This is a genomic window from Cognatazoarcus halotolerans (assembly GCF_009800965.1).
In the GTDB taxonomy this organism is placed as follows: domain Bacteria; phylum Pseudomonadota; class Gammaproteobacteria; order Burkholderiales; family Rhodocyclaceae; genus Cognatazoarcus; species Cognatazoarcus halotolerans.
The window spans coordinates 1-57,671 of the sequence record NZ_WUAF01000020.1 but is presented as its reverse complement, the minus strand read 5'-3'; the positions used below and the strand labels follow the sequence as shown (position 1 = coordinate 57,671).

The window sequence follows — 57,671 nt, the reverse complement described above, 5'->3', positions numbered from 1 at the left end:
TGCTCCAACTGATGGAATGGGTGCTGCAAAACGCGGCAGTTTAACGCGCCCGCGTTTCGAAGTCAAAGCCCTTTTCCGTCCGGGTTGTCAAGTGCCGGCAGCAGTGCTTCGAGCGCCTGGTGTTCGTTACGGTAAGTGGCATGGCCTTGTATCGCGGGCCACATCCCGGTGGCCTGGAGGCGATCGATCACCTGCTTCTTGAGTCCGCAAAAGCTCAGTGTCTGGCCGTCTGCCTTCGTGCGAGTGAGCAATCTGCCAAGCACCTCCAGGCCGGTGGCGTCGATGCTGTTGATGCCTGCGCACGAGATCAGCACGACCTTCACCCCGGGGCGAGTCCGTCCGGCCTTGAGCACTGCGTCCTCGAAGCTTGCCGCATTGATGAAATGCAGGGCGCCATCGAAGCGAAGAATGACCAGGTCGGGGTGCGGGTGCGGCAGATCGAAGCGTTCTGCATCGCGATAGGTGCCATCTTCGTGTAGCCCCAGCAGAGCAATCCTCGGTCGCATGTCGCGGTACAGGTAGATTGCGAGCGACAACAGCAGACCGGTGAGGATGCCATTCTGGATGTTCGGTGCGAAAAGCAGGGTGGCCGCGAAGGTCGAGGCTGCGGCGATGCCGTCGTCCCGGCTGGCTCGCCATGCTCTTCCAAGCGCCTTGAAGTCGAGAAGGCCGCCGACCGCCTGCATGATGACCGCGGCGAGCGCCGCGACGGGCAAGTGCCACAGTGCAGGGGTGAAGAAAAGCAGTGTCAGGAGCACGAAGACAGCGGTGAAGAAGGACGAAAGGCCGGTCCGCGCGCCAGCCGCGAAATTTACGGCCGAGCGCGAGAACGATGCGCTGACTGGGTGAGTGCCGCTGATCGAGGCCGCAACCTTGGCGAGCCCCTGGCCGATCAGCTCCTGGTTCTCGTTCCAGGGCTTGTGTGTTTTCGCCGAAATGAGCTTGGCGTTGGAGGCGACCTCCATGAATCCGACGAGCGCGATGACGAAGGCCGTGGGCAGCAACTCGACGAGTAAGGGCCAGCGAATGTCAGGGATCGCAAATTCAGGCAGGCCGGCCGGGATGGCGCCGACAACGCGAACGCCCAGATCGGCGGCGCCTGACCACGCTGACAGGCCGATGCTGCCAGCGATGACCAGCAATACGCCTGGTAGCCGAGGCGCCAGCCGGCGCAGAAGCATCAGGGCAATGAGGGCGCCGATGCCGAACGCAGCCGGAGCGACGCGAATCTGGTCGAGGCGCCCCAGAAAGCCGACTACATCAAGCAGGAAGTGGGGACCATGCGGCATCGAAAGGCCGAGCAGGGATGGCAGCTGCGAGAGGCAGATCAGCAGCGCTGCGGCGTTGATGAAACCCATTAGTACCGGGTGCGAGAGCAGATTCAGGATCCAGCCCAGGCGCAGAGCGCCAAGGGTCAGTTGAACGAGCCCCGAGAGCAAGGCAAGGGCCACGACGACGGCGATGAAGTGCGGGCTCCCCGGTGCCGCGAGGGTCATCACGCTGGCCGCGGTCAGCAGGCCGGTCAGAGGGGTGGGGCCGGTGGAGATCTGGGCGAGCGATCCGAAGAGGGCCCCGACCATGGTCGGCAATAGCGAAGCGTACAGCCCATAGTAGGCGGGAAGGCCGGCAAGCTGTGCGTAGGCCAGCGACTGGGGAATCATCAGCAGTGCAACCGTGAGCCCTGCGGTAAGGTCCGCGCGCAGACTCGCGGCCGAGAGTTCGTGTCGCCAGCGAAGGAAAGGTAGCAGTCGATCGATGGCGCTGTGTGCGGTGCTCATCGCGGGTGATGTGGATGGAACGGAATGCCCGACACTTCAGGAATTAATGCAGGCGTTCGGGCGCGCCGCAGCATTTCTTGAACTTGAGGCCGCTGCCACAGGGGCACGGGTCGTTTCTGCCAGGCAGCGGAGGCGCACGATAGGGCGCGTGGCTGCGGCCCGAATGGCTGGTTTCGTCCCGGAAGAGGCGATAGAGGTGTTGCAGGCCAACAACGACGTGGGCCAGCAGCTGTTTGCGGCTGGCGTGGTCGAAAACCTCCCCGGTGTCATTGCGTCCGTGGTCCAGTGCGGCGATGAGACTGGCGGTGGCGAGCGCTTCCTCGTCGCCGTCGATGATTTCCCAGGCCTGGTCACCGAAGACCGCGAGGCCCTTGCCGAATCCCTTGGCCCAGCGGCTGGCAAGCGGATGCTCGGGATCCTCATGGGTGGGGTCGACACTGGGCAAGTACATGCGGTCGCGCATTTCCGGTTCGGGTACGTCACGCCAGTCGACCTGGAATCCGCCGGCGATGCTGTTCCACTCGCGCAGCAGCAACTCTAGGATGCGCCGCATCTGCGCTTCGTCATCCCAGACCAGCTCCGACTCACCCAGGGCGAGGGGTATCCAGTCGCCAGGGGCGACTGTCTCCGGACCGACGATCAAGGCGCAGAACAGCCCGTCGAGCGCCTCCGGGTCGAGCGCACCCGGCCGGCTGGCGAGAAAGGCGTGCAGCTCGTCGCGGTCCGTGTCGGAGAGCGGTCTGGTGAGGGTGGATGTTGACATGCGCTGGAGCCCGGCAGGGGAATTCAGGCAGTTTACACCGGCCGTTGGGTCGGTTGCTCGTGGCGGTGGGGCGGCATCGGTCGACTGGAGGGTTTGGACGCACCGTGCCGTGCTTCTGGAAAGGCGGTTCCATCGACCGGTTTGCGCGGGCCCTGTCGGCGCATAGGGAAAACCCTCCTTTCACTCTACGAGGATGCGAACTATAGTTTTCGAACAATTTGTCAGACAACCTGATTACCCGATGTTATCCAGTGCCATCGTTCGTCCCCCGCGCCTTGCGGAACTGCTTTCGCACAACCTCATAGGTTGGTTGCGTGACGGCCGTCTTGCGCCGGGGGACCAGTTGCCAACCGAGAAGCAGCTTGCCGACCAGTTTGCGGTAAGCCGTACGGTCGTCAGGGAGGCGATTGCGCGGCTCAAGGCCGATGGTTACGTCGAGACGCGGCAGGGGGCCGGGGCGTTCGTTGCGCCCGAAGCCGGCCGTGGGAGCTTTCGCTTGCAGGAGACGTCGACCTCGGCTCTGAACCACGCCCGCAATGTTTTCGAATTGCGTTACCTCGTCGAGCTGGGTTGTGCCGAGTTGGCAGCCCAGCGCCGCACGCCGGCCGACCTTGATGCCTTGCAGGCGCCGCTGGCGTGCATGGCCGATGCGCTTCGCAGTGACCTGGAAGCAGCCTCCGACGACGATGCCTTTCATCGCGCGATTGCCGCTGCCACGCACAATCCACTGGTGGAGCGCTTCGTAGAATTTCTGGGTGCCCAGTTCTCCGAGTCACGCCTGCCGACCTGGAGCGAAGAGGGACGTCTCACCGGGCGGGCCCGCGACGCTCAGGCGGAGCACGAGGCGCTTTATCGCGCAATCGAGATGGGCGACGCGGCGGCCGCACGAAAGGCCGCGGCGCGCCATCTGCGTGAGGCAGCCAAGCGCCTGGGAATTGCGTTCGAGGAATCCGCGACGGCGTCAACCGACCGCGCGGGAGCGGACCAGAATCGAGAGGAGCCAAAATGAGTGAAGTGGTGGAGACAATGGAGCCCGGTGCGAACGAGATCGATTTCTCGAGGGTCGATCGTGCCAGGCTGATCGAAGCGTTGGCGCGGGTTCTGCCGCCCGGCTGCCTTCTTTACGATCAGGAAGATCTGAGACCCTACGAATGCGACGGCCTGTCCGCCTATCGTCAGATGCCGATGGTGGTCGCCCTGCCCGAAACCGAGGCGCAGGCCGCTGCCGTGCTCGGAGTCTGCAGCGAACAGGGCGTACCGGTGGTGGCTCGAGGCGCGGGTACCGGGTTGTCGGGCGGTGCGCTGCCGCATGCCCATGGCGTGCTGCTCTCGCTGGCGCGCTTCAAGAAAATTGTCCGCATGGATCCGGTCGCGCGTCTCGCGATCGTGCAACCAGGTGTGCGCAACCTCGCAATCTCCGAAGCTGCGGCCAGGCACGGGCTTTACTATGCGCCGGATCCCTCGTCGCAGATCGCCTGCACCATCGGTGGCAACGTGGCCGAGAATTCGGGCGGGGTGCATTGCCTCAAATACGGTCTTACCGTACATAACGTCTTGAGGGTAAGAGGCCTCACGATCGATGGCGAGGTCGTCGAGTTTGGCAGCCACGCCCTGGATGCCCCGGGATATGACCTGTTGGCGCTGATGCATGGCTCCGAGGGCATGCTCGCGGTGATCACCGAGGTGACGGTCAAGCTCACGCCAAAGCCGCAACTGGCGCAATGCGTGATGGCCTCGTTCGACGATGTCGTGACCGCGGGCAATGCGGTGGCCGCGGTGATCGCGGCGGGGATCATTCCCGCCGGTCTCGAGATGATGGATCAGCCGGCCACGGCCGCAGTGGAGCAGTTCGTGCATGCCGGCTACAACCTCGAGGCCGCGGCGATCCTGCTGTGCGAGTCGGACGGTACGCCCGAGGAAGTCAGCGAAGAGGTCGGGCGGATCCGCGCGGTACTCGAAGAGAGCGGCGCGAGCGAGATCCGCGTGTCGCGCGACGAGGCAGAGCGGCTCAAGTTCTGGGCCGGCCGCAAGGCCGCCTTTCCTGCCGCGGGGCGCCTGTCGGCCGACTATTACTGCATGGACGGCACCATCCCGCGAAAGCGGTTGGGCGAGATGCTCGAGGCGATCCAGGGCATGGAAAAGAAATACGGCCTGCGATGCATCAACGTGTTCCACGCTGGCGACGGCAACATGCATCCCTTGATCCTGTTCGATGCAAACGTCCCGGGCGAGCTTGATCGCGCCGAAGCGTTCGGTGCGGACATCCTTGAGCTGTCGGTGTCGCTGGGCGGCACCATCACCGGCGAACACGGCGTCGGGGTGGAAAAAATCAACCAGATGTGCAGCCAGTTCTCGGCGGCCGAGCGCACCGCCTTCTTCCGCATCAAGGCAGCGTTCGATCCAGACGGCCTGCTCAATCCGGGCAAGGCCATCCCCACCCTGAACCGCTGTGCCGAATACGGCAAGCTGCATGTCCATGACGGGCAGTTGCCACATGCCGATCTCGAGCGCTTCTGAGCGCCCGTTGATGAGCCATACCGAACAAGAGGATTTCGACAAATGGACGCAGTGATATCCGGGTGGGTCGAGCGGATCCGCCAGGCTGCCGCGGAGGGTTCGGCGCTGGAGATCCGCGGGGGTGGCAGCAAGCGCTTCTACGGTCAGGCGCCGCAAGGCGAGGTGCTCGACACTCGCGAACATGCCGGGATCGTCGCCTATGAGCCTACCGAGCTGGTAGTGACGGTGCGAAGCGGCACGCCGCTCGATGAGCTCGAGGCGGTGCTCCACGAAAAGGGGCAGTTCCTCGCCTTCGAGCCACCGCGCTTCGGAGCCGCGACGGCGGGCGGCTGTGTCGCTGCCGGGCTCGCTGGACCTCGCCGGCAGGCGGTCGGTGGCGTACGGGATTTCCTGCTTGGCGTTCAGTTGATCGACGGGCGTGGGGACCTCCTCAACTTCGGCGGCCGGGTCATGAAGAATGTGGCCGGTTACGACGTATCGCGCCTCGTTGCAGGCAGCCTCGGAACACTGGCGTTGCTCACCGAAGTTTCCCTCAAGGTGTTGCCGAGGCCGGTGGCCGAGACGACGCTTCGCTTCGAGATGGATCAGCGGGCGGCGTTGCTGCGACTCAACGAGTGGGGCGGCCAGCCGCTGCCGGTGTCGGCATCGTTCTGGCACGACGGTTTGCTGACACTGCGGCTGTCCGGTGCCGGGGCTGCGGTCGATGCGGCCGTTGTCCGTCTGGGCGGCGAGCGCCTCGAAGAAGACGAGGCCACTGCGCTATGGCTGGCAGTGCGTGAGCAGCGGCATTCGTTCTTCAGCGGTGATGGGCCGCTTTGGCGCCTGGCGCTGCCCAGCGACGCGGCGCCGGTGGATCTGCCCGGGGTCACCGCGATCGAGTGGGGCGGCGCCCAGCGCTGGCTACGCTCCGAGTTTGAGGCCAAGCAGATTCGCGAGGTTGCCGCTGCTGCCGGCGGTCATGCCGTGCTGTTCCGCGGCGGCGACAAGGCGATCGGTGTTTTCCAACCGTTGGCCGGCCCGCTGGCAGCCATCCACCGGCGCCTCAAGAATGCCTTTGATCCGGCTGCGGTATTCGGCCGCGGTCGTCTTTATCCCGATCTCTGATTGACGGCGAATCCCGACCATGCAGACAAATCTCGCTGATTTCATCAAGGACACACCCGAGGGCAGGGAAGCCGAGTCCATCCTGCGCGCCTGTGTCCATTGCGGCTTCTGTACCGCCACCTGCCCGACATACCAGTTGCTCGGTGACGAACTCGACGGCCCGCGCGGCCGGATCTACCTCATCAAGCAAGTGCTCGAAGGACGGCCGGCAACCGAGAAAACCCGTCAACACCTCGACCGCTGTCTCACTTGCCGCTCGTGTGAATCCACCTGCCCGTCAGGTGTTCGTTACGGCAGGCTGGTCGACATCGGGCGGCACGTGGTCGAGCGGCAGGTTCCGCGACGCGGGGCGGACCGACTGAGTCGCTGGCTGCTCAAGGAGTTCGTGCCGCGTGCCGGGATCTTCGGTGCGGCGATGTCGCTCGGTCGCATGGCAAAGCCCGCGCTGCCGGCGATGCTCAAGGACAAGGTGCCGGACGCGCGTCCGGCGGGCGCCTGGCCGACGCCGCGGCATGGCCGCAAGATGATCGCGCTGGCAGGCTGCGCCCAGCCGTCGATGGCACCGTCGATCAACGCCGCATCGGCCCGGGTGCTCGATGCGCTGGGAATCTCGCTGGTGGAAATGCCGGGCGCCGGATGCTGCGGTGCGGTGCGCTATCACCTCAACGATCAGGATGGCGGTCTGGCGGATGCGCGGCGCAACATCGATGCCTGGTGGCCGGCGGTCGAGCGCGGCGAGGTCGAAGCGATCGTGATGACGGCATCCGGTTGCGGTGTTCAGGTAAAGGATTACGGTTACCTGTTGCGTGACGATCCGGTCTATGCCGAAAGAGCCGCCAGAATCAGTGAACTGACGCTCGACATATCGGAGATCGTGGCGCGAGAGGCAGATGCCCTCGAGGCGGTGCTGAGCAAGCAGCGGATGCCGTCAGCGGAGAAGCTGGCTTTCCACGCGCCCTGCACCTTGCAGCACGGACTCAGAATCCGCGGCGTAGTCGAGCGCTTGCTGGAGGCCGCCGGTTACGAACTCACGCCGGTCGCCGATAGCCATCTGTGCTGCGGGTCGGCGGGAACCTACTCGCTGCTTCAGCCGACGCTCTCCAAGCAGTTGCGCAGCAACAAGCTTGCGGCCCTGGAGGCAGGCGGAGCCAAATGCATTGCATCGGCCAACATCGGCTGCATCACGCATCTCGAGGCCGGGACGGCTACACCCGTACGGCACTGGATCGAAATGCTCGCAGCGCGAATGGAATCACTGCCTGGTTGATCGGGTTGCCATTTGCATGCGCCAGACCGCTCCGGCGAGAGCGGCCGGCCGCCGTATGATGTGATCGAATCGCGGGCGGAAGCGGCCGCCCGTTGATATGATGCGCGATCTGCAAATTTGCGTTTCCCCGAACACCCTCATGGCCTTGTCAGTAGAAACATGCGTTGCGCGGCATACCGGAGATCGAACCGAGCAACAGGACCGCGTCGGCATTTTCGGTCATGCGTCCTTGCCCGGCATGCTCATGGCTGTGGTGGCGGATGGGATGGGCGGTCACACGGGGGGGGCGATGGCCGCCGAGCAGGTATTGCTCAAGGCGAAGCAGAACTTCGAGATGTTTGCTCCACGGGAAGAGTCGGCGGAGAAACTGCTCCGTGGGATCCTCACCGAATCCCATCTGGTCATCAAGCTGACGCGTTTCACCAGTGAACAGGATCCGCACAGCACCGCGGTGGTGCTGCTGCTGCAACCGGGGCGAGTGGATTGGGTGCATTGCGGTGATTCGCGCCTGTATCACTTTCGCGAGGGGCGTTTGATCAAGCGTACGGTCGATCATTCCTTGGTCGAAGAACTCAGCCGCAAGGGGATGATCAGTGCAGCCGCCGCGCTTTCGCATCCGCAGCGCAATGTATTGGTGTCCTGCCTTGGCGCCGAACGCGAGCCGCGGATCGAGTATGCAACCCAGGCGGGCCTGGTAGCCGGGGACACTTTCCTGTTGTGTTCGGATGGCCTGTGGGGGGACCTCGGTGAGGATGAGATCGCCGAACATCTGGCGAATCGTACCGCGCGAGAGGCGGCCCAGGCATTGATATCCCTAGCCCGTTCACGCTCCGATGGCTATGGCGACAATATTTCGGTGGCCATCGTCAGGCTGGTTGAAGCACCGCCCCGCTGACCGCGCTCCCCGCGTTTCGTGCTGTCAGACGTTCTGTCGGAGCCACTGGCGACGCCAGAACAGCCCGCCCATGAATAGTGCGCAGGCGCCCATCATGAACATGGATACCCAGAATCCGTCGTGCTCGGCAAGCAGCGGCATGTCGTGGAAGTTCATGCCGAATATTCCGGCGATGAGGGTTGCCGGCATGAACAGCATGGATAGCACGGTGAGTGTGCGTACTTCTACGTTGAGCCTGTTGCTGACGCTTGAGAGATAGATATCCAGCAGGTCGCCAAGCAGTTCGCGCCCGCCGTCGAGCGATTCGATGACGTGCAGGGTATGGTCGTGGATATCGCGCAGGTAGAGACGGGTGTCGGGTGTGAAGAAATCGTTGTCGGCACGTTGCATCGACGAAATGACATCGCGTAGCGGCCATACTGCACGACGCATCTGCAGGGTCTCGCGCTTGGCTTGGTTGATCCGGGTCAGGAGCGCCGGTGTCGGACGGTTGAGTGCGTCGTCTTCGAGTGTCTCCGCATCCTCACCAAGGCGGTCCGCCGTCACGAAATAGCGGTCGATCACGGTATCGAGCAGTGCGTAGGCAAGATAATCGATACCGTGCTGACGCATCGGCGAGCGGGATGCCCGAAGACGTTCCCGAACGGGCTGGAAAATACCCTGCGCGCGTTCCTGAAAGGTCAGCACGAAGCGTTTGCCGATGACGATGCTGAGCTGGTCGGAGACTAGGCAATGGGACGATTCGTCGAAGTCGAAGATGCGCAGCACGACAAAGAGGTAATCACCGTAATCGTCGATCTTCGGCCGCTGATGCGTGTTGAGGATGTCTTCCATCGCGAGCGGATGAAGGTGAAACCGTCGGCCGATCTCGGCCATCATGTCCGCGTCGTTGAGCCCATGGACATTGAGCCATAGCCGCTCACGGGCAGGCTTGTAATCATAGGCATCCTCGACACACCCGAACCGTTGTTCGTCGAGCCCGAGATCATCGTATTCGATCAATGAAATGACCGGTCGGTCTATCTTTACTTCACCGACGTGCACCAGACTCCCTGGCGGCAAACCAACCTTCCGGCTCGGGTGTGTTTTTTGTTTTCTGTTTTTTTTCAATGGCTTGCTCCGATGGTAGGTCGGGGTTATCCCGTGCTGTTCGGTGCCCGCATATTTCAGTATGATGCACCACAGCGTAGCCGCGCACCGAACAGGTGCGGGGATAGGGAGAAAACACAACAATATTCGCGGTCACGCCAAACAATATCCATCCCATCCAACTTTTTTCAGGGAGGTTACATGCCTCTGGTCATCGGAGTAACAGCCGAGACCGTAGTCGGAGAGCGCCGATTGTCGGTGGTGCCCGACGTGGTCAAGAAGTATCAGGGACTCGGAGCGGAAGTGCTGATGCAGGCCGGTGCAGGCCGGCCCGCACATTTTCGTGACGAGGATTTTGCCGGGGCGTCACAGCTCGCCACGGCCGACGAAGTGATCGCACGCGCCGACGTGCTGTTCTGCGTTCAGCCGCCGAGCCGTGAGCAGATCGACCTGCTCAAGCCGGGCACCGTTCTCGTGGGGCTGCTGCAGCCCTGGTCCGACGCTGCGCGGGCGAAGCAACTGGCTGAGAAGAACATTACCGCTTTTGCACTCGAACTCCTGCCCCGCATCTCGCGGGCGCAGAGCATGGACGTGCTTTCGTCGCAAGGTGCGGTGTCAGGCTATGAGTGCGCGCTCATCGCGGCCGACCATTCGCCCAAATTTTTCCCGATGCTGACCTATGCCGCGGGGACGATCCGTCCAGCCAAGGTGCTGGTGATCGGTGCCGGCGTGGCGGGCCTGCAGGCAATCGCGACATCGCGCCGGATCGGCGCCATGGTCGAAGCCTATGACGTACGTCCCGAGACGCGCGAACAGATCGAATCGCTTGGTGCCAAGTTTGTCGACACCGGCGTTTCGGCTGCGGGCAGCGGCGGTTATGCACGCGAGCTGACCGACGAGGAAAAGGCCAAGCAGGCTGAACGCCTGGCAAAGGCAGTGGCTCAGTGCGACGCGCTGATCACTACCGCGGCGATTCCGGGCAAGAAGGCGCCGGTGATCATTACTGCCGACATGGTTGCGCGCATGAAGGCGGGGGCCGTGGTGGTCGACATGGCAGCCGAAACCGGCGGCAACGTCGAAGGTACCGTCGCTGGCGAGAAGGTCTGGATCAACGACGTGCTGGTCATCGGCCCGGTCAACATCCCGAGCCGGATGCCGGTGCACGCCTCCGAAATGTACGCCAAGAACCTCTTCAACTTCATCAGCCCGTTCATCAAGGACGGGGCGCTCACGCTCGACTGGGAAGATGAAGTGGTGGCGGGGGCCTGCCTGACCCATGGTGGGGAAGTGCGCCACGCTGGCGTCAAACAAGCCCTCGGGCTTTGATCGGAGGACACGACCATGGAAGGTATCGTCTATCTGTACGTCTTCGTGCTGGCCGCGTTCGTTGGTTACGAAGTGATTTCGCGTGTGCCGGTGATTCTGCACACGCCGTTGATGTCCGGCTCCAACTTCATCCACGGTGTGGTGCTCATCGGTGCCATGGTGGTGATGGGACATGCCGATCCCGACAGCCCGCTTGAACTGGTGATCGGCTTCATCGCAGTGCTGCTTGGCGCGGCCAATGCCGCCGGCGGCTACGTGGTGACCGAGCGCATGCTGGCGATGTTCAAGTCCGGCAAGAAGGGGGGTGAGTGATGTCCATGAAATGGATCATTGATCTCGCCTACGTCGGCGTTGCGGTCGTCTTCATCTTTGGCCTCAAGGCCATGAGTTCGCCGGTGACGGCCCGCAAGGGCATCGTCTGGGCGGGTTGGGCGATGATCGTGGCGACCCTGGTGACGCTGTTCTGGCCGGGGATGCAGAACTTTGCCTGGATGATTCTCGCCATCGTCATCGGTGGCTCGCTGGCCTGGGTTTCGGGCAAGCGCGTGGCGATGACCGACATGCCGCAGATGGTGGCCATCTACAACGGCATGGGCGGCGGCGCGGCGGCGGCCATCGCGGCGCTCGAGTTCGCCCGTGGTGAAGTGCACGGCACCATGGTGACCATCCTCGCTGTGCTGGGCGCATTGATCGGCTCGGTCGCGTTTTCGGGCTCGTGCATTGCCTTCGCCAAGCTGCAGGGCATCATGAAAAAGGCCTTCCGGCTGCCGGCACAGAACCAGGTGAATATGGCGCTGGCTGCGGTCACCGCGATCCTGGGGCTGGCGATCATCACTGCTGACCATCCGGGGATGCTCTCGATCGGACTGTTCTTCATCCTCGCGCTTGCACTCGGGGCGATCATCACCAGCCCGATCGGCGGGGCCGACATGCCGGTGGTGATCTCGCTGCTGAACGCATTCACGGGCCTGGCTGTCGGTTTCGAAGGTTATGTGCTCGGCAATCCGGCGCTGGTTGTGGCCGGTATCGTGGTTGGCGCCTCGGGTACGCTGCTCACCCAGCTCATGGCCAAGGCCATGAACCGGCCGATCAAGAACGTGATCTTCGCGCCGATCTCCGGTGAGGCCGTCGAGGGTGAGGCGATCGAAGGTACGATGCGCGAAATCGGTGCGCTCGATGCGGCAGCCACCATGCGCTACGCCAGCAAGGTCATCATCGTGCCAGGTTATGGCATGGCGGTGGCCGGCGCACAGCACAAGGTCTGGGAGATGACCCAGTTGCTCGAAGAAGCGGGGGTCGAGGTGGTGTTCGCGATCCACCCGGTGGCGGGGCGCATGCCGGGTCACATGAACGTGTTGCTGGCCGAAGCCGGCGTGCCGTACGACAAGATCTTCGATCTCGAGGAGATCAATGCGGATTTTGCTCAAGCCGACGTGGCCCTGATCATCGGCGCCAACGACGTGGTGAACCCGGTGGCGCGTACCGACAAGTCCAGTCCGATCTACGGTATGCCGATCCTCAATGCGGACATGGCGCAGAACGTCATCGTGGTCAAGCGCGGAAAGGGATCTGGCTACTCGGGTATCGAGAATGCGCTGTTCTACAAGGACAATTGCCGCATGTTCTATGGCTCGGCCCAGCAGGCTATCGGCGAAGTCATCCAGCACGTGAAATCGATGGAAGGCTGAGTGCAGCCTTCATGTTCCGTGGAACGGCCACCTTTTGGTGGCCGTTTTTTTTGCCCTGCCGGTTTAGCTACAGGTCGAGCTCTCGAGAAGGGCGGCAAAATCCGCGGCCGGCATCGGACGGGCGAGCAGAAATCCCTGGACTGCATTGCAGCCCGCATTCCGCAGATAACTACGCTGCAGTTCGGTTTCGACACCTTCAGCGACGACGTTCAGACGCAGGCTGCCCGCCAGACTCAGGATTGCACTGACGATTGCTTCCCCGTCATCGCTGCGGCCGATCTCGGCAACGAAGGAACGGTCTATCTTCAGCGTGTGGATCGGAAAGCGGCGCAGATAGGCGAGCGACGAGTAGCCGGTGCCGAAATCATCGATCGCAAGGTGGACGCCCAGCTCCTGCAGGGCGAACAAGGTGCCGGTCGACGCCCGGTCGTCGTGCATCACCACGGTTTCCGTCATCTCGAGTTCGAGCAACTCCGCTGGAAGTCCGGTCCGCTCGAGTACTTCGTTGACTTGTGAAAGGAAATCGCTTTGGCGGAACTGAAGAGATGAGATGTTGACCGCCGCATGAATCCTGCGGTCGAAGCGCTGCTGCCATTCCTTCATCTGCCGGCAGGCTTCTTCCAGCACCCAGTTGCCCAGCGGAACGATGAGGCCGCTTTCTTCTGCGATTGGAATGAACCTCCCGGGCGGAACCAGGCCGAGATCGGGATGTTGCCAGCGCAACAATGCTTCGGCGCCGATCAGGCGACCGGTCGAAAGATCGAACTGCGGTTGCCAGTGAAGCAGCATCTCGTTGTTGGCAAGACTGCGGCGGAGGCTGCTCTCGTAGGCCAGGCGCTCGAACGCACTGGTGTTCAGATCGTCCGTATAGAACTGATAGCTGTTCCGGCCGTTGCGCTTTGCCTGGTACATGGCAGCCTCGGCGTTGCGGATGAGGATGTCGAGATCGACGCCGTCGTCGGGAAAGAGTGCGATGCCCATGCTGGGGCTGATGGTGAGTTCGCGTCCGCCAAGTCCGAACGGGCGAGCAAAGGTGTCTCGCACGAGTTCGGCGAGGCCGGCGGGATCGGAGCTGCCGCCCACGTGAGGGGCGAGGACAAGGAATTCGTCGCCGCCATGGCGTGCCACGACGACGTCTTCTGGCAGCGCATCGCAGATTCGCTTTGCTACATCGCGCAGAAGCTCGTCGCCCATCGATCGACCGAGTGCGTCATTGACCTTCTTGAAATGGTCAAGATCGACCAGCATCAGTATCAACTGCTGCCGCATCCTGCGCGCATGGGCAATGAATTCGGCGTAGAAACTGTCCAGCAGTTGGCGGTTGGGCAGGCCGGTGAGCTTGTCGTAGTTCGCAAGATATTCGAGGCGTGCATCGGTACGTTTTTTCTCGGTCATGTCGCTGAACATCGCGACATAGTGCAGCGTCTCCCCGCGCAGGTTTGCAATTCGGCTGATACTCAGCCATTCGGGGTAGATATCGCCGTTCTTGCGTCGATTCCAGATTTCCCCTTGCCAGGCATCCTCCTTGATGAGAGTCGCCCACATCTGCCTGTAGAACTCTGCGTCCTGGCGTCCCGAACTCAGTATCGATGGGCTCTTGCCCAAGACTTCGTGCTTCTGATAGCCGGTAATCCTCGAGAAGGCCGTGTTCGCGGCGACGATCAGATTGTTCGCGTCGGTGATCAGGATAGCCTGGTTGCTGGCGTCGAAAATCTCGCTCGAGAGCTTGAGGCGCAGACCGTCGTTCGGTGTGGGCGGAAGTTCATGGGCGATCAGCAGGTGAGTCACGCCGCCGCCTGCGTCGACCGCACTCGAGAATACCTCCGCCTGGAACAGTGTTCCGTCCTTGCGGCGATGTCGCCATACGCCTTCCACGGCATGGCTGCGTGCCGTATCTGCCCCGGGTCCCGAGTTCGGACGGAGATCATTGAGTGACAGTTGCCGGAACTCCTCGAGGCTGTAGCCGTAGGCGGCTTCGGCCGCGAGATTCGCCTCGACGATGCGCCAGTCGTCACGGGAGCAAAGCAGTGTCGGTAGCGGGCTGTGTTCGAAAATGATGCGGTAGTGTCCGTCGTCTGACCTGGATTGGGTGCGTGCCGCATCGTTATGCCCGCCGAAGATCAGGATTTCCCAGCCGTCCTGCGGCCCGGGAAGGCGCCGAAGGGTGCGCTCCTCGAGCCTGAGGCTTGCTGCGGAATAGCCGACCAGTGACCCCTTGCCGCGGCTTAGTGCTGCTTGCGCTGCTGCATTTGCCGCGCTGATCCGGCCGAGTTGGTCGACGACAAGTACCGGTTGTTGAACCGCTGCCGCCAAACGCGGCCATATGTTGTCACGCGGTGGCGCTTCGACCAACGGGTCGGGTAGCGCGGCAAGGTCGGGGCTCAGGACCAGCGCATGGACGCCGGGGCGAACCCGCGCGGCGGCCAGGCATCTCAGCCGACGACGCTCGCCGCCCGGCATGCCCAGAAGCAGGGACCCCCGGGAGGCACCCTCGACGAAAAGTGCGGCGCGCGCCGAGATGAAGGCTGCCTCGCTCGGAAACAGGTCGGCCAGCGGTTTTCCGACAAGCTGAGGATAACTGCGTTGCAACAGATCACAGGCTGCGCTGTTTACCTCCAGGATCGTCTCGTCGCTGGTGATGATCAGACCTTCCTCGACAAGCTCGAAGAGGGCAAGGTAAAGCCCTGCCTCAGCCCCGTCCGAGAGATCGGGGACAAGGGGCTCGGACGGCTCGGCGGGCGGTCGGCGGAAGGGCGAGAAATCCATTCGGCAGGGTCTGTGCCTAGTTCGCGATAATGCGAATCTACGCCTGCCAGTCAATCCCCTTCGGCCGATAAAGAGGGTTAAACAAGGTCTATTCCGTTCTGCCTACTTGCGCCCCAGGCCTCCGAGCAGAAAGGCGATCGGGCGTTTGTGGCGATGAGCGCGAGCCGGTTCGTTCGGTTCTGGCGGCACGTTCGGCGTGCCCGCGTTTTCGCCTGCCCTGCCGGCTGGTTCGTAAGGTTTGCTGAAATCGAATCCGTCTGCCGCAATCATGGTGGATTTCGGCGAGCCGCCGCGACGCGCCTCCTGGCGCGCAGGGCGGCGGGATTCGTCGCTTTTCGACGGGCGCGGTGTGTCGGTGGGTGCATCACTGTGGCGGCCGCCACGTTTGCGCTTGTGGCCGGCGTCGAAGAAGTCGGGCTCGGGGTCGTAGCCCGGCACCACCTCCTGCGGAATCTGCAGCTTGACCAGTTTTTCGATCTCGGCAAGACGCCCTTTTTCCTCCGCGCAGACGAACGAGACTGCGTTGCCCTGGCGTCCGGCACGACCGGTACGGCCGATGCGGTGGACGTAGTCCTCTGCCGTGTGGGGAAGTTCGAAATTGATCACATAGGGTAGATCGTCGATGTCGAGGCCGCGGGCCGCAACGTCGGTCGCCACCAGCACCCGTACCTTGCCCGACTTGAAAGCATCCAGTGTGTCGGTGCGCTGTTGCTGGCTCTTGTCGCCATGGATTGAATCGGCTGCGATGCCGTGGCGTTCCAGAAAGTTGGCCAGTCGGCTGCAGGCGAACTTGGTGTCGACGAACACCAGCACTTGGTCCTCGGGTTGGTGACGCAGCAGGTGGGCAAGCAGATTGCGTTTCAATCCACTGGCGACCGGGTGGACCCGATGGGTGATGGCTTCCGAGACCATGTTGCGGCGCGCGACCTCGATCAGTTGCGGATTCTTGAGCATCTGATCGGCGAGTTTCTTGATCTCGTCCGAGAAGGTGGCCGAAAAAAGGAGGCTCTGCCGTTTTGCGGGAAGCAGCGAGAGAATGCGCCGGATGTCCGGAATGAAACCCATGTCGAGCATACGGTCGGCTTCATCGAGCACCAGCATATCCACCTGACCGAGATTGATGGTCTTCTGCTGCACGTGGTCCAGCAGGCGGCCGGGTGTTGCGATCACGATTTCAATGCCCCGGCGCAATTCCTGGATCTGCGCGTTCATGTCGACGCCACCGTAGATGCAGGTCGAACGCAGGGGCAGGTACTTGCTGTAGGTCTGCACCGCTTCGTGCACTTGCATCGCAAGCTCGCGAGTTGGGGCGAGGATAAGGGCCCGCACGGGATGACGCGCAGGCGATGTGCTCGCAGTCGCCAGCGGGGCCAGCCGGTTGAGTAGCGGGAGTGTGAAACCAGCCGTCTTTCCGGTACCCGTCTGGGCGCCGCCCATGACGTCGCTACCTTGCAGGATGATCGGTATGGCTTGTCGCTGAATTGGGGTCGGTTCCGTGTAACCGGCTTCCGCCACCGCACGTTGAACTTCGGGAATGAGCCCGAGGTCGGCAAATTTCATTGGGTTTTTCGCTCCGGAATCGGCCCGGTGCCACCACGGCACTGCCGGCGGGGTCGCGATTCGATACTTTTCATGTTGCGCCAAGAGGCCATTGCCCGATGAGAGGGCATGCAGGCGCCAACCGGCCGGGCGGATGCAGTGGACAATCGCCGGGATTATACACGCAGGGGGGCGATCTCCACGGTACAAGCGGGTCCGTCAGCGAATCGCTTCAAGGAATCCGGTGATCTCCTCGCGGTCATGGTAGAGCTGTTTGAGGCGGAGGCGGTATGAAAGTGCAGCTTTGGCAAAGCGTTGGCCGATCAGTTCGCGACAACGTCCGATTTCTTCGTGGCGCCGCTTCATCGGCAGTTTGAGATTGAAGATCGCGTGACGGCAGCGCCCGGAGGCCACCCAGTCGGCTACCAGTGCGGCGATTCTCGAGGGTTGCTCGACCATGTCGCAGACCATCCACTCGACCGCGCTCGGGGGACGCCATTTGAACCCGTCGGCGCGAACATGCGTGACCATCTCGGTTTTCATCACCGATGCAGCCATCGGTCCGTTGTCCACCGCCGTTACGCGCAGTCCGCGCCATGCCAGTTGCCAAGTCCAGCCCCCCGGGGCAGCGCCCAGGTCCACTGCCCGCTGTCCCGGCCGCAGCCGCTGTTCGAGCTCCGTATCGCTAAGCAGCGTCACGAAGGCCTCCGCGAGCTTCTGCGTTGATCGGCTGGGTGCATCCTTGGGCATTCGCAGGCGCGGAATTCCCGATGGCCATGGTGATCGATTGTCTGCCGAATTGATACCCAGAAAGGCTTTTCCCTGGCCGATGAACAGGATGGCAAGGTTGGGCAGATGGACCCTCTTCGGTCTTAGCACGTTGGCCTTTTCGGCGGCCCGACCGAGAGGCGCCGAGAGTCGGCGGCAGAATCCGGAGAGTGGCTTCGTCGCGTCGGAGTCGGGCGTCTCGATGGTGATGCTCGAGAAACGGGACGGGGCGCACCGTGCCAGCTCGATAATTGGAGAAACCCGGTCATCATCGGGCATGTGCGATGCGGTACCGAAACGGAATCCGAGCTGGCGGGCAAAGATCAGCTCGGCGAGGCGAATGTTCCGATTGATGGTTTCGAAGCTGCATTCCTCATCGAGGTTCAGCACAACGAAGCCGCTCTCCGCGGTCGTCGTTACGTATCCCGCATGGCCGCGAATCAATGCATACTCGGTGAGTTCGGCCGCCGCGTCCTTTTCGAAGCCGGGGCGGCAACAGATCACGATGCCCGTGATTGCGCGCGGAGTGGAGCTGCTGGAGTCCATTAGAATTGAATGATGGGTTGTATAGGTGAATTCGACGGCCGTCGGGGTTCTTCGCGACGTTGGCCGGCGCAGGAAGGATAAGCGGTCCGGCGGCATTTTGCCGCGATCGACAGCGGTCCGAAACGGTGGAGCATTCTGGGTTATGGATTATCGTCAGTTGGGCAGATCCGGGCCGAACGTTTCGGCAGTTTGCCTTGGAACCATGACTTTCGGCGAGCAGAACAGCGAAACCGAGGCGCATTCCCTGCTCGACATGGCGTTTGAGCGCGGCATCAATTTCATTGACACCGCCGAAATGTATCCGGTCCCTGCACGAGAGCAGACCAGCGGAGCGAGTGAGTCGATCGTCGGAAACTGGCTGAAGAGAAAGCCCCGCGAGAGCGTTGTGCTCGCGACGAAGGCCGCCGGCCCATCACGTAATCTGACCTGGATTCGTGGAGGACCGCTCGCGCTTGATGCAGCCAACCTGCGCGCCGCGATTGAGGCAAGCCTGCGTCGGCTTGGCACCGACTATGTCGATCTCTATCAGTTGCACTGGCCGGAGCGTAATCAGCCGTTGTTCGGGCAATGGCAGTATGACCCGGCGCGCGAACGCCCGGGTACTAGCATCAAGGCGCAGCTCGAGGCGCTCGCGGAGCTGGTCGCCGAGGGCAAGGTTCGCGCCATTGGCCTTTCCAACGAACATCCTTGGGGAATCTCGGAGTTCCTGCGCCTGGCCGACGAGTTCGCCCTGCCTCGTGTCGTGTCCGTGCAGAATGCGTACAGCCTGCTAAACCGAGTATACGAGTTCGGTATTGCCGAGCTGTGCCATCGTGAAGATGTGTGCCTGCTGGCTTATTCCCCTCTCGCTTTCGGACATCTGTCTGCAAAATACCGGGACCACCCGGATGCGGTCGGTCGAATCAACCGGTTCAAGGGGTTTGGCGCCCGATACACCAAGCCCAATGTCGGCGAAGCGGTCGAGGCCTACGCGGCGCTTGCCAGATGCTGCGGTGTGTCGCCGGCCACACTCGCGCTGGCATTTGTGTACAGACGCTGGTTCGTGGGCAGTACGATCATCGGTGCCACGGACCGCGCCCAGCTCGCTGAGAATCTTGCAGCTTGGGATTGGATACCGGACGCCGAGGTGATTGATGAGATCGAGCAGATCCATCTGCGCTTTCCGAACCCGGCCCCGTGAGAAAGGTATGCGAACGACTTTTGGAGACTGTCCGGAGTGAAGGAAATAGTCGCCGCATCGGATTTGAGGCCGGGGCTGTTTGTATGCGAGCTTGACCGCCCGTGGCTGGATTCGCCTTTCCTCATGCAGGGGTTCCTGATAGAGGACGATGAGGTTCTGGCCCAGCTGCAGTCGCTGTGCCGCTTCGTGTATGTGGACCGGACGCGTTCGGTGGGCGAGCATTTCAGGGCCCCCGACGCCGAGGATGTCAGTTCCCGCGTCGGACGAAGCGTGCGAAGCGCGATCCTCAGCGAGGACGATACAAGTAGTGGCAGCAACGAGGGTGGTCTGCCGGATTTCCTTGAGATCATGCGGTTGATTCGATCGGGCCGCCTGGAGGGGCTGCCATCGATCACCGATGCGCCGCTTCGGGCAGGCGAGGCCAGGCATCTTGGCTTGGCTGAAGGCGATGCGTTCGGCACCCCGAAATTCACCGCGCGGGATGTCGGAACGGCTCCCGTCACAGGCGGGCTTGAGCGTATCCTGAATCCGCTTCGCGGGCTCTTTGGCCGTTCGAGCACGCGGCGACTGGGAGAGCCGGACAACCTTGGCGAGCTGACCGACGACGTTGTCCGGCGGAACCCGTTGCGCGAAGCGGAGACAACTCCGGTGGAGCACGAGCTGCTGCGGGTCGTGCCGTCGTTCGCACGTACCCAAGTCGTGCTTGAGCAGGTCATCGAGGATGTCCGCGGCAACTTGAACCCCGATCTCGGCAAGCTGCGCGAGGGGGTCGAAGACATGGTGCGCAGTGTTGCGCGAAATCCGGACGCGTTGTTGTGGCTGACGCGCCTCAAGCGCACCGACCAATATACCTATGATCATGCGCTGGACGTTTCGGTGCATATGATGATTTTCGCCCGCAGCCTTGGTCTTGGCGAGGAGACAACGGCTGCGCTCGGCATTGCGGGCCTTATGCAGGATGTCGGGAAGATCCGCTTGCCACAGCGCCTCTTGCAGAAATCGGCCCGACTCACGCCCCTGGAATACGAGATATTCAAGACGCATGTCGATTTTTCGCTGGCGATCGTGAAGGAGAGTGCCGGCTGCACCGAGCTCATCCTGCAAATCGTGCGTCGCCATCATGAACGTATCGATGGATCGGGCTATCCCGAGGGCTTGCGTGCGGATGCGATTGGCATGAATGCCGAAATATCCGGTCTGGTGGATAGTTACTGTGCGATGACCAGGGAGCGTGGCTATGGTGAGTTGTACACCTCGCAGCAAGCGCTCGAGCAGCTGATCAGCATGCGGGATCGGGTCTTTCGCGATACGTTGGTCGATCAGTTCGTCCAATGCATCGGGATCTACCCGGTCGGTTCGCTGGTCGAGCTGAACAGTGGTGAGGTTGCCGTCGTGATCGGGCAGAATCGGGTTCGCCGCCTCAAGCCGAGGGTCATGGTGCTGCTCGGGCCCGACAAGAGTCCCAATGCGCATCCACCGATTCTCGATCTGCTCTACGATCCGCCCGCCCCGGACGGCGAGCCCTATGCCGTGGTCAGAGCTTTGCCGCCTAACGCCTATGGCATAGATCCGCAGGAGTTCTACCTTTCATGAACTCTGTTGCGTCGACGATGCAGGAGGAAATCGACCGTTTCGACGAGGCGGCGCTCAGTGCCTTGCGCGAACGTTTCGGGATCGATGCGGCTGAGCTCGCAGCGATCCGCGCATTCTCCAAAGTTGTTGATCACAAGGAGCTGGCTGCCGAATTCGCAGTCATGATGGCGGCGCGCAGCAGCCATTCGGTGGTGTCGGAGGCCTCTGCAGAAAGCGAGGCGCTGTTTTGTGCCGAGCTGCTGCACGCGGAAGCCTGGGGGGCGGACTCCGGGTGGATAAACAGGCTGATGCGATTGTGGCTGGCGTGTTGCGAGGCCGGAACGGATGTCGGTTTCGTGCTTGAAGCCTGCGCTGCGACGCTTGCGGCTGCCGGGCGCCGGCTGGTTGGGGAAAGGGCGGTGGTCTACCAGCTCGAGGTGGACATCCTGTTTGCGCTCGAACGTTTGATGCTCGGTGTTGCTGCAGTATTGACGGCGTCCGCGGTGCACCGCGAACAGGCGCTCCGTGCGCGTCTTGAAGAAATCGATGAAGTGACCGGATTGCCCAACCGCCGCCGCTTCATGCGCCTGCTCGGCAGTTGGCTCGGTACCGCTCCGGAGAGTGCGCGCATCGGGCTGGTTGTCCTGACCCTCGAATGGGGCGTGGCGGTACAACATCTGCCGTTGCCTGATCAGGATCGTTTGCGCCTGCTCATCGCCGATGCACTGCGTGACGTGGTCAGACCTGGAGATTTGCTCTGTGCGACTGCCGACAGCGAATGGTCGCTGCTGATGCCGGGTTTGCGCAGCCCCGCTCAGGTTCGACTGGCCGCCAACCGCCTGGTGGAAGTGTGTGAATCCCTGCTCGACGGTGAGTTGAGGCAGTTGCGGGGAAGAATTGCCGCTGGCGGCGCGGTAGGTCCGGCGCATGGAGCGGATCCGGAGACGCTGGAGCATGCTGCCAGGGTTGCGCTGGTCGTGGCGCGGCAGACCGGCCGTGGGTTCGAAGACTATCGTGAGGACATCGCCAGCACGGTTCAGGTCTATGTTGATCAGGAACGTGATTTCATCCGGGCACTCCAGCTTCAGCAGTTCGAACTCGTGCTGCAGCCGCAGATCGATCTGCGGACCGGACGTTGCGAGTCGGCCGAGCTGCTCCTTCGCTGGCACCGGGAGTCCGGCGAATCGGTTGCACCGCCGGAAGTCATTCTGCTTGCCGACCGACTCGGTGTACTGCCGCAATTGTCGCGATGGCTTGTCATGCATTCAGTGCGGATGATCAGCGAATTGACCGCGCAGGGCATTCCATTGCGACTTTCGCTGAATCTCACCGCTGCGGATATGCGCGACCAGGAGTTGCCGGACCTGATCGCTCAGGGACTGCAGACCTGGCGCGTAAGCCCCTCGTTATTGACATTGGAGATTACCGAGACCGCGCTTCTGACGGACGAGGTTCGCGTGCGCGAAATCATTGTTCGTCTTCGCGAACTTGGTTGCGATGTCGCGCTGGATGACTTCGGAACAGGTTTTTCGTCGCTCGCGTATCTTCGCAACCTTCCCGTCTCCGAGCTGAAGATCGATCAGCTGTTCGTGCGCAATCTGCATCGATCGGAGCGAGATCGTGCGATCGTCGACGCGGTCATCCGTCTTGGCCATGGTTTCGGACTGAGAGTCGTGGCGGAAGGCGTCGAAGACGAGGAGACGCGCGGGCGCCTGGTGGCTTCCGGGTGCGATCTGCTGCAAGGCTACCTGTTCGCCCGCCCGATGCCGCTTGAAGACTTGATTGGCTGGTATCGCAGTCGTTTTTCCTGAACGCGCGTTTCAATGGGCCGCATCGCGTCGTGTGCGCAGTGTCGACCGACGCTCGCTGGCGGCGCCATCCTTTTCCCCGGACTGCTCTGCGCCATTGCCTTCGGTGCTCGCAGTCTCGGCCTGCTCGTCGGGTGCGGCGTGACGGGTGGGGAGTGTCATGGTGGTTGGAGGGAGCGTCGGAGGAACGACTTCAAGTTTGTTTTCAGTCATGTAGTCGTTCATTGCGCGCCATCCTTCGAATATTGCTGCCTTGTGAGCGCCGGGATTGAGCGCATAGCAGTCTTCCAGGGCGCGGCCCGAGTGGCGACATGCAGCGCCTATCGCCTTGCCTTCCTCGATCGCGGCGGCGGCTTCCTTGGCCGGGTCGGGGATTCCCAGTTGCTCGCACCCCGCAAGTGTGCTCAAGGCAACCAGTGCCGTACATAGCACTTTATTGATCATCTCTTCATGCTCAACTATCACTCGTCCTTGCTGAGTTACGTCGCCAACGGGAAAAACTTGATCTGAGCTTGCAGATGCGGTTCGCCACGTGGTCCCGGCCACACCTATAATTCGCTCTTCGATTCATCAAACATGGAGTGCCATGAGCGCGTCTTGTTCGAAAAAGCTTGTTGGGCGCCTGGCGATTGCCGCGCTGACATGTCTTCTCCTCGCGGGCGCTGCCTCCGGCGCCAGCAAACAGCCCCAGCCTGACAAGGAGCTGGAGCTTGTTCACCACCTGAGTCCAGGCAAGGCCGCACAGTTGCAGCGTTTGGTCGATGCTTACAATGCGGGCGCTCCCGCACAACGGGTCGTATTGAGCGAGCGTGATTGGACCCAGGGCAAGCTTCCGGCAATGCTCTTGCTCGGCGATGAGGAAGAAGAAAGATTTCTTGCCGGAAAGCCGCGTTATCGCTCCCTGTACCGGGTCATGGCCGGCGCCGGCCTGCCTCTGAAGACCTTCAGGCACCAGGCTTTTGTGACGCCGACGCCGGTCGATTCGAGCGGGCGCTTGCTGGCACTTCCCGTGGCGCTTGCGACGCCGGTGATGTATCTCAACAAGCGTGCGCTGAGCGAGATCGGGGTGGATTCCGAGCGGGTGCCGGAGACATGGGACGATCTGCAGGAGGTCCTCGGCCGCCTCATGGACGCGGGGTTCGCGTGCCCTTTCACGTCGGCCGATCCCGACTGGATCCTGATCGATAACACCAGTGCCTGGCACAACGAGCCGACCGTGAGACAGATCGGCAAGAAGGTAACGCTTGCCACCAACGGCATGTTGCAGGTCAAGCACATTGCAAAGATGGCAAGCTGGTATCGGGCCCGCTATCTGCAGCTTTTCGAGGGGGAGGGTGAGGCTGAGCGACGCTTCGCCAGTGGAGAGTGCGCGGTGCTCACCGCGTCGTCTTCGGCCTACGCCGACTTTCGGGGCAAAACGGCCTTCGATATCGTCGTTGCGCGCCTGCCGTACCATGAGGGTTACCCGGGGGCACCGCAAAACACGCTCGCCGATGGTCCATCCCTGTGGGTGGCTGAGGGGCTCTCCAAGCAGGATTATCGTGGCGTGGCGAAGCTCGTGAACTACTGGCTCAGCCCGGAGGCTCAGGTGAGCTGGCAGCGTGATACGGGATATCTCCCCCTCAATCGTGCCGGTCTTCTTGCATCGGGCAGCGAACTCTTGCAACCCGAGATGGCAAGCATCGGTGTCGCGGTGAGCCAGCTTACCAACAGACCGGTCACGGCGAACTCCAGTGCCTCCGCGTTCCCGCGCAGCCTGGCCGTGCGTACGATTCTTTCCGAAGAGCTGCGGGGGGTCTGGGCTGACAGCAAGGCCGCCAAGCAGGCGCTGGATAATGCCGTCGTTCGTTCAGGTGGCAGCTGTTCGGGCTGTTAGCGGAGTTGCGGGCACGTCATGAGAGCCGATTGGCGCTGGCCTTCCGTTTTTGCCCATCGGGGCGGTGGTGCGCTCGCGCCCGAAAATACACTTGCAGGCATACGCCTGGCGGCGGCGATCGGTTGCGCCGCTGTCGAGTTCGACGTCATGCTGTCCGCGGACTCGGTGCCGGTCCTGATTCATGATGACACGGTTGATCGGACGACCAACGGCTGTGGCAGGGTGTCCACCCTGAACGCTGCCCAGCTTTTTCGGCTTGATGCCGGCTGCGTACGTCACCCAGCCTTTTCCGGCGAGCCATTGCCCGCGTTCGAAGCCGCGGCGCGATTGTGCATCGCCCTGGGGCTGGCTGCCAACGTCGAGATCAAGCCGGCGCCGGGCCACGAAGCCGTGACAGGCCAAGTCGTTGCGGAGATGGTGGCCCGACTGTGGTCCGAAGACGTGAAGGCGCCACTGCTCTCGTCTTTTTCCGAAACTGCATTGATTGCCGCCCGAAGTGCTGTGCCCGATCTTTCGCTCGGCCTGCTGGTCGAGCGGATTCCTGAGGACGCGGTGGCTCGGTGCCGAAGACTGGGTTGCATCTCGCTGCATGCCGATGCGAGCGAGTGGACCGAGGCTCAGATCCGCGAGACGAAGGCCGCTGGGCTGTTCGTGCTGGGTTACACGGAGAACGACCCCGTGCAGGCTGAACAGTGGTGGGCAGCGGGCGCGGATGCGCTCGTGACCGACCGGCCTGATGTACTCAAGGCGCCTAAACTGAGCGCGCCTTGACGCGGCTCGTGCGGCGCCCCTACCATCGCGGTTTTCCTTCCTTCCCCGCGCCGTGTCCCTAGCACAGCTATACTCTCCGATCGACGCCGACATGAAGGCTGTCGACGCGGTCATCCGCCAACGTCTGCATTCAGACGTTGTTCTTATCCGACAGGTTGCCGAGTACATCATTCACAGTGGTGGCAAACGGCTGAGGCCGGCTCTGGCATTGTTTTCGGCAGGCGCTTTCGGTTACCAAGGAACGCATCATCACGAGCTTGCGGCGGTCATCGAGTTCATCCACACCGCCACGCTCCTTCATGACGATGTGGTGGACGAATCTGATTTGCGCAGAGGCAACAAGACCGCCAACGCACTATTTGGTAACGCCGCGTCGGTGCTTGTAGGGGATTTTCTCTATTCACGTGCCTTCCAGATGATGGTCGGTGTCGGCGAGATGCGGGTGATGCAGGTGTTGGCCGACGCGACCAACACCATTGCTGAAGGCGAAGTACTGCAATTGCTGAACTGTCATGACGCGGATCTGGCGGTTGATGATTATCTGCAGGTCATTCGTTTCAAGACGGCGAAGCTGTTTGAGGCTGCCACACGTCTCGGTGCAATCCTTGGTGGTGCCACGCCTGAACAGGAGGTAAGCATGGCAGCGTTCGGCATGCACCTCGGGACCGCGTTCCAGCTGATCGACGACGTGCTCGACTACTCTGCCGACGAGGCGGAAACCGGCAAGCACCTCGGTGACGATCTGGCGGAAGGAAAGCCGACGCTGCCACTTATTCATGTGATGAACCATGGAACGAGCGAGCAGGCCGCGGTAGTGAGGCACGCCATCGAAGAAGGGGGTAGGGAGGATTTTGCTGCTGTCCTCGACGCCATAAAGAATTCCGGGGCGCTCGAGGAAACCCGGCGCTATGCGACGGCAGAAGCCAATCTCGCGATCGAAGCGCTGTCGTGTCTTCCCGCTTCCAATTTCAAAAACTCGCTGCTACAATTGTCGGACTTTGCAGTTGCCCGATCTTTCTAGTCGGGCATGCAGCGAACGGGGAATAGCTCAGCCTGGTAGAGCACTGCGTTCGGGACGCAGGGGCCGGAGGTTCGAATCCTCTTTCCCCGACCAATATCCCGACAAAAAAGCCACTCTTCGGAGTGGCTTTTTTGTGTTGCGTGGCATTGGCTGAGGTGCGGCCGGGATGTGACCGGGAGGCGATCCCTACCGCTCTCGATAGCCTTGCCAAGTACGCCTTAGACGCCTGGGCCTGATCGGGGCGGGCGACAATGTGGTTGCACTGCAATAAAAGACCGCATGTTCTACCCGCTCTTGTATTGACCCGGGCCAAAATCATCGCCATTCTTCACGGTTGGCGAAGCCAAGGACCTTGTGCTGCTTGAAGATTCCGTCCTGTCGGACAGGGTTGGAGGACCGGCGTGCATGGTCGGTGGCTTGGGTTGCCCCTTCCAGCCTGATGCGCGCTCAGGTTATTCCCTGGCCCGACGCGCTTGGACCGTCGATGAAGCGTGGCCTCTGCGCAACACGACTGCGGTTGGCGGGGGGCCGGCGCCACATAGACCAAATTGACCGTAATGTTTTAGTTATAAAGAGAGCCAGAGCCATGACCGAACGTACCAAGTGCCAGCGACTGCAGGTTGCCAACAATCTGCAACGCTTCATCGATGAAGAAGCTTTGCCGGGGACCGGCCTCGATGTAGCGACTTTCTGGAGCGGCTTCGACAAGCTGGTTCACGACTTGGCACCCAAGAACAAGGCGCTGCTCGCCGAACGGGATCGCTTGCAGAGCGAGCTCGACGCCTGGCACCGGGCGAACCCGGGCCCGATACGGGACATGGCTGCCTATCGAGCCTTCCTCGAGTCGGTCGGCTATCTGCTTCCTACCCCCAAGGACGTCAAGATCAGCACCGCCAACGTCGACGACGAGTTGGCGGTGCAGGCCGGTCCGCAGCTTGTCGTGCCGGTCATGAACGCACGCTACGCGCTCAACGCGGCGAACGCCCGCTGGGGTTCGCTCTATGACGCGCTTTACGGTACCGATGCCATCAGCGATGCCGACGGTGCCGAGCGCGGCAAGGGCTACAACCCTGTGCGAGGCCAGAAGGTCATCGCCTTTGGCCGTGGCGTTCTTGATCAGGCTGCGCCGCTCGCAGGTGCATCCCATGCCGATGCGACCGCCTATTCGGTGAGCAATGGCGCGCTGGTCGTCACGCTCAAGAGCGGTGCCAGCGCCGCGCTGGCCGATGCCGGCAAGTTCGTCGGCTACCAGGGCGATGCGGCGGCGCCGCAAGCGGTTCTGCTCAAGAACAACGGACTGCACATCGAGATCCAGATCGATCGTTCGGGCGCAATCGGTGCTTCGGACGCTGCCGGCGTGAATGACCTGCTGATCGAAGCGGCACTGTCCACCATCATGGACTGCGAAGACTCGGTTGCCGCGGTCGACGGTGACGACAAGGTCGTGGTTTATCGCAACTGGCTTGGCCTGATGCAGGGCACGCTCGTCGACACGTTCGAAAAGGGTGGCAAGTCGGTTACCCGTACCCTGAACGCCGATCGCGAATACACCGGCGCTGACGGCAAGCCCGTGATCCTGCACGGTCGCGCGCTGCTGTTCGTGCGCAACGTGGGCCACCTGATGACCAACCCGGCCATTCTCGACGAGGCCGGAAACGAAGTGCCGGAAGGCATCATCGATGCGGTCGTGACCACGCTGATCTCGAGTCGCGACCTTCAGCGCAAGGGCAATTCGCGCCGCGGCAGCATCTATATCGTCAAGCCCAAGATGCATGGCCCGGCCGAGGTCGCGTTCGCGGATGAACTGTTCGGTCGCGTCGAGGATCTGCTCAAGCTGCCGCGCCACACGGTCAAGCTCGGCATCATGGACGAGGAGCGTCGTACCAGCGTCAACCTCAAGGCCTCCATCGCCGCTGCGCCGGCCCGGGTAGCATTCATCAATACCGGCTTCCTCGATCGCACCGGCGACGAGATGCACACCGCCATGGAAGCAGGCCCGATGATGCGCAAGGGCGATATCAAGAACAGCGCCTGGATCCAGGCCTATGAGCGTCGCAACGTGCTCATCGGCCTGGATTGCGGTCTGCGCGGTCGTGCCCAGATCGGCAAGGGCATGTGGGCAATGCCTGACCTCATGGCGGCCATGCTCGAGCAGAAGATCGCTCATCCCAAGGCTGGCGCAAACACGGCCTGGGTTCCGTCCCCGACCGGTGCGACCCTGCACGCCCTGCACTACCATCAGGTCAGTGTGGCTGCGGTGCAGCAGGAGATCGAGAAGCTCGACCTTTCTGCGGAGAGCGAGCGTCTGCTCCCCGACCTGCTCACCATCCCCGTCGTCGAGCGTGCCGAATGGTGCGCGAACGAGCGCCAGCAGGAACTGGACAACAACTGTCAGGGCATTCTCGGCTACGTCGTGCGCTGGGTGGAGCAGGGGGTTGGCTGCTCGAAAGTGCCCGATATCAACAACGTTGGTCTGATGGAAGATCGTGCCACGCTGCGGATTTCCAGCCAGCACATTGCCAACTGGTTGCGTCATGGCGTGGTGAGCCGCGAACAGGTTGAAGAGACGATGCAGCGCATGGCTGCCGTGGTCGACGGCCAGAATGCCGGCGATCCGGCCTACCGGCCGATGGCTTCCAACCTTGCCGACAGTGTCGCCTTCCAGGCGGCCTGCGCGTTGGTGTTCGAGGGCTGCTCCCAACCAAGCGGTTATACCGAACCGTTGTTGCACCGCTATCGCCAGATTGCAAAGGCTCAGGCGTAGGCCTGAAAGGTCGTCTCAGCGCGTAGCGCCGGAGGCGGGCAAAAGACAGGAAATGCCACTTCACGGAGTGGCATTTTTCTTGGCCCTCGGACAAGGGCGTATGCGGACCGCCTGATCTGCCGCCCAAAACCTGGAAGAGGTTGTTTCGTTCCGGTTCAGCGATCAACCCCGAAGACCGCTTCCCATAACGCGATGACGACGCGGCGCTCCTGTTCGACTGCGTTCGCTTCGATGCGCGAGCTGCCGGTGTCCAACCTCAGCCGGTGCTGATGGCGACGGAAGCTGCGATAGCTTTCAGCTGCGCCTTCGGCGAGTTCGGCCGGAATCAGACCGAGCCTTGCCGCGATGCCTAGCAGCGCGATATTGCCCAGATTCCCGCAGAGCTCCGCGTGTTCATGCGCGTGACGCAGCACCAGGTACTGGACGATGAACTCGACGTCGATCAGGCCGCCCTTGTCCTGCTTGAGATCGAACCGGTCGCTCTTGCCGCCGTGGTTCTCGTACATCTTCCGGCGCATCTCGATCACTTCGCTTGCCAGCTTCGAAGCGTCGCGAGCCTGCCGCAGCACTTCGATGCGGATTTCCTCGAAGCGTTCGCCAATCGACCGATCCCCGGCAGTGAAGCGGGCGCGAGTCAGGGCCTGATGCTCCCAGGTCCATGCCGATTCGAGCTGGTACTGGCGAAAGGCTTCGACACTCGTGACCAGCAGGCCGGCATCGCCGTTGGGCCGAAGCCGCAGGTCGGTTTCGTAGAGAATGCCGGCCGCGGTCTGACTCGACAGCCAGCTGTTGATACGCTGGGCAAGACGAGAATAGAGCTCCATCGCGTCCGGGTCCGGGTCGTCGAACAGGAACACGATGTCGAGATCGGAGGAGTAGCCGAGTTCCTTGCCGCCGAGCTTGCCGTAGCTGATCACGCTGAACGCGGGCGTTTCGCGGTGGCGCTTGCGGAGCCTGCGCCAGCACATCGGGATCGTGAGCTCGACGATCGTATCGGCCAGCGCGGACAGGTGGTCGGCCAGTGATTCGACGGTGAGATTGCCCGCAATGTCCTGGGTGAGCATGCCGAATACCTGAGTGTGCAGGCGCTCCCTCATCACGTCCATCTGGCGTTCCATGTCCGGTTCGACCCGTTCCAGCTCGGCAGCGAGTTCCGTGCGGAACTCGGACAAATCCGGGGTCTGTCCGAGTTGCCTGGCATCGAGCAGTTCGTCGAGGAGGATGGGATGGCGGGCGAGGTAGGTCGCGGCCCAGCGCGAAGCACTGACGAGTTCGGCAACCCGTTGCAAGGCCTGCGGATACTGCTGCAGCAAGGCGAGGTAGGCGCCGCGGCGGCTGATCGCCTCGATCAGGTCGAGGATTCGCGCCAGCGTCTGGTCCGGGTTTGGCGTCGAGGTCGCGATCGACAGCGCTCGTGGCATGATTCCGTCGAAACGGGCTTTGTGCTGGGCGGGCATCTGCTGATATCGGGCACTGCGCCGAATTTCGGCAAGGCGGCGCGAGGCCGTGTCGGGGTCGGCGTATCCCAGTTTGGTGAGAACGTCGGCGCAACCGGCCTGATCGCCCGCGTCGCTCCAGGCGCCGTCGAGCGCGTGCGCATCTTCGGTAGGGTCTCCGAATACGTGCTCGAAGTTTGCACTCACGATCGTCCGATGCGTGTCCAGGATGCCCATCATCTCGTCGAAGTCCCGATGGCCCATTGCCGCAGCTATGCGCATCTGGTCCTGTTCGTTCTCGGGAAGGCTGTGGGTCTGGGCATCGTCCAGGTACTGGAGTCTGTGTTCGAGTCGCCGCAGGAAGTCGTAGGCCGCGGAGAGCTGGGTAACGGTAGCGCGGTCCAGTATTCCGCGCTCGGGGAGCAATTCGAGTACCTTCAGCGTCGGTTTGACCTGCAGCGCGAGATCGCGCCCGCCGCGGACAAGCTGGAAAACCTGGGCGATGAATTCGATCTCGCGAATTCCTCCAGGCCCGAGCTTGACGTTGTTGGCCATGTCGCGGCGTGCCACTTCCCGGCGGATCTGGGCGTGCAGATCACGCATTGCATTGATCGCACCGAAATCGAGGTACTTGCGGAAAACGAAGGGGCGGGAAATCGACGCGAGTTCGTCAGTGCGCTCGCCCAGCATCGCCCGCGCCTTGATCCACGCATAGCGCTCCCACTCGCGTCCCTGGGTAATGAAATAGTTTTCGAGCATGTCGAAGCTGCATACCAATGGTCCCGAATCCCCGTTCGGACGCAAACGCATGTCTACCCGGAAGACCTGCCCTTCTTCGGTGATCTCGTTCAGGGACTGAATCAACTTCTTGCCAAGACTGGCAAAGAACTCGAAATTGCTGATCGACTTCGGCCCGTCCGTCTCACCGTCTTCGGGGTAGACGAAGATGAAGTCGACGTCCGAGGACACATTGAGCTCTCGCCCGCCCAGCTTTCCCATGCCGATCACGATCATGCGCTGTGTTCGCCCGTCGCTGCCGAGCGGTTCGCCATAACGTCTTGCCAGCTTGGCGTGCAGTAGATCGCATGCCGTTGCCACGGTGAAATCGGCCAGGGTGGTCATCGTCTCGGTGACTTCCGTCAGCGATGCGACACCCGCCAGATCGCGCACCATGACATGGCTGATGACCCACGCACGGAGCCGGCGCAACACGGCGGGAAGACTGGCTTCGTCAAGCCCCTGCCCGGCAACGAACGTCGCCATTGCCGCGGACTCGAGTGGCCCCGCAAGATGGGTTTCGAGTTGCGATGCCAGCCATGGGCGCGCGTTCAGCTGACGTTCGAAAAAGCGTGAAAATTCAGCGGTCTTGCGAATCGCATCGACGTGGGACATGAGATCGGGAGGCATGGTTGAAGGCGCTTCGGTAGAATTGCTCATCGACGCCGCGTGCATTCCGGTGCGGCTCCTGAATGGGGCATTTTAGTCGAGCCTGGAGCGCGCAAGGCAGAAATGGCGTGCGGTACCTGCAGCGTTTGGCGAAGCGTCGGTTGAAATCCGGCCCTGATCTGTGATTCCTCAAAGTATTCCTTCTCCTTCACTCCCGCCCGGGCGACCCCGATGGCGCCGCGCAGCCGTCTGGCTGTGGCGCGCAGTCGTGCTGGCCTATTTCGTTTCCGCGGTTGGCATCCTGGGCGTCCGCTATCTGCTGCTCCCCAAAGCCAACGACTATCGTGACGAGATTGCTGCCGCCTTTGGCAGTGCGCTCGGCCTGCCGGTGGAGATCGGCGAGATCGAGACCAGCTGGAGCGGATTCAGACCACGACTGAAACTGGCCGATCTGGTGGTGCGGGACCGTTCCGGAAGGGCGGCTCTGAAGCTTGCGCGGGTCGATGCGACGGTATCCTGGAGTTCCTTGCTTCGTCTCTCACCGCATTTCCGCCTGTTGGAGTTTTTCGGGCCGAGTCTCGAGGTGCGCCGGGAGCCAGACGGAAAAATCCTCATCGCGGGCTTGCCGGTGGACGCCGGTGGCGGTGAAAACGGGCAATTTGCGGACTGGCTGCTTGGGCAGGACGAAATCGTCATCCATGATGCCGGACTGACCTGGATCGACGATCGACGTGGCGCACCGCCGCTCGGGCTCGAGCAGGTACAGATCCGCCTTGTGAATGCGCTGAACGATCATCATCGTTTCGGGCTCACGGCCCGACCATCCAACGAACTTGCGGGTCTGCTCGAACTGCGCGGCGATCTGGTCGGTGCAGATCCTGCGTCTCTTTCAGGTTGGCACGGCCAGCTGTTTGCGCGGCTCGAAGGCGCTGCGCTTGGTGGTTGGCGCAGCTGGATCGATTATCCCGTTTCAATAGACGGACGCGGCGCGCTCAATGCCTGGTTGACCTTTGATGGTGCGCGGATCGTCAGCTCGCTGATCGACCTGTCGCTGCGATCCGTCAGGTTGCAGCTTGACGGTACCTTGCCGACACTCGAGCTCATGCGGCTCGACGGGCGAATCGGCGGTGATTTTGGCCCCGAGGGATTTTCGGTGAGTTCGCGGGGCCTCGCGATGTCGTTTGCGGATGGCTCGATCGATCTTCCCCGGACGGACGCCGACCTGAGAATCTCGAGGGGCGCTGACGGACAGCCGAATGCTGGGCATTTCGCCGTCAATCGGCTCGACGTCGCTGCGCTGGCGAGGCTTGCACAGTACTTGCCCCTCGACGCTGCGCTGCACAGACAATTGGCTGCACTGGCACCGGACGGGCAGCTCAGCGGAGTGTCGCTGGACTGGAAGGGGACTGCCCAGGCGGCGCCGTCGTGGTCCGTCGTGGCGCGGTTTGATGGTATCGGCTTCACGGCAGGTGGCGGGTGGCCGGGCATGGCGGGCCTGTCGGGGGAGATCGAGGGCAATGACCAGAGTGGCCGTTTCACGCTCGCGAGTAGCGGGGCGAGCATTGACCTGCCGGACATTTTTGCCGAGTCCCGGCTCGACTTCGAAACCCTGCAGGCGGGGGGCGGCTGGGCGCGTCGCGAAGGAAAGATCGAGGTGAACCTCGAAAGGGCGGAGTTCTCCAACTCCGATGCTGCCGGCAACGCCAGCGGCAGTTTCATCCCGGATGAGAACGGGCCTGGCGAAATCGATCTGCAGGCGCGGCTCACGCGTGCCGATGGAACCGCGGTGTGGCGCTACATGCCGCTGGTAGTGAACGAGGAGACCCGCGACTGGTTGCACCGGAGTATCGTTTCCGGCAAGGCTGCCGACGCCCGGCTCAGGTTGCGGGGCAATCTCGCGAACTTTCCGTTTCGCGATGGCAAGGACGGGCAATTTCTCGTTACCGCAAAGATTTCGAATGGGCGCCTCGAGTATGCGCCGGGCTGGCCAGCGATCGACGGTATCGACGGCACCCTCCGTTTCGAAGGGGCCGGCATGCTGATCACCGCCGATCGCGGGCACATCGGCAGTGTCAAGCTTGGTCGCGTCACTGCCGAACTGCCTGATCTCGATGGCGACGACATTCTGACGATAAAGGGTAGCGCTGCGGGGCCGACCAACGGTTTTCTCGCCTTTGTGAATTCGAGCCCGGTCGGTGAGCGGATCGATCGCTTTACCGAGGACATCACGGCTGATGGTGCGGGCAGTCTGTCTCTGTCGCTGGTGATGCCGCTTCGAGATATCGAAAAAACCGAGGTCAAGGGCGAATACCGTTTTGTCGGGAACGCGGTACGCATCGGCTCCGGGCTCCCGCCACTGACCGATGCCTCGGCGCGAATCGCTTTTACCGCGGAGCGCCTCGATATCGCCGATGGTGCCGCACGCATGTTGGGTGAGCCGCTCAGCCTTGCCGGTGGCAGCCGGCCAGACGGCGGCGTAGCGATCCGTGCTTCCGGCGGTTTTGCCGCGGCGGCCCTTGCGAAGGCATTTCCTTCGCCCCTGTTGGCCCACCTTTCCGGGCGTGCCAGTTGGCAGACTGACATAAATGTCCGAGGCCGCAGCAGCGAAGTGGTATTGCGCAGCGACCTGCAAGGGATTGCCTCGAGCCTGCCGGCACCGTTCAACAAGAGCGCCACGGACAAGCTGCCGCTGGCCGTTTCGCTGACCCCTTCCGGACAGGGGACAGTACAGACGTTCGTGCTGAGCCTCGGTGACAGCCTCAAGGCTGAAGTGTTGCGCCGGCGCAGCCCGGATGGCTGGCGCGTCGAGCGCGGTGGGGCGGCGCTTGGCGCACCGCTCAGGCAGGCCGACGGTGGTGTTCTGGTGAGTGCCCGATTGCCTGAGTTGGATGTGGATGCCTGGCTGCGCGCGATCGATGACGAGGCCGGGACATCGGTCGAGGTGGCGGGGCGCGACGATGTAATGGCAACGTCCTGGCCAATCGCAGGGGTCAATCTCCAGGCTGACGGTCTGAAGGTGTTTGGCGAACAGATTGGCAAGGTCGAACTGCGTGCTACGGCGGACCCCGGTGGCTGGAAGGGGGTGGTCTCCAGCGAGTCGGCCGACGGCAGTTTCGACTGGCGAAGGCGTGATGCGGGGACACTCCGGGCGCGCCTCTCGCGACTCGCCATCGACCCCGTCGAGAAAGGCGTTTCTTCGAGCGTTCAGGAGTCCTCGTCCCACGGGAATGGGGCTAAGAGTCTGCCCACGCTCGACGTGGTCGCCGAACGTTTCATGTTGCGTGGAAGGGAGCTGGGTCGATTGGAACTCCAGGCCCGCAATCGGGAAGGCGTATGGCTGCTCGATGGTGTGTCGCTCGAGGGCCCGGAGGGTAGTCTGCGTGGCGACGGGCGTTGGCGCCCCGGCCAGCGTAGCGAGTTATCGGTGAAGGTCGAGGCGAAGGATGTGGGGCGGTACCTCGCGCAGTTCGGTTACCCTGATGCGGTGCGACGTGGCAAGGCGATCTTGTCCGGGCAGTTCGACTGGCAGGGGCCGCCGACGCAGATCGACTATCCAAGTCTGTCGGGACGATTCGACGTGGAAGCGAGTGATGGGCAGTTCAACAAGCTCGAACCCGGTGTCGGACGATTGCTTGGTGTGTTGAGCCTGCAGGCCTTGCCGCGACGCATCACGCTGGATTTTCGCGATGTGTTCAGTGAAGGTTTTGCCTTTGACCGGGTCGCTGGTTCGGCGCGAATCGAGCACGGGGTGATGCGCACGACGGATCTGGAGATCCGTGGGCCCGCCGCCAAGGTCTTCATGCAGGGAAGTGTCGACCTGCCGGCGGAAACGCAGGACCTGAGGGTCAAGGTGCAGCCCACGCTGTCGGAATCGGTGGCGGTGGGGGCCGCATTGGCCAATGCAGCCACCGGGGTGATCAATCCGGTGGCTGGTGTGGTCACCTATCTTGCGCAGAAGATGCTCAAGGACCCGGTCGAACGATTTTTTGCGTTCGAGTACAGTATTACGGGTAAGTGGGATGATCCGCAGGTCAAGCGGGTGAGTGGAGCCGATGCCGGTCAGGGGGGCGCCGCCCGGGACAAACCCGGGCAGGGCGGTGCCCGCTGAACTTGTCCGGCTGGCGGCAGCTCTTCAGGTCCTGGCCTTGCGCCGCGGAGCCTGGTGCGCCAGTCTGCGATAATCCGCGATGCCGCTGCTGCGGTGCCGCCAACCGATCACAAGCGAGGAGATCTCCGCATGTCTGCTTCATCGCTTCATCAGAGTCTGTACCGCGTGGCCGCGGTACAGACCGTGTCCGGCCCCGAGGTCGAGGCCAATCTGAGGGAGGTCGGGATGTTGATTGCGCAGGCAGCCGATCTGGGGGCCCGCCTGGTGGCCCTGCCCGAGTATTTCGCGGTTATCTCGCCCGACGAACAGGCCAAGGTGCGTATCCGCGAGCGCGAAGGCAGCGGGCCGCTGCAGGACTTTCTGCGCGAGGCGGCGGTACGTCACGGCATCTGGTTGATCGGTGGTACGGTGCCGCTGGTCAGCAACGACGCCACCAAGGTGCGCAATGCCACCCTGGTCTATGACGACCAGGGTATGCAGGTGGCCCGCTACGACAAGATTCATCTCTTCGGCTTCCGTCGGGGAGAGGAGCATTACGAAGAGTCCGCCACGATCGAGCCTGGCAACGAGGTCGTGAGCTTTGATGCCCCCTTCGGGCGGGTCGGGCTGTCGGTATGTTATGACCTGCGTTTCCCGGAGCTTTTCCGCGCCATGGGCAAGGTTGACCTGATCGTCCTCCCGGCAGCCTTTACCTACACCACCGGCGAGGCGCACTGGGAAGTGCTGCTGCGCGCGCGCGCGATCGAGAACCAGTGCTACGTACTGGCGCCGGCCCAGGGTGGCCGTCATCCGAGCGGTCGCCGTACTTTTGGCGACACCATGCTGATCGACCCGTGGGGCGAGGTCGTGGCACGCCGTCGCGAGGGGCCGGGGGTGGTGACCGGTGACATCGATCTTCAACACATCGCACGCGTCAGGCAAAGCCTTCCCGCGCTGGCGCATCGCACGCTGTCCTGAAGCGGGCCAGCCCTTCTGCATCGAGAAAAGAACATCATGAGCAAAGAAATGAATCCCCTACAGGTCGCCGATACGTATCTGCTGAGCCCCTTCGATCTCGACACCGCAGCGGTCGACAAGGTGTTCGGTCAGTTGTTCACCCGTCAGCTCGACTATGCGGACATGTATTTCCAGTACCACCGCACCGAGGCGTGGAGTCTTGAGGAGGGCATCGTCAAGTCGGGCAGTTTCAACATCGACCAGGGTGTCGGCGTGCGAGCGATTTCGGGCGAAAAGACAGCTTTTGCCTACTCCGATGACATCAGTTTGCCGGCGCTGCTTTCGGCTGCCGAGGCGACTCGTGCGATCGGTCCCGCGGGAGGCGAGCAGAAAATCGCCGTCAGGGCGGCTCCGCCTTCCTCCAGGCTTTATCGCGGCGATGACCCGCTGGCCTCGCTCGAGGATACCGCCAAGGTCAAACTGCTCGAGCGGCTCGAGGCGATGGCGCGAGCCGAAGACCCGCGTGTCTCCCAAGTCATGGCGCACATCGTCGGCTCGTGGGAAGTCATCATGGTAGCGCGCAGCGACGGCCATCTCGCCGCTGACGTACGGCCGCTGGTGCGGGTTTCGGTAACCGTCATCATGGATGACAAGGGCCGTCGGGAGCAGGGCAGCGGCGGCGGCGGTGGACGCTTCGACTATGCCTATTTCACCGACCAGCGGCTGCAGGAGTATGCCCGCGCGGCGGTGCATCAGGCGCGGGTCAATCTCGACGCGTCGCCCGCGCCGGCCGGCACCATGACCGTGGTGCTGGGTTCGGGCTGGCCTGGCATCCTGCTGCACGAGGCGATCGGCCATGGCCTCGAAGGCGATTTCAACCGCAAGGGCAGTTCCGCCTTTTCGGGCCGCATGGGGCAACAGGTCGCCGCAAAGGGTGTGACGGTGGTGGACGACGGCACGATTGCCGACCGCCGCGGTTCGCTGACGATCGACGACGAAGGCAACCCGACCAGCAACACCGTGCTGATCGAGGACGGGATCCTCACCGGCTACATGCAGGACATGCTCAATGCGCGCCTGATGGGCATGAAGCCGACCGGCAATGGCCGTCGCGAGTCCTTCGCACACCTGCCCTTGCCGCGCATGACCAACACCTACATGCTCAATGGCGACAAGGCGCCCGAGGAGATCATCCGCTCAGTGAAGAAAGGTCTCTACGCAGCCAACTTCGGCGGCGGCCAGGTCGACATCACCTCGGGCAAGTTCGTGTTCTCCACCGCGGAGGCCTACCTCATCGAGGACGGCAAGGTCACCCGGCCGGTCAAGGGCGCGACACTGATCGGCAACGGCCCGGATGCCCTGACCAGAGTCAGCATGATCGGCAACGATATGGCACTCGACCCGGGGGTGGGCACCTGCGGCAAGGATGGCCAGAGTGTGCCGGTTGGCGTGGGACAGCCGACCCTGCGCATTGATGGCCTGACGGTCGGCGGGACGGCCTGAGCGCAGGCTTCAGTCGGCCAACCTGAGGTGCCGGTTGGCCGAAAGCAGGGCGCCGAGCAGGCCGAGTGCGGCAACGATGCCGAGCATTGCGGCGACCTGGAGCGCGTCGGGGCGTTGCAGCGTGAACATTGCCCCATAGCTATTGGCGAGTCGCGCCACCGGCTCGGAGAGCGCCGAGATCATTGCGCCGAGCAGCGCCCAGGCGATGAAACCGCCGAGCAGGCCTTGGAGTGCTCCCTGCCAGAGGAAGGGCCTGCGGATGTAGCGGTCGGTTGCGCCCAGCAGGCGGCTCACCTCGATCTCCGCGCGCTGGGTAAGCAGCTGGAGGCGGATGGTGTTGAAGGTCACGATCACCAGCGCGGAGGCGAGCAGGAAGGCCAGCAGCATGACGGTTTGCCGACCGAGCTCCAGCATCGCGTGCAGGCGCTCGATCCAGGCCGAGTCCAGCTGCACGTGGGCGACTTCGGGCCAGCCGGCGAAGGTTTCGCGCAGATCGTTGAAGAGGACCGGGTCCTCACCCTTTGGCATGACCACGAAGGCATCCGGCAGCGGGTTGCCCGGCAGATCGTTGATGACGTCGGCGAGCCCGCTTTCGGCCAGCTGCTTGAGCGCTTCGTCGCGAGGCACGAAGCGCTGCGAAGCTACGCGCGGGTCGTTGTCGAGACGTCTGGCGATCTCGTCGCTCGCTGCGCGGTCGGCCTTTTCGTTCATGAATATGCTGATTTCCGGGCGGCCCGATGTCTCACCGAGTGCTCGCCCGGCATTGTCGAGGAGCAAGAGCCCGCCGGCAGGCAAGGCCAGTGCGATGCCGATGACCAGTGCAGTGAGAAGGCTGCCGAGCGGGTGGCTGCCGAGTTGGCGCGCGGCACTGCGCAATGCGAGGAAGTGTTCGCCGAGCCAGGTCATGCCGGCTCCTGCGCGTTCAGTCGGCCCTGATTGAGCGTCAGCCGCCTTGGTCGCATGTCCGAGAAGAGGTCGGCGTCGTGGGTGGCCAGGATTACGGTGACACCGGCTGCATGAAACGACTGGAACAGTGAGGCGATGTCTCTCGCATAAGCGGTATCGAGGTGGGCGGTAGGCTCGTCGGCAAGCAGGATCGATGGGCGATTGACCACCGCGCGGGCAATCGCGGCCCGTTGCTGCTCCCCACCCGAAAGTGCCAGCGGCATTTCCTTGCCACGACCCGACAAACCCACCCGGTCGAGCGCCGCATTGGCGCGTTTTGCGGCATCGACGGCGTTGTGGCCGGTAATCATGAGAGGCAGCATGACGTTGTCGAAAACGCTTCGATCGAGTAGCAAGCGACTTTCCTGCAGCACTAGGCCGATCTTCCGACGGAGGAAGGCAATAGCCTGGCGGGGCAGGCGACCGACGTCCTGGTCGCCGACCAGCACCCGGCCCGCGGTCGGGCGTTCGATCGCCGGAATGAGCTTGAGCAATGAGCTCTTGCCTGCACCCGAATGGCCGGACAGCACCACCAACTCGCCCTGGCTGACGCTGAAACTGGCTTCGTGCAGGCCGCCCGAGGTGCCGGGATAACGAAGACTTACGTGATCGAAGACAATCATCTGAACACTGTGGGGCTGGTCGGCGTGCAGCCTTCAGCGCTGGTTTTGCGTGGCGGGCAAGAACAGCGCGTCGACGAATTCGCGGGCCTTGAAGGGCTGCAGATCGTCGATACCTTCACCCACGCCGATGAAACGCAGCGGCTTCGGACACTGGCGGGAGATCGCCGCGACCACGCCGCCCTTGGCCGTGCCGTCGAGCTTGGTGAGCACCAGCCCGGTGACGCCGATCGCCTTGTCGAAGGCCTTGACCTGCATCAGCGCGTTCTGGCCGATGTTCGAATCAAGTACCAGCAGGACTTCGTGCGGCGCGCTCGGGTCGGCCTTGTTGATGACCCGCCTGACCTTTGCGATCTCTTCCATGAGGTGGAGCTGTGTCGGCAGGCGCCCGGCGGTGTCGGCCAGCACGACGTCGATACCGCGCGCCCGCGCGGCATTGACCGCGTCGAACATCACCGCCGCCGGATCTCCGCTTTCCTGGGCGATGACCGCCACGCCGTTGCGCTCGCCCCAGGTCTGGAGCTGTTCGCGGGCGGCCGCGCGGAAGGTGTCTCCGGCGGCTAGCAGCACGCTCTTGCCCTGCGCTTGGTACCACTTGGCGAGCTTGCCGATCGAGGTAGTCTTGCCCGATCCATTGACCCCGGCGAGCATGATCACGAAGGGCTTGTGGGTGGTCACGTCGAGCGGCTGTTCGAGCGGCGCGAGCATCTTCACCAGGCCGTCGGCAAGTGTTTGCTGCAGCTGGTCTGCCGTCTCGAGTCGATCCTTTTTCCAGCGCGTGCGCAGCTGATCGATCAGGTGCTGTGTCGCGTCGATCCCGCAGTCGGCCATGAGCAGGGTCGATTCGAGTTCCTCGAGTAGGTCCTCATCGATCTTGCGGCGCCCGAACAGGCTCGACAGGCCGCCGCCGAGCTGGTTGCGGGTGCGGGCAAGGCCGGCCTTGAGGCGATCCGCCCACGAGCGTTTGACGGCGGGTTGCGACGCTGGGGCGGGCGGTGCGGCTGCGGGGGCCGCATCCAGTGTTGCCGGCGGGACCGCAGTTTCGGCGATGGGGGCTTGCTCGGCCGGGGGCGGGGCCACGGGCTCGATCGGCGCATCGGTCTGCTGGTCTGCCGGCGTCGAGGTTTTGCCGGATTTCTTGAAGAAACCAAACATTGGGAGGTCCGGTCAGAGTGGTGTTTTTGGAAGTCGTGGCGCGATGCCGCTAAGATGCCTCGCAACCGACCGCAGGCGGGCATGGCGCTGCTTGCGGTAGAGGCTCCGGATTCTAACAGATGCAGGACAAGTCAATGATGCGATGCAGCTTTGCGCGACGGGCCGTGGTGGCCTGCGCGAGTGTGCTGGCGGCAGGAACCAGTCTGGCCAATCCTTTCGAGACCACGCTGGACAACGGGCTCAAGGTGATCGTCAAGGAGGACCCGCGTGCGCCTTCGGTGGTGAACATGGTGTGGTACCGGGTCGGCTCGATCGACGAGATCGACGGCACCTCCGGGGTTGCGCATGTACTCGAGCACATGATGTTCAAGGGTACGCACGAGGTTGGCCCCGGCGAGTTCAACAAGCGTGTGGCCAAGGTCGGCGGGCGGGACAATGCCTTTACCAGCCGCGATTACACGGCTTATTTCCAGCAGGTGCCGGCTGAGCGCTTGAGTGAAATGATGGGCCTCGAGGCTGATCGCATGCGTCATCTGCGCTTCGAGGACGAGGATTTTGCCAAGGAGCTCGAGGTGGTGAAGGAGGAGCGCAGGATGCGCACCGACGACAAGCCGCGCTCGCTGGTGTACGAGCAACTCATGGCAACCGCTTTCAATGCTCACCCTTACCGTCGGCCGATCATCGGCTGGATGACCGATCTTGACCAGATGAAGTCTTCGGACGCTCGCCAGTGGTACCGCCAGTGGTATGCACCCAACAACGCCTATATCGTGGTGGTCGGGGACGTGCAGCACGAAAAGGTGTTTGCCGAGGCAAACCGGCTCTACGGCGGCTACAAGGCCGATCCGTTGCCTGCCCGGCGAACTGTGATCGAGCCGGAGCAGCTCGGTGTCCGGACGGCGGAGGTACGAGCGCCTGCGGATCTGCCGTACGTGGCTATGGCCTGGCATGCGCCGACGCTGCGCAATGTCGATAGCGATCGCGACGTGTATGCCCTGCAGGTCCTCGCCGCGGTGCTCGATGGTTACGACGGCGCCAGGCTTTCAAGGAACGTGGTACGCGGCTCGCAGGTGGCCTTGTCGGCGGGCGCGGGTTATGACGGGACTGCCCGCGGCGAGTCGCTCTTCATCATGGACGGCACGCCCGCCAAGGGGCACACGGTCGACGAGGTGAAACAGGCGCTCCGGGCGGAGATCGCGCGCATCCAGCAGGAGGGAGTGAGCGAGGCGGAATTGCGCCGGGTCAAGGCGCAGGCCATCGCCGGACAGGTATACAAGCGCGACTCGTTGATGGGCCAGGCAATGGAGATCGGCATGCTCGAGGCGGTCGGCCTGTCCTGGCGGGATGAGCCGAAGATCATGGAGATGATCCGCAGCGTCACTGCGGACGAGGTGCAATCGGTGGCAAAGCGCTACTTTTCCGACAGCAAACTTTCGGTGGCGACGCTCGACCCGCTACCGCTCGATGACAAACCCCGCAGCGGCCGTCCGGCCGGCGCGCGCCACTGAGCGGAGACCGGCTGCATGAAACTTGTACAGCGTATTGCACGGGTCTCGGCGTTTGTCGTGGCATTCGGGGCTGCTGGCGTGGCGAACGCGGCGGTCGACATCCAGCATTGGCAAAGTGCCAGCGGCGCCCGCGTCTATTTCGTCGAAAGCCGGAGCCTGCCGATCGTTGATGTCCAGATCGACTTCGCCGCCGGCTCGGTACTCGATCCGGCCGACAAGGCGGGGCTCGCGAGTCTGGCAAGCAGCCTGATCGACCGTGGCGCGGGCGCTCTGGACGAAGATGCGATCGCCGATCGTCTTGCCGATGTCGGCGCCGAACTCAGTGGTGGTGCGGAAATGGATCGCGCGAGCTTTTCCTTGCGCAGTCTCTCAAGCAAAGAAGAACTCGACGCTGCGGTCGGGTTGATGGCCACAGTGCTTGCGCAGCCCACGTTTCCGGCAGCGATCGTCGAGCGTGAACGTGGCCGCAGCATCGCCGGTCTGAAGGAAGCGCTGACCCAACCGGATACCATCGCCGGCCGTCTTTTCCTGAAGGGTATCTACGGCGATCATCCCTACGGCAGTGCTGCCACGCCGGAGAGCCTGGCGCGCATCACCCGTGATGACGTGGTCGATTTTCACAAACGCTACTTCGTCACCTCGGGAGCGTCGATCGCGATCGTCGGCGATCTTGACCGGGCCGGGGCGGAGAAGCTGGCTGACCGCATTACAGCTGGACTCGCCAAGGGTGACGCGCCCGCGGCGACGCCTCCAGTTGTCGAGCCGAAGCAGGCGCGTCTGGTGGCGCCTCACCCCTCGGCCCAGGCACACGTGCTGATCGGCCTGCCCGGCCTCAAACGTGATGACCCTGACTACTATCCGTTGCTGGTGGGCAACTACGTGCTTGGCGGAGGCGGTTTTGTCTCGCGACTCATGCACGAAGTCAGGGAGAAGCGCGGTTTCGCCTACAGCGTGTATAGCTACTTCGAGCCGCGCAGGGAACTCGGGCCATTTCAGATCGGCCTGCAGACCAAGGGAAGCCAGACTGATGAAGCCATCAAGGTCGTCGACCAGACCCTGCAGGGCTTTCTCGATGAGGGACCGAGCAAGGAGGAACTGGCCGCGGCGCGGGACAACATCGTGAACGGCTTCGGCCTGCGCCTCGACTCGAATCGCAAGATCCTTGGCTATGTGTCGGTGATCGGCTTTTTCGGCCTGCCGCTCGACTGGCTGGAGCAATATCCGAAGGCGGTCGAGAAGGTTACCGCCGAGGCGGTGCGTGATGCTTTCCGGCGTCGCGTCCGACCCGAGAACCTGATAACCGTGATCGTCGGAGGGAGCGGCGATCAGGCTCAGGCGACCAAGGCGCAATGAGTCGCGTCCGGATAATCGGCGGGCGCTGGCGTTCGCGGTTGCTCGAAGTGGCCGCGGTACCCGGCCTGCGGCCGACTCCGGATCGGGTTCGCGAGACCGTGTTCAACTGGCTTGGCCAGGACCTGACCGGTTTGACGGTGCTCGACCTCTTTGCGGGAACGGGGGCGATGGGGTTCGAAGCCGCATCCAGGGGCGCCTCGCGGGTGGTCATGGTGGAGCAAAGTGCGGCCGCTTGTGCGGTGCTGCAGCAATCCGCAAAGACCCTACTAGCGGAAGGTGTAGAGATCGTTCGCGGCGATGCGGTAAAATTCGCGCAATCGACGGCGGCCAGCTTCGATGTGATCTTTCTGGACCCGCCCTACAACAAGGGCTTGGTCGAATGTGCGGCGCCGCTGATCGGCAACTTGCTGGCCCCCGGGGGTTGGCTCTACGTGGAGGCCGAGCGGCCGATGAGCAATCTGGGGCCATACAGCACTGTCAGGCAAGGCAAGGCGGGCCAAGTGTATTACCAGCTCATGCAGCAAGGAGAGCGTTGATGAGAGATGGTACCGCGGTGTACCCGGGGACCTTCGATCCGTTCACGAATGGTCATGAGGATCTGGTGCGCCGAGCCTCCCGGCTGTTCGAACGTGTGATCGTCGGGGTTGCCGCAAGCCAGGTAAAGGCGCCGATTTTCGGGCTGGATGAGCGGGTTGAACTGGCACGCGAAGTGCTCAAGGACTACCCCAACGTCTCCGTGATCGGTTTCGACGGGCTGCTGATGCGTTTTCTCGAGGAACAGAATGCCCGGGTTATCCTGCGCGGTTTGCGGGCGGTTTCGGACTTCGAGTACGAGTTCCAGATGGCAGGCATGAACCGTCGCCTCTATCCGGATGTCGAAACCATATTCCTGACCCCCGCCGACGAATACATGTTCATCTCCGCAACGATGGTGCGGGAAATCGCGCGACTCGGCGGCGACGTGAGCAAATTCGTTCGCCCGCTGGTGTTCGAACGTCTGCAACTCAAAACCAAATCGAAACCCGAGAAGTGAAAAGGAACAGCTTATGTCTCTGATGATTACCGACGAATGCATCAACTGCGATGTGTGCGAGCCCGAATGCCCCAATGGCGCCATCTACCAAGGGGACGAGATCTACGAGATCGACCCGAACAAATGTACTGAGTGCGTAGGCCATTTCGACGAGCCTCAATGCCAGCAGGTCTGCCCGGTCGACTGCATTCCGCTCGATCCGGACCGGCCCGAAACGAAGGAGCAGTTGATGGAGAAGTTCCTGCAGCTCACCAGCGGCAAGGGGTGACGAGCGGGCGAATCCTCCGGTTTCGGATGGATTGGTGGCGCAGGATGGAAAAAGGGGCCGACCGGCCCCTTCGTTGAGTGATGACCCGTAGGCTCGGGGGTCAGGCCGCGCGCGTTTCGAAGGCTTGCTGGGGATCGACCACCGCGGTATTGAGTTCCATGTGGATCTCGTTCGAAATGCGCGTGAGTTCTTCGAGCTCCTGCAGCACCCCCTGTTCGGAGTGTTGAAGCTCGACAATGCGCTCTTCAAGCGTGTCAGTCGCCTGGTGAATGCGCTTGACGCTCTCCAGACGGCGCTTCAGCTGCAGTTGATATTCCCGCACCTGCGTTTCCAGCGGTGACATTACTGCCCTGAGCCAGTTCTCGACATCCCGATTGGCTACTTCGAAGGTGCGGCGCGCCTGCACGGCAATGGTTTCGAAGAACTTCTGGGTAAGCGCGTGCTTCTCGGTGGTGACGATGTTCAGCACCGTATTGAACTGGCTGTTGAAGGCATTTTCCAGGCGATCGATCTCCTTTTCGTAGCGCAGGGTGGAAAAGCTGCTCGGTGGGGTGAGCTTCAGGCCATGCTCGACGGTGAAACGCTTGTACATGGCTTCAAGCATGCGCGTTATCTCACCTATTTCATCGGTAGAGCGGCGCAGATTGCCGCGCAGGCTTGTAAAGAAGCTGAGCATGGCGTCGCGCAGGCCCTTGGAAAAGGACGAGTCGAGCATCGCTTCCCGGGTTCGCCGGGTCTCGTCGCGCAGGGCATCGAGGCCCAGGTGCGCAAGCAGGCTGTTGGTCATGTTCGAGAAGACGCTGCGTACCGCGTAGTATTTCTGCAGACCCTGCTCGAATTCGTCCTTTTCCGACTTGACCTTGCGCATCATGTATTCGATGACGCTCTGATTCTTGCCGCGCAGGTCGGAGAGTTCCTGCAATTGTTCCCGAATGCCTGCCAGTCGAGCATTCAACAGTTCGCGCGTCTGGCGCACAAGATCGTCCGCCTCGCCCAAGGTGTTTTCGCGCACCAGTTCCTGCTTGGTCGGCAGCAGGTCTTCTATCAGCGCGGTCTCGAGACGCTCGAGTTCGCTGCGGGCCAGCAGGATTGCGTCATGTCCGATGCGGGCGACCAGAGCTTTCTGGGCCGAGACCGGAAACACTTGAGTTGCATCGATGTCGAGCGTGCGCGAGACGCTCTCGACCTGTCGAGCGATCTCTTCGTCGATGCGTGTCTGATTCCGCAGCCCGTCCCAGAGCCCATCGATCTTGTTGAGGGCGACCAGGCAGCCGCGACGATTGCCGCGACCGGTACTGACGTATTCCCGCCAGACCGCAAGATCCGACTGGGTGACGCCGGTATCCGCGGCCAGAACGAAGAGAACTGCATGGGCATTGGGCAGCAGGGACAATGTGAGCTCGGGTTCCGCGCCGATCGCATTGAGACCCGGCGTGTCCAGGATCACCAAACCCTTTTCGAGCAGGGGGTGCGGAAAGCGAATGACCGCGTGGCGCCAGCTCGGGATCTCGACCAGACCATCCGGGGTCGGCTTGAGGCCCGTATTGCCCTGTTCGTCGATCGCGAAGCCAAGATCGATTGCGCGATCCCGATCGACCCATCTCGTTTCCCCGACGCGGGCGAGTGCGCTGCGCAGGCTTTCGGAAGAGTCGGCATCGAGGTCGCAGGAGACCCATTCTTCGGGGTAACGCTTGAGTTCTGCGACGCTGGCATGCGTCGACCGGGTGTCGATCGGCAGTAGCGCGATCCCCGGCGTGTCGCCCGGCCGCCACTGCAGCTCGGTCGGGCACATGGTCGTCCGCCCTGCGCTCGACGGCAGAATGCGGTCGCCATAGGCAGAAAAGAAGATTGCGTTGATAAGCTCCGACTTGCCTCGCGAGAACTCCGCCACGAAGGCAACGGTGAGTTGATCTTCGCGCAGACGATTGAGCGCGTACTGCAGCCGCATCTCTCCCTGGGCGTCGCCCAGGCGATTGTTCTGTAGCCAGCTTCGCAGTCGTTCGACCGCGACGGCGGAGCGGTCACGCCACTGACTGTAAGCGGAAAAGCTGTCGATCAGGTTCATGCAGTGTATTAACGAGCACGCCGTCGGAAACTGTAGATCCGCGGGCTGCCCGCTGGATTCACGGGATGATGCAGCATAGGCCCAATCCTGGCTGCTGGAAATGGCACGCTGCGGTTAGCCGCCGTAAGGCAGCTTGTGGCGATAGACGGCGCAATATGCCGATTGATAGCTAGCGACGCTGGCAGGTCGGACAGAAGTATGTCGAGCGCTGCCCCATCTGGATGACTCGGATCGAGTTGCCGCAGCGTGCGCAGGGTTGCCCGGCACGTCCGTAAACTTGATGCTGGTGCTGGAAGTATCCGGGCTTGCCATCGCTATGCACGAAGTCGCGCAGGGTGCTGCCGCCGGCGTCGATGGCGACTTGCAGCGTGCGCCGGATCGCTTCGGCCAGCCGTGCGGTGCGTCGTGGACCGAGTGCGCCGATTGGTGTGCGCGGGTCGATTCCCGCCGCATGCAGACTTTCCGATGCATAGATGTTGCCCACACCGACAATGTGTTTGCCATCCATGATGAAGAGTTTCGCGGGCGTTGTCCGTCCGCGGCTTGCCTCGTATAGCCAGTGCCCGTCGAAAGCCGTGTCGAGCGGCTCGATGCCCAGACGCGCCAGTAGTGGATGAGCTTGCGATCCCTGTTGCCAAAGCACGAGGCCGAAGCGTCGGGGGTCGTGCAGCCGCAGGACCCGATCGCCAAATTCGATATCGATATGATCGTGCTTGCCTGGTGGCGTGTCTCGGCCGATGACCCGCAGACTGCCGGACATTCCCAGATGCATCAGCAGTGTGCCGTGCTCGAATACCAGCAACAGGTACTTTGCGCGCCGCTTGATGGCGTGAAGGGTGCGGTCTCCGATGATATCCGCCAGATCGGCGGGAATCGGCTGTCGAAGCCTCGGGTTGCGGATCAGCACCCGGCTGACGTGCCCGCCCGTCAGGTGTGGCGCAATCCCGCGGCGGGTGGTTTCGACTTCGGGGAGTTCAGGCATCGTAGTGGGGAGGGGACGTGAGGGGGCCAACTTGCTCCGGCAACGGAAACTACCTAACATCGATCGAACCGAATTGTATTGCATCGCTCAAAGTGGGCACGGGTTCGCAGTTCGCTGCGGTACGCAACGCCCCAGGCGTCCACCGGATACGTGCCGCTGCGGCGCGCAGCTGTGGCCCCTCCCAAATCGTCGTGTTTCGAGAGTTTTCAATGCCTGTCATCAATCGTCTTGCCGTGCTTCTTGGCGCGGGAACCCTGGCAATTGCTGCCCTGCCTGGCGCGCGTGCCCAGACGCCGGCGCCTACGGTCGCTGCAGCCCGGCCGAGCGCGGCGACAGTCGACACCGGGCTCACTCCTCAGGTGTTGTATCAGTATCTGCTGGCCGAGATTGCCGGCGCGCGCGGTCAATTCGATGTAGCGGTTCCGGCATATCTCGATCTTGCCCGACGTACCCAGGATGCGCGGATCGCCAGACGGGCGACCGAGATGGCGATCTACGCACGGCAGATGCCTGCAGCGACGGAGGCCGCACAGCTATGGGCTCGGCTGGATCCCGGATCAGCTGATGCGAAAAGGATTCTCGCGGGTGTGATGTCCCGGGGCGGTGTTTCGGTCGATGCGGCCCAGGCGCATCTTGCGAAGGTGCTTGCGGAATCGGGGGATGAACTCGGCCGGAATCTGTTGGGTCTGAACGCGGCCCTCGGCCAGATGCAGGACAAGAAGGCCGCAAGAGCTGTCGTCGAGCGCGTGACGGAACCCTACCTGGATCACCCCGAGGCACATTTCGCGAGAGCGCATGCGGCCTTCAATGCCGGTGACGCACTTAGTGCCATGACCCGTATCGACCAGGCACTGCAGTTGCGCCCGGACTGGGAACCGGCGGTGTTGATGAAAGCGCAGTTGCTGCAGCGTGACGATGTGGATGCGTCGCTCGCAGTGCTGGACGAATACCTCAAGGGACATCCGGATGCGCGCCAAGCCTTGCTGGCGCGGGCACGCGTCCTGGCCGCCGCAAAGCGTTACCCCGAGGCGCGCGAAGCCTTTCGGGCGCTGCTCGCCAAGTCTCCGGAAGACGCTGACATGGTCAATGCGGTCGGGTTGCTGTCGATGCAGATCGGCGATTGGGACGAAGCCGAGCGGCAGTTTTCGACGCTGCTCGAGTTGCGTCCCGACGACGCCGACCGGACGCGCTTCTATCTTGCCCAGATCGCCGAGGCCAGCGGCAAGCGTGACCTCGCAATCGAGCGCTATCGTGAGGTCGGCGAAGGCGATCAATACATGCAGGCCAGGGTTCGTCTCGCGAATCTGCTGGCCGCCGGGGGTGATATCAACGGTGCGCGCAAGGCCTTGCATGAGATCAAGGGCGATGCCGATGTGCAGCACCGCGTGCGTCTTGCGGAAGCCCAGGTGTTGCGGGACGCGGGCAAGGATTCCGAGGCCCTCGACCTGCTGGACGAAGGCTTGCGAGCACGTCCGGACGATGGCGATCTTCTTTACGAGTCCGCGCTGCTGGCGGAACGCATGGGGCGCCACGAGGTCATGGAGGGGCGGCTTCGCAAGTTGATCGCCCTCGAGCCGGATAACGCGCATGCGCTCAATGCGCTCGGTTATTCACTGGCTGATCGCGGCGAGCGCCTTGATGAAGCCCAGACCCTCATCGACCGGGCCGCGGCGCTTTCGCCCAACGACCCCTTCATCATGGATAGTCAGGGTTGGGTCCGCTTCCGACGCGGCGATGCGAAGGCCGCTCTTGCGACACTGCAGGAAGCGTACAAACTGCGGGCAGATCCCGAGATCGCAGCGCATATCGGCGAGGTCCTGTGGGCGCTGGATCGTCACGATGACGCGAATCGGGTATGGCAGGAGGCCGCTACGAAGTTCCCGGACAACAAGGCGCTCGGCGACGTAATGAAACGTTTTGCGCACTGATGCGTGCAATCATTTCTGGGTTCGCCGCCGTGATTGCCTGCACCTTGCTGGCAGCGTGTTCGACGCTGTCGCCATCGCAGATGCAGGGCGCGCCGGTAGTGGTGCGGGCTGCCGCGGCAAGCTTCGAGATGCAGGGTCGCCTTTCGGTGAGCGACGGCGCACACGCTGCCCACCTGCGGGTCTATTGGCATCGCCGCCCTGGCGAGGATCTCATCAGTTTCGACACGCCGCTCGGTCAGACGCTGGCGCAGCTTCGTGTCACGCCCGATAGTGCGGTTCTGCAGGAGGCCGACGGGCGCCGTACCGTCGCCGCGACCGCGGACGAATTGGCTGCCCGCGTCGTGGGCGCGGCAATCCCCGTATCGAGGCTCGCCGACTGGTTGCAGGCTGTGGTGGGAGCCGGTGCTACGGTGCAGCGCCGCGACGATCGAGGCCGGATTGCGCTGCTTGCCGAAGACGGCTGGCTGATCGCCTATCCCGAGTACGCTTCGCCGGTGTCGGCGGCGATGCCGCGAAGAATCGAGGCCGAGCGGGGTGACGTCTCGGTTCGTGTGGTAATTGACGAATGGAGTCCGGAATGACTGAATCCGGGGCGCTGCGCTGTCCTGCTCCGGCCAAGCTGAACCTATTCCTGCATGTCGTGGGGCGCCGGGCGGATGGCTACCACCTTCTGCAGTCGGTGTTCAGGCTGCTCGACTGGGGGGACGAGGTGTTTCTGACACCACGTGTCGATGGCCTTATCGCACGTTCAAGCGATCTCGCCGGGGTTCCCGCCGATCAGGATCTCGTAGTTCGCGCCGCCCGTGCACTGCAGAAGTTTTCTGGGTGCGCGCTCGGCGTCGATATCGCGGTCATCAAGCGCGTGCCGATGGGGGGTGGGCTGGGCGGTGGTAGTTCCGATGCGGCCAGCGTCCTGCTCGGACTCAATCGCCTGTGGCGGCTCGGGTACAGCAGAGGTCAGCTTGCGCGGATCGGCTTGACGCTTGGTGCGGATGTGCCGTTTTTCCTCTTTGGGCAGGATGCCTTTGTCGAGGGTGTGGGTGAGACGATGCAGGCTGTGGCCCTGCCGAAGGCCTGGTATGTGATCCTCTTCCCGAACGTCACGGTACCGACCGCGAAAATTTTTTCGGCAGAGGAGTTGACGAGGAATACTCAACTTATCAAAATAGCGGACTTCGCTTCGATTGCAACCCGAAACGATCTGGAAGCAGTTGCCTGCAGCCGCTTTCCGGAAATCAGGGATGCAATTTCATGGCTGGGGCGGTATTATCCGGCCCGCATGACTGGTTCGGGTGCCTGCGTGTTTGCGGAGGTGCCCAGCGAGTCGGAAGCGAAAAGAATCGTTGAGGCGTGTCCTTCCTCGTGGCGGGCGTGGTGTGCGAGATCCTCTGGGTCCCATCCGCTGCGCGAGTGGGCAGGTGACGATTAGCAGCAAGTAACTGGGGAGTCGCCAAGTCGGTTAAGGCACCGGATTTTGATTCCGGCATTCGAGGGTTCGAATCCTTCCTCCCCAGCCAGATCAGTCGGGCAGGCTTCGGCCTGCCCGAATCGTTTGAGCGGCATTATTCTTTCTGCATCGGAGCAGTGATCATGGCTTCAGGCAGCCTGATGGTCTTTACCGGCAACGCCAATCCCAAACTGGCAGCCGACGTGGTAAAGCGCCTTGGCATGTCCCTTGGCTCGGCAACCGTGGGCCGTTTCTCGGACGGAGAGGTGAATGTCGAATTGCTCCAGAACGTCCGGGGCAAGGATGTCTTCGTGCTGCAGCCGACCTGTGTGCCGACCAATGACAACCTGATGGAACTCGTCATTCTAGTCGACGCGCTCAAGCGTGCGTCTGCCGGACGGGTGACCGCGGCGATCCCGTATTTCGGGTACGCCCGTCAGGATCGCCGGCCTCGCTCTGCGCGGGTTCCGATCACCGCCAAGGTCGTGGCAAACATGCTTCAGGCCGCCGGTGTTCAGCGTCTGCTCACGATGGACCTCCACGCGGACCAGATCCAGGGTTTCTTCGATATCGCGGTCGACAACATTTATGCTGCGCCGGTATTGCTGGGCGACCTGGATCGCCAGAAGTACAACGATCTGATGGTCGTATCGCCCGACGTGGGGGGCGTGGTCCGGGCGCGGGCCTTCGCCAAGCGGCTGGAGTGCGATCTCGCCATCATCGACAAGCGCCGCCCCAAGGCCAATGTGTCGGAAGTGATGAATATCATCGGCGAAGTGAAGGATCGTACCTGTGTGATCATGGACGATATCGTCGATACGGCGGGGACGCTGTGCAAGGCCGCCCAGGCGCTCAAGGAGCAAGGTGCCAAGCGCGTTCTGTCGTACTGCACGCATGCGGTCTTGTCCGGGGCTGCGGTGAGTCGGATCAACGATTCCGAACTCGATGAGTTGGTGGTCACCGACACGATTCCGCTGCGCGATGACGCACGAGCATGCGGCCGGATCCGTCAGGTTTCGGTGGCGTCGCTGCTCGCGGATACGATGCTGCGAATCAGTAACGAGGAATCCGTCAGTTCGCTGTTCATGGAATAGTGCTTGTTCTTTGCGCTGCGGGCTTGCCCGCAGCGTTTTTCGTGGTGCCGACTGGTCGCGGTCGGCGCCGTAATCATCAGGAGTAGTCATGCAAATTTCTTTCAAAGCCGAGAAGCGCGAAGCTCAGGGATCGGGTGCGAGCCGCCGCCTGCGTCGCGCTGGCAAGCTGCCGGGCATCATTTATGGTGCTGGTCAGAACGCCACCCCGATCTCCCTGGATCACAATGAGCTGTACCACCTGCTGCACAAGGAAGCCTTCCATGCTTCCGTGCTGAACATCGATGTCGAGGGGGAAGTGCAGGAAGTCGTGCTGCGTGATACCCAGTGGCACGCCTACCGGGCTCAGGTCCAGCACATCGATTTCCAGCGCATCGTGCGTGGTCAGAAGATGCACATGAAGGTGCCGTTGCACTTTGTCAACGACGAGATCTGCCCGGGCGTCAAGCTCGAGGGCGGCATGGTTTCGCATGTGCTGGCCGAAGTCGATGTTGAGTGCCTGCCCAAGGATCTGCCGGAGTTCATCCAGGTGGATCTCAAGGATCTCGCCACCGGCAATTCGATCCATCTTTCGGAACTCGTCCTGCCGGCCGGTGTTGCAGTCGTACACCATGGCGAAGGCGATCCGGTTGTGGCAACGGTGCTGAAGACGGGTGGTGGTGAAGCTGCCGCTACCGACGAAGGCGGCGAAGCCGCGGCCTGACAAAGGCCTTCGGGAGGTGGGTTTGCCGGATCGGTATGAACCCGGAACTTCAGGGAACTCGATATGGCTCAACTGCCTCCCAAACTGATCGTCGGCCTCGGCAACCCGGGGCCCGATTACTCCGAGACCCGGCACAACGCCGGGTTTTGGTTTTGTGAGCGTCTTGCACGCGAACTGGGCGCGGATTTCAGCCGCGAGTCGCGTTTCCACGGTTTCGTGGCGACGTCGCGGGCCGCCGGCGTTCATTTGTTGATGCCGCAGACGTTCATGAACCGCTCGGGTCAGGCGATCGGCGCGATGGCGCGATTCTTCCGCATTTCGCCCGCCGAGGTTCTCGTGGTGCACGACGAACTCGATATTCCGCCCGGTCAGCTCCGCCTCAAGTTCGGCGGGGGCGCGGGCGGACATAACGGTCTCAAGGATGCGACTGCCCATCTGGGCACGCCGGATTACTGGCGGCTTCGTATTGGTATCGGTCATCCGGGCGATCGAAACGAAGTCGTCAATTTCGTGCTCAAGCCTCCGCGTCGCGAAGAGCGGGATCTGATCGATGAATCGATCGATCGAGCGCTGGGCGCCTGGTCAATGATTAGCCGTGGCGAGTGGAATGCCGCCACCACCCGATTGAACGCGCGAGCAGGATCCGCGGGCGCGGGTAAACAGAAGGACATGTAAGCATGAGTCTCAAATGCGGCATCGTCGGTCTGCCCAATGTGGGCAAGTCCACGCTCTTCAACGCGCTGACCAAGGCCGGCATCCAGGCCGAAAACTATCCCTTCTGCACGATCGAGCCGAACGTCGGTATCGTCGAAGTGCCGGACGTACGTCTTGATGAACTGTCGAAGATCGTCAAGCCGCAGAAGATCCAGCCGGCAATCGTGGAATTCGTCGATATCGCCGGACTGGTGGCCGGGGCTTCGAAGGGCGAGGGGCTCGGAAACCAGTTCCTCGCGAACATCCGCGAGACCGATGCGATCGTGAACGTGGTGCGCTGCTTCGAAGATGACAACGTCGTGCACGTGAATGGTCACGTCGATCCGATTGCCGACATCGAGACGATCAGCACTGAATTGGCGCTTGCCGATCTCGCGACGGTCGAGAAAACCCTCTCGCGAGAGAGCAAGAAGGCGCGTGCCGGTGACAAGGAGGCGCAGAAACTTGCCGCGGTGCTCGAGAAGCTGCTTCCGCATCTCAACGAAGGCAAGCCTGCCCGCAGTTTTGGCCTTTCGGACGACGACAAGGAAACCATCCGGCCGCTGTGCTTGCTGACGGTAAAGCCGGCAATGTACGTGGCGAATGTGGCCGAGGACGGTTTCGAGAACAACGCGCACCTTGATCGCCTCAAGGCCCTTGCCGATGCGGAGGGGGCGCCGGTCGTGGCCCTGTGTGCAGCGATCGAGGCCGAGATCGCCGATCTGGACGACGAAGACAAGGGCGATTTCCTCGCCAGCATGGGGCTCGAGGAGCCCGGCCTGAACCGGCTGATTCGTACTGGTTACAAGCTGCTGGGCCTGCAGACCTATTTCACCGCGGGCGTCAAGGAAGTGCGTGCCTGGACCATCCACGTGGGCGATACCGCTCCGCAGGCCGCTGGCGTCATCCACACCGATTTCGAGCGAGGTTTCATCCGTGCGCAGACGATTTCTTTCGATGACTTCATCAAGTACAAGGGAGAGGCGGGCGCCAAGGAAGCCGGCAAGATGCGGGCGGAAGGCAAGGAATATGTGGTTCGTGACGGAGACGTGATGAATTTCCTGTTCAACGTCTGACCCACCAAGCCGTTTTCCTGATGTTTCATGAAACACCGGGAAAGTATGAAAATTCCAATAAAACCGCGCAGCTGCGCGGTTTTATTGTTTCATAGCGCTGCTTCACGTTTCCCGAGCAGCCAAAGCGCGCCTGAGTACGCTAGTGAGTACAGCACTTGGATGGTGTACGAATAAGTGAGTATAGTGACGCTGTCGCCATGCTAGGGAGTCAGCCACCATGCTTACCGACACGCACTGCCGCAACGCCAAGCCCAGGGAGAAGCTCTACCGCTTGAATGACCAGCGCGGGCTCTACCTCGAAGTCAAGCCCAACGGAGTCAAGGCTTGGCGATACCGCTTCACACTGGATGGCAAGGCCAGCATGTTTGCGCTTGGCGAATACCCTGCCGTTACGCTCTCTGAAGCCAGGGAACGCAGCGAGGCCGCACGCAAACTGGTCAAGCAAGGCATCAATCCCGCCCAGCAAAGGCAGCTCGACCGCATCCGGCAAGCCAGCGAAGCTAAGAACACCTTCGAGATCGTCGCCAAGGAGTGGCTGCAGACAAAGGACTGGGAAGATGTCACCAAGAACCGGCGTCTGGATATGTTGGAGCGCGTGGTGTTCCCCAGTATCGGCAATATGCCGGTTCGCGAAATAACGCCAGCCCATGTCCTGGAGATCCTGCAGAAAACAGCAAAGCGTGGCGCCCCCACGGTCGCCGCCGAGGCGCGGCGCACCATGTCCGCCGTATTCGAGTTCGCCGTCGCCACCCTGCGAGCCGACAGCGATCCGGTTTGGCCGGTACGCAAGGCGCTACCAGCAAACAAGACCCAGCACAAACCGGCGCTGAGTAAAGAGCAGATAGGCAAACTGCTGAGCGACTTCGCAAACCACCGCTGCAGCTTTCAGGTAAGTCATTGCATGCAACTGATGTGGTGGACCCTGGCGCGACCGACCGAAGTGGCCGAGGCGGCCTGGGATGAGTTTGACCTTGAGAAGGCTGTTTGGCGTATCCCGGCGCAGCGCATGAAAGCACGCAAGGAGCACGTCGTGCCTCTGCCACGACAGGCAGTGGAGATGCTCAAAGGACTGCATGCCATTACCGGCAACCGCAAGCACTTGTTTCCTGGCCGAGATGATCGCAACGCCCCTATGTCCGCCGCATCGCTTCGCCAGGCACTCAAGGTTTTGGGGTGGAGTGGCGCCTATAGCCCACACGCCACGCGGACCAGCGGCAGTACCCGTCTTAACGAGATGGGCTACCGTCCCGATGCCATCGAAGCGCAGCTTGCCCATGCCGACCAGAACAATGTGCGTCGCACCTACAATCACGCCACCTATTTCGATGAACGTCGCGCCATGATGCAGGAATGGGCGGACAAGTTGGATGAATGGAAGGGGCAAGTATGAAGCCGAGTACAACATCAAGCGATGGGCAGGCTTTTCTCCCTCTCGGTCAAATTGAATATGAGATTTTCGCCCGCAGAATCCATTGTGGCCTTCCTGTTTTCAGAGACCCCGCTGCTTTTTCCGGTCAGCTCAAAACTTTGGCGGAGTGGCATGCGGACCAAGTCAAGCCCCTCAGAGACGAAGAGAGAAAAAAACGCTACCAGGCCGTTGCCAAAGCCGTTCACCTACTGCAAGAAACATTGCTGGGTTTAAAGCCTGATGAAATCGAGTGGCTCCTAAGTGAGGAAAATCGATATTTGTCGTCAGGCACGCTTGATGCGGCAGCTAATGAGCCGGATGACGAGCAGTTGTGGGCGGAGCTAAATATCGAACCAGCACAATGCCATGAGCACGTCCTGATCCGACACAACCTGCACACACTTCAAATGATTGCAGAAGGGCTCGCTTCTAACAAAAGAGGTAGGCCATCACTTACCGCCGAGCTTGATACCGCGGCGGAGTTCGTTTTGATTTGCCACATCGCTGGTTGGACGCTTGGCGTTGCAAATAGCGGGAGAGAGAGAAAACGGGGGGACCAAGTCCTGGAGTCCGACGCGGTACGTTGCTTGGCCGCAGTCTTTCACGAAGCGGGAGATAACCCCGTAACCAGTATTCAGCGCGCTAAAACCATGCTTCGCAAGATGCGTAAGGGGGAAAGATGCTACCTCCATGGTGACAAACACGTATCCGGTGAAATCAGCTACCGGATCAGTTTTCAAGGCGTTTCTATAAACTCTCCGGATTGATCTAGCAGCTCGCATCCGCTGGAGGGGATTTACGACGGACAGAAAGTGACGCTGTTTTTCGCATATTTAATGTCCGTGCGCACGGCTTCAGTCAGCAGGGCTCCCGCAGCTACCCACATGTCGTTGACCTCACAGGAAAGTCGTTGACGATCATGCACTTGCAGCACCTCTGTTCACAGCGCCTCGATTTGTGTAGTTTCCTGCCTTTTTGGACGGGCGATG

Annotated in this window: 46 protein-coding genes and 2 tRNA genes; 34 read left to right on the top strand and 14 right to left on the bottom strand. The window is 62.3% G+C overall.

Features of this window, described 5'->3' with window-relative positions:
* Window positions 1-62 precede the first annotated feature (62 nt).
* Window positions 63-1,778 (bottom strand): SulP family inorganic anion transporter, encoded by a 1,716-nt coding sequence (locus GQB03_RS19265; protein ID WP_159692808.1) that lies wholly within the window; start codon window positions 1,776-1,778, stop codon window positions 63-65.
* A gap of 43 nt (window positions 1,779-1,821) precedes the next feature.
* Window positions 1,822-2,541: a UPF0149 family protein gene (locus tag GQB03_RS19260; protein ID WP_159692844.1), complete on the bottom strand. Its 720-nt coding sequence runs from the start codon at window positions 2,539-2,541 to the stop codon at window positions 1,822-1,824.
* Between the two features lie 241 nt (window positions 2,542-2,782).
* Here GQB03_RS19260 and GQB03_RS19255 point away from each other — a divergent pair, with 241 nt between their 5' ends.
* From GQB03_RS19255 to GQB03_RS19235, 5 genes are all read left to right on the top strand, one after another.
* Window positions 2,783-3,550 (top strand): FadR/GntR family transcriptional regulator, encoded by a 768-nt coding sequence (locus GQB03_RS19255; protein ID WP_159692806.1) that lies wholly within the window; start codon window positions 2,783-2,785, stop codon window positions 3,548-3,550.
* Window positions 3,547-5,058, top strand: a complete 1,512-nt coding sequence (locus GQB03_RS19250; protein WP_159692804.1) for an FAD-linked oxidase C-terminal domain-containing protein — start codon at window positions 3,547-3,549, stop codon at window positions 5,056-5,058. Before GQB03_RS19255 ends, GQB03_RS19250 begins: the two co-directional genes overlap by 4 nt.
* 42 nt (window positions 5,059-5,100) lie before the next feature.
* Window positions 5,101-6,162 (top strand): glycolate oxidase subunit GlcE, encoded by a 1,062-nt coding sequence (gene glcE / locus GQB03_RS19245; protein ID WP_159692802.1) that lies wholly within the window; start codon window positions 5,101-5,103, stop codon window positions 6,160-6,162.
* 19 nt (window positions 6,163-6,181) lie between these two features.
* Window positions 6,182-7,429 (top strand): glycolate oxidase subunit GlcF, encoded by a 1,248-nt coding sequence (gene glcF / locus GQB03_RS19240; protein WP_159692800.1) that lies wholly within the window; start codon window positions 6,182-6,184, stop codon window positions 7,427-7,429.
* A gap of 139 nt (window positions 7,430-7,568) precedes the next feature.
* Complete coding sequence (locus tag GQB03_RS19235) at window positions 7,569-8,324, top strand: PP2C family protein-serine/threonine phosphatase (RefSeq protein ID WP_159692798.1); 756 nt, start codon at window positions 7,569-7,571, stop codon at window positions 8,322-8,324.
* A gap of 24 nt (window positions 8,325-8,348) precedes the next feature.
* On the opposite strand, the gene corA is transcribed toward GQB03_RS19235, so the two are convergent.
* Both corA and GQB03_RS23100 read right to left on the bottom strand, forming a co-directional pair.
* A complete protein-coding gene (corA, locus tag GQB03_RS19230; protein ID WP_235027143.1) occupies window positions 8,349-9,326 on the bottom strand; it encodes a magnesium/cobalt transporter CorA in 978 nt (325 codons plus the stop codon).
* Between the two features lie 28 nt (window positions 9,327-9,354).
* Complete coding sequence (locus GQB03_RS23100; protein WP_200832315.1) at window positions 9,355-9,591, bottom strand: hypothetical protein; 237 nt, start codon at window positions 9,589-9,591, stop codon at window positions 9,355-9,357.
* A gap of 23 nt (window positions 9,592-9,614) precedes the next feature.
* Here GQB03_RS23100 and GQB03_RS19225 point away from each other — a divergent pair, with 23 nt between their 5' ends.
* From GQB03_RS19225 to GQB03_RS19215, 3 genes are read left to right on the top strand one after another with little or no spacing between them, the layout of a single operon-like run.
* Window positions 9,615-10,739 (top strand): NAD(P) transhydrogenase subunit alpha, encoded by a 1,125-nt coding sequence (locus GQB03_RS19225; RefSeq protein WP_159692794.1) that lies wholly within the window; start codon window positions 9,615-9,617, stop codon window positions 10,737-10,739.
* A 15-nt stretch (window positions 10,740-10,754) separates the two neighbouring features.
* The gene (locus tag GQB03_RS19220) at window positions 10,755-11,051 is read left to right on the top strand and encodes an NAD(P) transhydrogenase subunit alpha (protein WP_159692792.1); all 297 of its coding nucleotides are present in this window, start codon (window positions 10,755-10,757) and stop codon (window positions 11,049-11,051) included.
* Between the two features lie 5 nt (window positions 11,052-11,056).
* A complete protein-coding gene (locus tag GQB03_RS19215) occupies window positions 11,057-12,427 on the top strand; it encodes an NAD(P)(+) transhydrogenase (Re/Si-specific) subunit beta (protein WP_407644552.1) in 1,371 nt (456 codons plus the stop codon).
* A 63-nt stretch (window positions 12,428-12,490) separates the two neighbouring features.
* Here the strand turns inward: GQB03_RS19215 and GQB03_RS19210 are convergent, their stop codons facing one another.
* The 3 genes from GQB03_RS19210 to rlmM all read right to left on the bottom strand — a co-directional run bounded on the left by GQB03_RS19210 (window position 12,491) and on the right by rlmM (window position 18,046).
* Window positions 12,491-15,193 carry a sensor domain-containing protein gene (locus tag GQB03_RS19210; RefSeq protein ID WP_159692788.1) on the bottom strand — a complete coding sequence of 901 codons (2,703 nt, stop codon included), beginning with the start codon at window positions 15,191-15,193 and terminating at the stop codon, window positions 12,491-12,493.
* 102 nt (window positions 15,194-15,295) lie between these two features.
* Window positions 15,296-16,753: a DEAD/DEAH box helicase gene (locus tag GQB03_RS19205; protein ID WP_159692786.1), complete on the bottom strand. Its 1,458-nt coding sequence runs from the start codon at window positions 16,751-16,753 to the stop codon at window positions 15,296-15,298.
* A gap of 198 nt (window positions 16,754-16,951) precedes the next feature.
* Window positions 16,952-18,046: a 23S rRNA (cytidine(2498)-2'-O)-methyltransferase RlmM gene (gene rlmM, locus GQB03_RS19200; RefSeq protein ID WP_159692784.1), complete on the bottom strand. Its 1,095-nt coding sequence runs from the start codon at window positions 18,044-18,046 to the stop codon at window positions 16,952-16,954.
* A 142-nt stretch (window positions 18,047-18,188) separates the two neighbouring features.
* Here rlmM and GQB03_RS19195 point away from each other — a divergent pair, with 142 nt between their 5' ends.
* From GQB03_RS19195 to GQB03_RS19180, 3 genes are read left to right on the top strand one after another with little or no spacing between them, the layout of a single operon-like run.
* On the top strand, window positions 18,189-19,226 hold the full coding sequence (locus tag GQB03_RS19195; RefSeq protein WP_159692782.1) for an aldo/keto reductase: 1,038 nt from the start codon (window positions 18,189-18,191) through the stop codon (window positions 19,224-19,226).
* 36 nt (window positions 19,227-19,262) lie between these two features.
* Window positions 19,263-20,819, top strand: a complete 1,557-nt coding sequence (locus tag GQB03_RS19185; protein WP_235027142.1) for an HD-GYP domain-containing protein — start codon at window positions 19,263-19,265, stop codon at window positions 20,817-20,819.
* Entirely contained in the window at window positions 20,816-22,609 is a 1,794-nt protein-coding gene (locus GQB03_RS19180; protein WP_159692780.1) for a putative bifunctional diguanylate cyclase/phosphodiesterase, read from the top strand. Before GQB03_RS19185 ends, GQB03_RS19180 begins: the two co-directional genes overlap by 4 nt.
* A 9-nt stretch (window positions 22,610-22,618) precedes the next feature.
* Here GQB03_RS19180 and GQB03_RS23330 read toward each other — a convergent pair whose 3' ends face one another.
* On the bottom strand, window positions 22,619-23,050 hold the full coding sequence (locus tag GQB03_RS23330; RefSeq protein WP_159692778.1) for a hypothetical protein: 432 nt from the start codon (window positions 23,048-23,050) through the stop codon (window positions 22,619-22,621).
* Between the two features lie 142 nt (window positions 23,051-23,192).
* Here GQB03_RS23330 and GQB03_RS19170 point away from each other — a divergent pair, with 142 nt between their 5' ends.
* The 5 genes from GQB03_RS19170 to GQB03_RS19150 all read left to right on the top strand — a co-directional run bounded on the left by GQB03_RS19170 (window position 23,193) and on the right by GQB03_RS19150 (window position 29,038).
* A complete protein-coding gene (locus GQB03_RS19170) occupies window positions 23,193-24,482 on the top strand; it encodes an extracellular solute-binding protein (RefSeq protein ID WP_159692776.1) in 1,290 nt (429 codons plus the stop codon).
* Window positions 24,483-24,500: 18 nt separating this feature from the next.
* Window positions 24,501-25,253, top strand: coding sequence for a glycerophosphodiester phosphodiesterase (gene ugpQ, locus GQB03_RS19165; protein ID WP_159692774.1), 753 nt, complete (start codon window positions 24,501-24,503; stop codon window positions 25,251-25,253).
* Window positions 25,254-25,305: 52 nt separating this feature from the next.
* Window positions 25,306-26,274 (top strand): octaprenyl diphosphate synthase, encoded by a 969-nt coding sequence (ispB, locus tag GQB03_RS19160; RefSeq protein WP_159692772.1) that lies wholly within the window; start codon window positions 25,306-25,308, stop codon window positions 26,272-26,274.
* Window positions 26,275-26,290: 16 nt separating this feature from the next.
* A tRNA-Pro gene (locus GQB03_RS19155) sits at window positions 26,291-26,367 on the top strand.
* A gap of 493 nt (window positions 26,368-26,860) precedes the next feature.
* Window positions 26,861-29,038 (top strand): malate synthase G, encoded by a 2,178-nt coding sequence (locus tag GQB03_RS19150; RefSeq protein WP_159692770.1) that lies wholly within the window; start codon window positions 26,861-26,863, stop codon window positions 29,036-29,038.
* A gap of 155 nt (window positions 29,039-29,193) precedes the next feature.
* On the opposite strand, the gene glnE is transcribed toward GQB03_RS19150, so the two are convergent.
* Complete coding sequence (glnE, locus tag GQB03_RS19145) at window positions 29,194-31,911, bottom strand: bifunctional [glutamate--ammonia ligase]-adenylyl-L-tyrosine phosphorylase/[glutamate--ammonia-ligase] adenylyltransferase (protein ID WP_407644551.1); 2,718 nt, start codon at window positions 31,909-31,911, stop codon at window positions 29,194-29,196.
* Window positions 31,912-32,041: 130 nt separating this feature from the next.
* Between glnE and GQB03_RS19140 the strand changes: the two genes are divergently transcribed.
* The 3 genes from GQB03_RS19140 to tldD all read left to right on the top strand — a co-directional run bounded on the left by GQB03_RS19140 (window position 32,042) and on the right by tldD (window position 38,407).
* Window positions 32,042-35,968, top strand: coding sequence for a YhdP family protein (locus tag GQB03_RS19140; protein WP_407644550.1), 3,927 nt, complete (start codon window positions 32,042-32,044; stop codon window positions 35,966-35,968).
* A gap of 129 nt (window positions 35,969-36,097) precedes the next feature.
* A complete protein-coding gene (locus tag GQB03_RS19135; protein ID WP_159692768.1) occupies window positions 36,098-36,925 on the top strand; it encodes a carbon-nitrogen hydrolase family protein in 828 nt (275 codons plus the stop codon).
* 36 nt (window positions 36,926-36,961) lie between these two features.
* Window positions 36,962-38,407 (top strand): metalloprotease TldD, encoded by a 1,446-nt coding sequence (tldD, locus tag GQB03_RS19130; RefSeq protein WP_159692766.1) that lies wholly within the window; start codon window positions 36,962-36,964, stop codon window positions 38,405-38,407.
* A 9-nt stretch (window positions 38,408-38,416) separates the two neighbouring features.
* Here the strand turns inward: tldD and ftsX are convergent, their stop codons facing one another.
* Genes ftsX through ftsY form a run of 3 tightly spaced genes read right to left on the bottom strand, consistent with a single transcriptional unit; the run spans window position 38,417 to window position 41,127 of the window.
* Window positions 38,417-39,313, bottom strand: a complete 897-nt coding sequence (ftsX, locus tag GQB03_RS19125; RefSeq protein ID WP_159692764.1) for a permease-like cell division protein FtsX — start codon at window positions 39,311-39,313, stop codon at window positions 38,417-38,419.
* Window positions 39,310-39,975: a cell division ATP-binding protein FtsE gene (locus tag GQB03_RS19120; RefSeq protein WP_159692762.1), complete on the bottom strand. Its 666-nt coding sequence runs from the start codon at window positions 39,973-39,975 to the stop codon at window positions 39,310-39,312. The genes ftsX and GQB03_RS19120 overlap by 4 nt, the downstream gene beginning before the upstream one ends.
* A 33-nt stretch (window positions 39,976-40,008) precedes the next feature.
* Window positions 40,009-41,127, bottom strand: a complete 1,119-nt coding sequence (ftsY, locus tag GQB03_RS19115; RefSeq protein WP_159692760.1) for a signal recognition particle-docking protein FtsY — start codon at window positions 41,125-41,127, stop codon at window positions 40,009-40,011.
* Window positions 41,128-41,246: 119 nt separating this feature from the next.
* Here ftsY and GQB03_RS19110 point away from each other — a divergent pair, with 119 nt between their 5' ends.
* From GQB03_RS19110 to GQB03_RS19090, 5 genes are read left to right on the top strand one after another with little or no spacing between them, the layout of a single operon-like run.
* Window positions 41,247-42,635, top strand: coding sequence for a M16 family metallopeptidase (locus GQB03_RS19110; protein ID WP_235027140.1), 1,389 nt, complete (start codon window positions 41,247-41,249; stop codon window positions 42,633-42,635).
* Window positions 42,636-42,650: 15 nt separating this feature from the next.
* Complete coding sequence (locus GQB03_RS19105) at window positions 42,651-43,988, top strand: M16 family metallopeptidase (protein ID WP_159692756.1); 1,338 nt, start codon at window positions 42,651-42,653, stop codon at window positions 43,986-43,988.
* On the top strand, window positions 43,985-44,524 hold the full coding sequence (gene rsmD / locus GQB03_RS19100) for a 16S rRNA (guanine(966)-N(2))-methyltransferase RsmD (RefSeq protein ID WP_159692754.1): 540 nt from the start codon (window positions 43,985-43,987) through the stop codon (window positions 44,522-44,524). Before GQB03_RS19105 ends, rsmD begins: the two co-directional genes overlap by 4 nt.
* On the top strand, window positions 44,524-45,021 hold the full coding sequence (gene coaD, locus GQB03_RS19095; protein ID WP_159692752.1) for a pantetheine-phosphate adenylyltransferase: 498 nt from the start codon (window positions 44,524-44,526) through the stop codon (window positions 45,019-45,021). The genes rsmD and coaD overlap by 1 nt, the downstream gene beginning before the upstream one ends.
* Before the next feature lie 13 nt (window positions 45,022-45,034).
* Complete coding sequence (locus GQB03_RS19090) at window positions 45,035-45,289, top strand: YfhL family 4Fe-4S dicluster ferredoxin (RefSeq protein WP_159692750.1); 255 nt, start codon at window positions 45,035-45,037, stop codon at window positions 45,287-45,289.
* Window positions 45,290-45,389: 100 nt separating this feature from the next.
* Here the strand turns inward: GQB03_RS19090 and GQB03_RS19085 are convergent, their stop codons facing one another.
* The gene (locus GQB03_RS19085; protein ID WP_159692748.1) at window positions 45,390-47,354 is read right to left on the bottom strand and encodes a dynamin family protein; all 1,965 of its coding nucleotides are present in this window, start codon (window positions 47,352-47,354) and stop codon (window positions 45,390-45,392) included.
* A gap of 169 nt (window positions 47,355-47,523) precedes the next feature.
* Window positions 47,524-48,336: a bifunctional DNA-formamidopyrimidine glycosylase/DNA-(apurinic or apyrimidinic site) lyase gene (gene mutM, locus GQB03_RS19080; RefSeq protein WP_159692746.1), complete on the bottom strand. Its 813-nt coding sequence runs from the start codon at window positions 48,334-48,336 to the stop codon at window positions 47,524-47,526.
* Between the two features lie 209 nt (window positions 48,337-48,545).
* Here mutM and GQB03_RS19075 point away from each other — a divergent pair, with 209 nt between their 5' ends.
* The 10 genes from GQB03_RS19075 to GQB03_RS19030 all read left to right on the top strand — a co-directional run bounded on the left by GQB03_RS19075 (window position 48,546) and on the right by GQB03_RS19030 (window position 57,449).
* Window positions 48,546-50,264, top strand: coding sequence for a tetratricopeptide repeat protein (locus GQB03_RS19075; RefSeq protein ID WP_235027139.1), 1,719 nt, complete (start codon window positions 48,546-48,548; stop codon window positions 50,262-50,264).
* Entirely contained in the window at window positions 50,264-50,845 is a 582-nt protein-coding gene (lolB, locus tag GQB03_RS19070) for a lipoprotein insertase outer membrane protein LolB (protein WP_159692744.1), read from the top strand. The genes GQB03_RS19075 and lolB overlap by 1 nt, the downstream gene beginning before the upstream one ends.
* Entirely contained in the window at window positions 50,830-51,693 is an 864-nt protein-coding gene (ispE, locus tag GQB03_RS19065; RefSeq protein WP_235027138.1) for a 4-(cytidine 5'-diphospho)-2-C-methyl-D-erythritol kinase, read from the top strand. The genes lolB and ispE overlap by 16 nt, the downstream gene beginning before the upstream one ends.
* A gap of 11 nt (window positions 51,694-51,704) precedes the next feature.
* Window positions 51,705-51,781 (top strand) — tRNA-Gln (locus GQB03_RS19060).
* Window positions 51,782-51,854: 73 nt separating this feature from the next.
* The gene (locus GQB03_RS19055) at window positions 51,855-52,805 is read left to right on the top strand and encodes a ribose-phosphate pyrophosphokinase (RefSeq protein ID WP_159692742.1); all 951 of its coding nucleotides are present in this window, start codon (window positions 51,855-51,857) and stop codon (window positions 52,803-52,805) included.
* A gap of 88 nt (window positions 52,806-52,893) precedes the next feature.
* Window positions 52,894-53,505, top strand: coding sequence for a 50S ribosomal protein L25/general stress protein Ctc (locus GQB03_RS19050; RefSeq protein ID WP_159692740.1), 612 nt, complete (start codon window positions 52,894-52,896; stop codon window positions 53,503-53,505).
* 63 nt (window positions 53,506-53,568) lie between these two features.
* Window positions 53,569-54,180, top strand: coding sequence for an aminoacyl-tRNA hydrolase (gene pth / locus GQB03_RS19045; protein WP_159692738.1), 612 nt, complete (start codon window positions 53,569-53,571; stop codon window positions 54,178-54,180).
* A 2-nt stretch (window positions 54,181-54,182) separates the two neighbouring features.
* On the top strand, window positions 54,183-55,274 hold the full coding sequence (ychF, locus tag GQB03_RS19040) for a redox-regulated ATPase YchF (RefSeq protein WP_159692736.1): 1,092 nt from the start codon (window positions 54,183-54,185) through the stop codon (window positions 55,272-55,274).
* 217 nt (window positions 55,275-55,491) lie between these two features.
* Complete coding sequence (locus GQB03_RS19035; RefSeq protein WP_159692734.1) at window positions 55,492-56,664, top strand: tyrosine-type recombinase/integrase; 1,173 nt, start codon at window positions 55,492-55,494, stop codon at window positions 56,662-56,664.
* On the top strand, window positions 56,661-57,449 hold the full coding sequence (locus GQB03_RS19030) for a hypothetical protein (protein ID WP_159692732.1): 789 nt from the start codon (window positions 56,661-56,663) through the stop codon (window positions 57,447-57,449). The genes GQB03_RS19035 and GQB03_RS19030 overlap by 4 nt, the downstream gene beginning before the upstream one ends.
* Window positions 57,450-57,671: the final 222 nt, after the last annotated feature.

Bases quoted from the DNA above. Each gene is read 5' to 3' on its own strand.
- rsmD (WP_159692754.1), top strand. From the start codon at position 43,985: ATGAGTCGCGTCCGGATAATCGGCGGGCGCTGGCGTTCGCGGTTGCTC.
- GQB03_RS19110 (WP_235027140.1), top strand. From the start codon at position 41,247: ATGCAGGACAAGTCAATGATGCGATGCAGCTTTGCGCGACGGGCCGTG.
- GQB03_RS19170 (WP_159692776.1), top strand. From the start codon at position 23,193: ATGAGCGCGTCTTGTTCGAAAAAGCTTGTTGGGCGCCTGGCGATTGCC.
- glnE (WP_407644551.1), bottom strand. From the start codon at position 31,911: ATGAGCAATTCTACCGAAGCGCCTTCAACCATGCCTCCCGATCTCATG.
- GQB03_RS19225 (WP_159692794.1), top strand. From the start codon at position 9,615: ATGCCTCTGGTCATCGGAGTAACAGCCGAGACCGTAGTCGGAGAGCGC.
- tldD (WP_159692766.1), top strand. From the start codon at position 36,962: ATGAGCAAAGAAATGAATCCCCTACAGGTCGCCGATACGTATCTGCTG.
- GQB03_RS19210 (WP_159692788.1), bottom strand. From the start codon at position 15,193: ATGGATTTCTCGCCCTTCCGCCGACCGCCCGCCGAGCCGTCCGAGCCC.
- GQB03_RS19075 (WP_235027139.1), top strand. From the start codon at position 48,546: ATGCCTGTCATCAATCGTCTTGCCGTGCTTCTTGGCGCGGGAACCCTG.
- GQB03_RS19235 (WP_159692798.1), top strand. From the start codon at position 7,569: ATGGCCTTGTCAGTAGAAACATGCGTTGCGCGGCATACCGGAGATCGA.
- ispE (WP_235027138.1), top strand. From the start codon at position 50,830: ATGGAGTCCGGAATGACTGAATCCGGGGCGCTGCGCTGTCCTGCTCCG.
- glcF (WP_159692800.1), top strand. From the start codon at position 6,182: ATGCAGACAAATCTCGCTGATTTCATCAAGGACACACCCGAGGGCAGG.
- GQB03_RS19035 (WP_159692734.1), top strand. From the start codon at position 55,492: ATGCTTACCGACACGCACTGCCGCAACGCCAAGCCCAGGGAGAAGCTC.
- lolB (WP_159692744.1), top strand. From the start codon at position 50,264: ATGCGTGCAATCATTTCTGGGTTCGCCGCCGTGATTGCCTGCACCTTG.
- GQB03_RS19135 (WP_159692768.1), top strand. From the start codon at position 36,098: ATGTCTGCTTCATCGCTTCATCAGAGTCTGTACCGCGTGGCCGCGGTA.
- mutM (WP_159692746.1), bottom strand. From the start codon at position 48,336: ATGCCTGAACTCCCCGAAGTCGAAACCACCCGCCGCGGGATTGCGCCA.
- GQB03_RS19265 (WP_159692808.1), bottom strand. From the start codon at position 1,778: ATGAGCACCGCACACAGCGCCATCGATCGACTGCTACCTTTCCTTCGC.
- GQB03_RS19250 (WP_159692804.1), top strand. From the start codon at position 3,547: ATGAGTGAAGTGGTGGAGACAATGGAGCCCGGTGCGAACGAGATCGAT.
- GQB03_RS19215 (WP_407644552.1), top strand. From the start codon at position 11,057: ATGAAATGGATCATTGATCTCGCCTACGTCGGCGTTGCGGTCGTCTTC.
- ftsX (WP_159692764.1), bottom strand. From the start codon at position 39,313: ATGACCTGGCTCGGCGAACACTTCCTCGCATTGCGCAGTGCCGCGCGC.
- GQB03_RS19030 (WP_159692732.1), top strand. From the start codon at position 56,661: ATGAAGCCGAGTACAACATCAAGCGATGGGCAGGCTTTTCTCCCTCTC.
- GQB03_RS19220 (WP_159692792.1), top strand. From the start codon at position 10,755: ATGGAAGGTATCGTCTATCTGTACGTCTTCGTGCTGGCCGCGTTCGTT.
- ychF (WP_159692736.1), top strand. From the start codon at position 54,183: ATGAGTCTCAAATGCGGCATCGTCGGTCTGCCCAATGTGGGCAAGTCC.
- GQB03_RS19255 (WP_159692806.1), top strand. From the start codon at position 2,783: ATGTTATCCAGTGCCATCGTTCGTCCCCCGCGCCTTGCGGAACTGCTT.
- GQB03_RS19205 (WP_159692786.1), bottom strand. From the start codon at position 16,753: ATGAAATTTGCCGACCTCGGGCTCATTCCCGAAGTTCAACGTGCGGTG.
- GQB03_RS19150 (WP_159692770.1), top strand. From the start codon at position 26,861: ATGACCGAACGTACCAAGTGCCAGCGACTGCAGGTTGCCAACAATCTG.
- coaD (WP_159692752.1), top strand. From the start codon at position 44,524: ATGAGAGATGGTACCGCGGTGTACCCGGGGACCTTCGATCCGTTCACG.
- pth (WP_159692738.1), top strand. From the start codon at position 53,569: ATGGCTCAACTGCCTCCCAAACTGATCGTCGGCCTCGGCAACCCGGGG.
- GQB03_RS19180 (WP_159692780.1), top strand. From the start codon at position 20,816: ATGAACTCTGTTGCGTCGACGATGCAGGAGGAAATCGACCGTTTCGAC.
- rlmM (WP_159692784.1), bottom strand. From the start codon at position 18,046: ATGGACTCCAGCAGCTCCACTCCGCGCGCAATCACGGGCATCGTGATC.
- GQB03_RS19085 (WP_159692748.1), bottom strand. From the start codon at position 47,354: ATGAACCTGATCGACAGCTTTTCCGCTTACAGTCAGTGGCGTGACCGC.
- GQB03_RS19105 (WP_159692756.1), top strand. From the start codon at position 42,651: ATGAAACTTGTACAGCGTATTGCACGGGTCTCGGCGTTTGTCGTGGCA.
- GQB03_RS19055 (WP_159692742.1), top strand. From the start codon at position 51,855: ATGGCTTCAGGCAGCCTGATGGTCTTTACCGGCAACGCCAATCCCAAA.
- GQB03_RS19120 (WP_159692762.1), bottom strand. From the start codon at position 39,975: ATGATTGTCTTCGATCACGTAAGTCTTCGTTATCCCGGCACCTCGGGC.
- GQB03_RS19090 (WP_159692750.1), top strand. From the start codon at position 45,035: ATGTCTCTGATGATTACCGACGAATGCATCAACTGCGATGTGTGCGAG.
- ugpQ (WP_159692774.1), top strand. From the start codon at position 24,501: ATGAGAGCCGATTGGCGCTGGCCTTCCGTTTTTGCCCATCGGGGCGGT.
- ftsY (WP_159692760.1), bottom strand. From the start codon at position 41,127: ATGTTTGGTTTCTTCAAGAAATCCGGCAAAACCTCGACGCCGGCAGAC.
- GQB03_RS19195 (WP_159692782.1), top strand. From the start codon at position 18,189: ATGGATTATCGTCAGTTGGGCAGATCCGGGCCGAACGTTTCGGCAGTT.
- GQB03_RS23100 (WP_200832315.1), bottom strand. From the start codon at position 9,591: ATGGGATGGATATTGTTTGGCGTGACCGCGAATATTGTTGTGTTTTCT.
- GQB03_RS19260 (WP_159692844.1), bottom strand. From the start codon at position 2,541: ATGTCAACATCCACCCTCACCAGACCGCTCTCCGACACGGACCGCGAC.
- GQB03_RS23330 (WP_159692778.1), bottom strand. From the start codon at position 23,050: ATGATCAATAAAGTGCTATGTACGGCACTGGTTGCCTTGAGCACACTT.
- glcE (WP_159692802.1), top strand. From the start codon at position 5,101: ATGGACGCAGTGATATCCGGGTGGGTCGAGCGGATCCGCCAGGCTGCC.
- GQB03_RS19050 (WP_159692740.1), top strand. From the start codon at position 52,894: ATGCAAATTTCTTTCAAAGCCGAGAAGCGCGAAGCTCAGGGATCGGGT.